Here is a 56,902-nt window from a genome sequence, read left to right as displayed (position 1 = left end):
AGGGAGCGGGCGGCGCGCGAGCGCGGCGAGCGGCTCAGAGCAGCCCAGGTCGCTCTTGACGAGATCGAGCGCCATCGCCAGGCGCGCGAAGAAAAGCGCGGCAATCGCAAAAAGCCGAAGGAGCCGCGCGCCTCCAGCACGGATGCACAGGCGCGGGTGATGAAGATGGCCGACGGCGGCTTCCGCCCGGGTTATAATGTGCAGGTTGCGAGCACGGCCGGTGAGCAGTTCGTGGTCGGGCTCGAGGTGACCAATGCCGGCTCCGATCACGGCCTCATGCGGCCGATGCTGGAGCGGTTGCGCGCGCTAAGCGGCCATCTGCCGCGGCGCTATCTCGCCGATGGCGGCTTTGGCAGCGCTGAAGATATCGAGTGGGCGCACGGCGAAGGGGTTGAGGTCTTTTGTCCGCCCACTCAGTCCAAGCACGGAACCGATCCCTTCTTGCCGCGGCGCGGCGACGGTCCGGGTGTGTCGGCCTGGCGAGCCCGCATGGCAAGCGAGACCGGCAAGGCTCAGTACAAACCCCGCTCGATCTGCGAATGCATCCATGCCCGCTGGCGCAACTGGAATCTGCGACAATTGACGGTGCGCGGCATCGAAAAGGTCCAGGCCGTCGTGCTCTGCTACGCACTCACCAACAATATCTTGCAAGGCCATCGGCTCGCCAACGGCTAAGCCAAGGCCATCACCCAGCGCCCATACGCGACCATCCGAACGCAGCGCGCAATCGTCTGACGCTCGACTGCATCGGCCAGCCAAGACCGGCCAAAACCGCACCATCTCAAAAGCTTCACAAGCTCTGAGTTGATACGCCCTTGTATTACGGGAGGACGCAGGCGAAGATTAGAGACTGCAATAATTGCTGCGACTCTCTGCGACGGCCCGCCTCATGCTGCACTCCGATCCTGCCGCGATGCAGATTGGCGGGGCTGGCTTCTGGGTGGTCCGCAACGATATCGCCGTTTGGGGTATCTTCTGATAATGGCCGTCGGGTTCGAAAACCTTCTGGTTGAGCCCGTAAAAGATCACCCAGGTACTCCCCAGGCGCCTCATGAATAACGACACCGAAGCGCTTGAACTCGAATCGCTCGTATCCGGACCCGTCGCCAAGCCCAAGGCGACCGTCCGACACGATGTCGATGAATGATCAACGTGCGAGCTGACCGGAAACCGCACGGTCCGGTCGACATCATCGGGACGCGCCCATGGGCCCCATCGGCACGCGTCGGCGAATAGCGGCGAGATCCGTCTCGTCGGCGCGTTCCAGTTCTCGACCATCGGCGTGCGCACATAGCCGAGCTCTTATGGCCGTCAGGCCCACTCGACGCGACGCCAACTCGCATGCCAAACTTTTCGTGATCAAGATCAGGCCCCTTCCAGGCAGCGTAGCCGTTGCGTCTGGGATCGCCCAGCAACCCGCCCAGCGAGGCCACATTGAAGATCACAGGGCCGCGCGGCAACGCCGCACCGCACCGTTCCGCTTCCAGGAAGATCCACGGCAACGACAATGTCGCCGTTTGTCGCAAAGGCATCGACCAGAGCGCGGCCAATCCCGCCTGCAGCGCGTGTAATGACGGCGGGTGTCTGCTTGCTTCATGGATTAGCTTCTCCTGCTCCGGCGTATGCGATCTAACGCTAAAGGAGCCAGATGACAGCAAGTTAGCACCACGTCCCGGAAAAGAAGAGTTCGGCACCAGCTGAACGCGCCGCTATTCCGCCTCGGCTTTCATGCTCTTTGCCGCTTCCGAGCGTATAGACCGGGTCGTTAGAATGCGATGTTCCGATCGGCTGCCTGAAACCGAACCGCTCAATCTCTGGCGACGCCGCCTGCTGTGTCTGCTCCTCGAGCCAATCATAGACCACTGTGCGGTCGGCAATTCTCCACTCCCCTTCCCTTTTCTGAAAATGGTCGCAATATCGACCACATAGGAGAAACCTGGCAAGTATGATCCGGCCGCAGTCCGGCCCTCGTTGGAGCGCAGTGAAGTAGCTCTCGACAGCTGCTTCAGTCGGGCTGATAAACTCAATCAGAACGTTGGTGATCTGGTGGATGTTACGCGGTTCGGTCTTGAAGACACCAAGCGTGAACTCAATGAATCCCTCGGCGGAGCCCGGATACGCTCCGTGAACGTCCTGCGCATCAGGCCAGAAGGAGCTGCGCAGCCCCGCCTCGTCCGCCCGTCTATCCCGCGGCAATACCGATAGGACAGTCGCGGATCGTTCGCGATCATGCAATTCGACCCATTTTCGTGGTCCATGGCCCGTCGCAAGTCTGGTCTTGAGTTGAAAATGGCGTTCTATGCATCTGCGAACGGACATTCGCGCCGTCGGCGCTTGACTTGGTCTCGCAATGCCACTTCCCAGGGAACGTCTGTGAACTCAAACAGCGTGCGTAGGACAGCAACTCCCGCGCAATCAAGGACCATTGGTGCGTTGGATTTTGTCTGCAAGAACAGCCAGGGCCTCTCTGCGCTTGTGTGGAAGGTAGGTAACGGTCCATTCGGCGACAATGCGATCGACGAGTTCGCCAGAAAGAGACCAATGTCGACTGGATCCCCGTTTGCGGCCGCCGGGGCTGCCGGTGCCTGTCTCGGCGAAGTCTCCTCCAAAGCCTGTGATCCGAACGATCCTGCCTGGCTCCCAATCGGGCTCGTCTGACCGAGCGGGAGCGGCTGATCGACGCGAGGGAGAAATCTGGGGCCAGGCGGCTCGCCTCTCGGCGTCACCCCACGTTCGGCTGGTTATGCCATCCGCGGGCATCAAATCGGGGTGAAAGAAAGTTCTAAGCCTGGTGTGGTCGAGCGGCCCGACCTGCCTCCTCAACTCAAGCACTCGAGGCGAGCCACCATTTTACCGGTGTAGGTCTATTGTCGAATGCCTGACAGCCCTATGTCGGGTCGCAAATGGAGGAACCGGACAAAAAACGCTAACCAATTGAAAACCTAAGCAATTTTCATTGGCATGGCCCTTGCTTCTTGAACCGCCAAGTTAAGCAGCAACGGAGCCTTTAATGCCCCCACCAATGATTTCGCTCAAGAACCTGACCAGCACGACAACTATGAACCAACTGCTGGCCACAGCGAAGTCCACTGCTTGCGCCGCGTCATTGTGCGGTTCGTCCGCAAAGCCGCACCACGTCGAGCCGGCTGTCTGGGAGAAAATCACGGACCTTTCCTGCTATTTAGAACAAGCGCACTACTATTTCGCGCGCATGCACGTCGTAGCCGCACCAGCTTGCAATATCCAGTGCAACTACTGCAATCGTAAATACTGCGCCAACGAAAGCCGGCCGACGCCTGACCAGGCGCTGCGAAAGGTCGTTGCGGTCGCCAATGAAGTCCCTCAGCTTTCCGTGCTCTTTATCGCCGGACCAAGCGATGCCTGTTATGACCGGAAGAAGACAAAGGCGACATTTGCACGCGGAGCCACAGAGGTCCCCGATATCAAGCTGTGTCTTTCAACCAACGGTCCGGCAGTGCCAGACCGTGTCGGCGAGCCTGCTGACATAAATGTTGATCACTTGACGATCACCATCAAAATGGTCGATCCGAGAGCCGGCGCGAAGATATCCGCGCCACTGCAGGGCCGAGCCGCAGCTCAGCAGAAGCCCGGATACAAGCAGACCCCGCGAGCACATAGGCATCCAAGTCTCGATATTCGTCCAACATGCCTGGCACTCTCGGGCGCAGCAGCGCTGAGCCCTTGGTCATCTCCCCGCGCAAAATCCCCGTTTGCTCTCTTTGATGCTTCGGGAGCATCCCGATCACCGCTTCTTGTGTCAGTCTGCTCCCGTCTCCAACGCTGCGGCGACCTCCTTGCGCAGCCATTTATGCTGCGGGTCGTGATGGCACCGCTCGTGCCAGATGAGCATGACCTTGTACGGTGCCGGCTCGAGGGGTGGATCAACAACCCTAAGCGGCAGCATCGCGGAAACTTGGGTCGCAACGCGGCGCGGGACGAGCAATACCAAATCCGTCCCCGAAGCCACCACCGCTGCCGTGAGAACGCTGGAAAAAAGTATGGGACTACGATCCTCTCGCAAGTTGGGCAAGTGGTCGTAGATCGGGCCGAAATGGTCGGGGGAGTCCGTACTGATGGCAGCGTGACGCAAGGTCGCGAAGTTGTCGATCGTCCATTCCTGCGCCAGCGCGGGATGGTCGTGGCGCAACAAACACGCGAAGCGGTCTGTATAGAGACTGCGCCGAAAATAGCCAGGCAGTTGCACGTCAATATGCCCAACGGCCAAATCAATATCACCTTGCTCAAGCCCCCGCACGGCACGATCAAACGGCAAACAGGCGAGTGTGTCGAGATGAGGGGCACGCTCGCGTAACCACGGCAGGAGGCGCGGTAGTACAGCCAAAGCTTGATGATCGGGGATCGCCAGCGTTGCCCCCCTCCCCCATTCTTTTGAGATTACGCTGCGGCTTGTCACCATCTCTCGGATCGTACGCAGTGCCGACGGCAGCCTTTGAGCCAAATGTTCGCCTTGCGGCGTTGGGATCAAACCCGTTGAAGACCGCACCAGGAGATCATCATTGAACAAGCCGCGCAGCCTTCCCAGTGCCCGGCTCATCGCCGGTTGACTCCGCCCGATGTGCTGGCCCGCGTGCGTCACGTTCCGGTATTCGAGCAGAGCCTCGAGCGCCACCAGGAGGTTGAGGTCTATTGATGCTAGGTTTATCTGGTGTCCAGTGAGGCGCTCTCCTCTCCAATCTTGCAACATCTTTCGCCTATAAGCGAGTTGATCCGTCACCTCTTTTTCTACATTGCGTTTCATGAAGTTCATTCCTCAACAATCAATTCCGGGTCCAACGTTTTTCGAGTTCATCTCGGCGGTGGAGCGCGGGTGACAACCTCCATGGCATTGTGCCATCACGCGTCCAATGGGCGGCCAGATCTGTGTGACGATGGCGATCACATGGAACATCGGGGTGTCCCACAGGAATATAGAGCCCGTGTCGACCTCCCCGAGCCCGTTGCAACAGCCTCGCATCCGATACTGGGGTGCTTGGGTGAGAGAGGCGCACGCGCTCGAGCACAGCGTTGCAATAGGCCTCGGTTGCATAATACGCGATGCGGTCGATGTCGCTGAGCTGAACACCTGCAGATGCGAGGCAATATTGAATCGAACGAATTGGTAGCGTGTTGGAGTGCTTGATCCGGTTAAGGCGCTCCTCCTCGACTGCCGCTATCATTCGGCCGTCGCGAACGCGAACCGCAGCCCCATTGTGCATAAAGCTGTTCGGTAGATCGAACGAATTTTCGTAGACTCTGCTTAGACGCCCACTCAGCCCTAGACACAGCATGTTGCTCTCCAGTCCGTTTCGAAAGGTAGGTCGCTCTGGCCCGACCGCCGGCTTTCGTAAGTTCAAAGCTTGTGTTTGACGTGTCAGATAGAGCTCACAGGCGAAGCCGATACTAATAGCGACCGGCTCGGCGACATTGCCGACAATCGATGCTGCGCAACCTTCTTGATGCTATAGTTGCGACGCCGCACGGAAACCCTGACCGAAGCATTTGCAGCAGAACTGCACGTAACCTATCCACATTACTCAGTCCTTCATATTTCGGCCCGACAGCCGCAAGAAAATCACGAGGTTTGGTGTTCCTGCAAAAGACGCAGATCATGTCCTTGCGGCTGCGAGCGCGCCTGCTCTGGCTTCTAGTCATTGTGAGGGATGCACTCACAGATTTAGTCGACCAGGCAACAGTGCTTCTTGTGAGAGCCCATTAGCACTGAAACGGCAGAAGCAACGGCCAAGATTTGGCCGATCACGTCCAACGTGATAACAATCGAGGCCAGGCAACTGACAGAGTGCTCCAACTCGTTTTCCAGCACAGTCTCTACCGAACCTGAGGACCCATTTTTAGAACTCCACACAATCGTTCTGCACAGCGCTCTTCAGCGTTTTTTCTAAGGGCAATTGTTTTGACCAGTAAAATTGTTTGTTTGGATGGAATGCGTGCAAAAAAGGGATGGGTGGATTCATAGCAAGGCGAGCGGCACTTTCAAACAGCGGCCGTGATGATCAACGTTTACGGCAAATCCGCCTCCGACGTCGGTGCCGACGACCGACCTCCGAAATCCTCGTGTATCGTCGTACCCGCAACACTCCTTCTCTACTCTGGTTTTCAGCCGATAAGCCTAGCCGCAGCTTCGCCAGTCGGCACGTCGATAAGCGTGATCGGGCTTGCTGCAAGGAAACGGCGTTGGTTGTTGGTCGGCGCTGCCGCATCCAGCACCGCAAAACGTGGTGCGTTGGATCGCGTCATGATCTGTCGGGCGTAGGCGCGCAGCATCTGGTCGTTGAAGCGGCAGCCGATGAAGAAGAGCCGAAGAGCCTCTGTTGGTGCGCCGCTCCTTCACCGCTTCGCTGACCCACCTGAGCGGCGGAACTCCTTCCGTCGCTGATGAGGCCGTTGATGGCCTGCTCGCCCGGCCTTCCGGTGGGTCGGCCGGCATCGAGAACAGGCGATTATTACGCGGCGGGCGCGGCGCGCGAGGTTTCGATGCGCTTCAGTCCATCGGTGATGGCCGCGAGCCCTTCCCGCAGCGTCTGCCCTATAGTGCCCGGACCGATGTCGATTGGAGGATTGTCAAGCATGGCTACAATGTCGCTGCCGTTGAGATAATCGAGCTTCTTCTGGACTGTGGTTCGGACACGCTCGGTCGCGCTCGACAGTGCCTCACCGTTGCGTTCGGTGATGGCGGAGAGCTGATCTGAAAGCTCTCCTCCGAACTGCAGGAAGATGTCGTCGACATACCTCCACGTTCCGCCGCGGGCTTCCACATCGACCATCTGGTTGATCTTGCTCTTTACCTCATCCCGCAGCGTCAAGGCAGTGTCGAGATGAGCCTGCCATATAGCTATGATACTTTCGACCGAGTTCTCGATGGATTTGGTCCGTTCGGGCTGGTCTGCGATGCCAAGAAGGACCAGAAGTTGATCATCGTTACCGGGCCGCGGGACCACCGCTGCGATCAGACGCTCCACAACCGCGCGCCTACGGGCTGCATCGCCTAGTTCCTTCGGCCATTGCGACGACACTATCTTCGCAATCCTCTCAGAATTCGCGTTCTCTAGCGGATAAGAAAGTTGTCGCTCCTGAGCCTTTGCCTTGATCAGACGGAACAAGGACTCTACTACCTCGTCTTGATCGAGAGCGCCCGTTGGAACTCTGTTCAGATCGATCCCATTCACCACGACCTCTTCGCGGCGGTCGCCGTTTGTCTCGCCCTGCCCCGCCCCATCGGGCATGTCATCCACATATTGAAGATTTCGCAGATTCTCAGGATAGGCCAGCATCAACAGAAGTCGGCCGGCGAAGTTGTGCAGCGTTGCCTCCTGCTCTTCCGGAGGCGTCGCAGCCAGCACACGTTGCAGCCAATCCGCGATCTTCGTGGTCAGATGGGACAACTCTGCGGTCTGTCCCGCGCCAATTTGCGCGCTGAGACTTACTGCGTGATTGGAAATGGTCGCGGCCGCGGCGGCAATGCCCTCCTTCACTTCCGGGAGAAGCTGCTCCAGGAGCTCAGCCCCGCCTTCACGCTTGCTTCTCTCTTCAGTTTCTTCAACACTCCCTGCAGAGTTCCCTTCCGCGCTATCGAGCGCCGTCATCGGCCGATTGAATTCTTCAGAGTCGTCGGGCGGAAGAAATTGGGAGTTCTCCTCGGCGTTCATCTCAAACTGCTGAATGTCTTCTTCAGTTAAGATTCCTGCTTCCTGCATGTCAGGCAACCTCATGCGGAAGTTCACGAAATACTTCTTCATCACCTTTTGGACCTGCGGGAACCCGGCCTTTCCACCATCAGCCAACTTGACGAGGATAACGCCGTTTTCGTTCATCCTGCCCGTGCCTCTCCGCAGAAGCGAAAAGTTCTCCTTACTACTATCCTCATCATCTTCAAAAGGCATGTTTTTCAAAGTTTGTGCCAATCCATTGAGCTTTTTCTTACTCACCAGGACAGCAGGCTTCCGCAGATCGCCAACCGTGCCAACCGCAAAGCAGAACTCCAAATCCGCTCTGTTCTTCGTCTGGTCGATCAACTGCAGAAATTTCTTCGCTCTTGTCCTATTGTGCTTCATTCCGGCCATTATATCTCTCCAGTTTCCTGTTCTAGATCAGTGTACGTCGGTTGATAGGGTGGGACAGGATCTGATCACCCAACTTCCCGAAGATCTGCCTGATGGAGGTGACCGCGCTCTCCAGCGGTCGAGTCGAGCGGGAAAGCGGCGCGCCGAGATCAAGCGACGATCGCCGCCAGTCGCAGCCGTGACCGCCTCCGATCCGGCCGGCAACCGACATGCCGACCTCTCCCGCCGCAGACCTGCGTGGGCGTCTCGTGACCCCATAGGGCTTTCCCAGCGCCAGTCGGATGCTATCCCGGCGTTCATAAGAAATCTGGACATCGGAATTCTGACAGCAGATTGCGTGACAACGGGCTCATCACGCTGTCAGGCTGGAGGTTAAAAACCGCCCAATGGCGACCGGACACCAGTCGTACCTGAATAAGGTCCCCTCCTCCCAATGGCTGCTTATCCGCCTCATTTAAGAGGCGAAACAGCGCCCAATGGCCGCTCTTGGAGAGGGTGGCGCCTTGAAAACCGATGAAAGCGACGGAAGCGCCGCCGACGCCGCCGGCCGTAGGCCAATGGAAATGCATGGCCGCGGCGGCCGTTCCTCGTCGATGTTCGAGGCGCTGGCCGTCGATGTCTACCACCACCTGGTCTGTCAACGGATCGGTCTCGGCGACGGTGAGCAGGAATCCAACTGACACCTGGCCGGCATCATCGAACATGGTGTCGCGGATCGTGGCTGCCCGTTGGAACTGGGCCAAGGTATTGCGGCCGATAGGGAAATCGACACCGCTCGTTGGCCGAAACTGCCACGAACCTTTGGATTTGTCGACGAATGGGGAAAGGTTCTCGGCGAAGAAAGTGTCGATCTCCGCCTTGCGGCCGAACAGTCGGGCGAAATCGCTCAAAGGGATATCCCGGCGGGATCCGCTCGCGAAGGGATACCGTCCTTCGGTAGCCCGTCGGCACAAATCGCCGGGGCCGCCCGCCCAACCGCTCGCCAACCCGCGCCTCATGCCGCTGACGGTTAGGTCCGAGCTGTGGCGGCTGAGGCCGAGGATCCATTGCCGGATGGGTTCGGGCAGATCGGCCGCCCCCGCCTCGATCTGTTGGATGGCGACGCCCGCCTGCCCGTTGTGTTCCAAGATGTTCGAACCCGCCAGCCCCTGCGCCTGGCTGAGGGAGCGATACAGTTCGCCGAGATCCCGGAGAGCACTGTCGATCGGCGCCTGCGCGCCCGCTTGGCTGTTCGACGGCACTTCGACCAGCTGGTGCAGCCACCGGAAATGATCGCCCATATAGAGCTGGACGTGAGCTTCAGGCGTGTCCGCGGCCGGTTGAGACCGGAAGAGTGCCTCGAGCTCGCTTGGCAACACCTCGCCCTGGGGGACACTGTCACCTTTAGTCAAGCCGTCCTCGGGAGCCGGTGGTTGCTTGAGCTTTAGCTCCTGCGCCGCCGCGAAAAGGAACAGGCGCATTGGTGACGTCGGCGCGGACAGCGTGTTCAAGGTGCGCAGCGCGTCATCGATACCCCCAGACGGGCGGATGGACATATCGCCAATGAGCTGGTCCCAGTGCAACGCGAACTCCTGAGCGTAGAGATCCGCCGCCGAACGCCGCAGCTTCTGGCTCACATCACCGGCTGCAATCGGCGCGACTACCTGTGAGTCGAGAACCCAGCCTTCTGCAGCGACAGCGTCAGCCACTTGCGGCAGCAATCGCAGGAAGGTTCCGTAAAACCCCGCCCTCGTGTAGATGCCAGGAACCCCCTCGCTGAGCGGCTGTCCCGATTTGCGAGCCAAGACGCCCTGCGCCAGCGGCCCGGCATGGTCGGCCAGACGCCAGGTTGGCGCCCGCGAGGCTTCGGGACTGGTCGCGATGATGTCGAGGACGCGGCGCGCCATCGAGACGGTCTGGAGCTTCGCGCGGCTCCTCTCGATCAGTTCGCCATTAAGCTCACTATGGGGCAGCGGCCCTTCCATGAGTGCATCCAGGTGATCAGCGAGCGCGCTGCGCAGGCCGGCATCGGCTTCGGCCGGAAACATCACTCGCCAGTCGGCAGCCATCCAGTTTTTGACGACCGCGCGCTGGAGCGGACCCTGCTGACCCAGCATCAGGTAAACCTTTAACGCCTGGTAGACGAACTGATCATCGTCGTGCCGCTCGACCAATAAGGTTTCCAACCGGAACATCAGCCGCGGCAGCAGGATGGTGTTCACGGCGCGGCGGTACGCCGCGAGCGTCTGAACCTTGATTTTCTTACTCTGGTCGAGACCCGAACTTGATAGGCGGCCGCCCGCGCTGTCGCCGTTGGCATCACGCAGCCGCTGAAGCAGTGGCAGGATGGGTCGAAGATCGCCACTCTCAACCCGGTCGAGCTTCAGCTTTTCGGCCCCTCTAGCATAGCTGCCAGCCATTAGGCGAACGCTCTCGATCAGCTGAACATTCCGAATATAGCTGAACGTCCATAAGACGCTGGCGGTAACAATGACCGCCGCTATCATCGTGTAGGCGCCATACCGGATCCGCCGCTGGCGCCGATCGAAGCGGTGATTGGCATCGACGAGCCCAGCTTCGGCGAAAACGACTTCGCGCAGCAGCCGGCTGATGAAATAATTACGGCCCGGGCCACGAAGCGCTGTACAGGGCGGCTGAGCGATCTCGAAGGTCTGAGATCTGGCGTTCGCAACTCGATCGAAGGGCATGCCAATTTGCGTGCCGCTTAAGAAGTAGACGCCGCGGAGCATAAGCGGTTCCTGGAACGAATTCCCGCCAAAGGCTTCCTTCAAGAACTGTTGCGTCAGGTGCTTGAGGCTAGCGACCTGCTGTGGGAAGCCGAACATGAGCGCGCGACGCTGGAGGTTGCTTTCGTGCTGCATTCGTTCAAGCAGCCTTTCGTTTAGGCGGCCAACAAGCGCATCGTATGCTGCGGCAAACGCCATCGGATCGCCTTCGTCCTCCGACGCCTCTTGCGCATAGGTGAACCCCCACACCGCCTCCCGCCCCTCGCGACCCAGATCGTCGAAGAATTCAACAAATCCCGCCAGCAGATCGCTCTTAGTGAAAAGCACATAAATCGGCAGTTGCAGGCGAAGCTCCCTGTACACTTCGAGGAGCCGCTCACGGATACAGCGCGCGCGATCGGCGAGCACTTCCTCGGATGTAGAATTCAGCTCGCTGATTGCGATCGTGACTAAGACACCGTTCAGCGGCTGCCGTGGCCGGGAGCGTCTGAGCATATGAAGCAAGCCACGCCAAACCGCTTTGTCCCGGTCTGCATCACCCTCCTGTATCGTGTAGCGCCCAGCAGTGTCGACGAACACCGCGTCATCGGTGATCCACCAGTCGCAGTTTTCCGTACCCGCTAACCCACCGGCGGCTCTCAGACCGGACCTCGCCGCCATCGGAAAGCTGAGCCCGGAATTGACTATTGCTGTGGTCTTCCCCGAGTTGGGCGGACCGATCATCACATACCAGGGCCGCTGATAGAGCCACCGCCTGCTGATACCTCCTGCGTAGCGGCGCCCCTTGAGTGTGGTAAGGGTCTCGCGAAAACGATGACGAATCGCCTCCAGCTCTCTTTCAGCAAGCGTGCTGGCTTGCCCCACACTTCGGTCGGAAGGCCTTGGGTCTCCCTTCTTCTGCTCGGCCCCACCCGCGTCCAGCGCTCCCGACACTCGTGATTGGACGAGGTCTTCAAAATAGGCCTGAACCTTGTAAAGCTGGGACTGGATCAAGTAGATCACGGTGTATCCGACCGGAATCAGCATCGATGCCGCGATCTGGCTGCGAAGGCTGTCAAGCGGCGCAAATCCTCCGACCGAGATATGCGGTCCGAGCGTGAAGATTAAGGCACATACGATCGCCGCCCCGCCGACACGGAGCCATTGCCACCTAAGCGCTTTCTTGATTGACTGCATGGCTTGTCTTCATTGTGTCTTTGTGATGATGATTTGAATCCGACGGTTCCGCGCGCGGCCCTCGGGCGTGTGGTTCGAAGCGACCGGTTCTCCGCTCCCTCTGCCCTCTTCTCGCACGCGGCCTGGGTCATCCATCATGGATTTGATAATCTCGGCAGCTGCGCTCGCACGCGCGAGCGAAAGGGAATCGTTTGAAGGGAAGGCGAGTGATTGCACCGGAATGGCGTCGGTGTGCCCGGTCAGGAGGACCGATCCCGACTCACCGTTCAGAGAACGACCAATTCGTAAAAGAAGCGGCAGGAACATTTTCTTCACTTCCGGACTAGCAGAATCGAACATCCCGGAGGCGCGAATGATAACGACGATCTGCTGTGGGTCCTCGGACACAGTGACAAGCCCTTCGCGGATTTCGGGCTCGAGGAAGTTACGCAGTCGGTCGCTGCTCATAACAACCTTTGGTGGCAATGCGATTCTCGCCGATCTGACAACGCCGTTCGGCGGCAATGTCGCGATATCGTTGAAGACAGCGTCGGCGCGGGCATTTAATGCATGCAGGAGTCCGGTATAGATCGAGAGGAGTAATCCTGCCCCAAACGCTACGACGGCCCAGATTGGAACGATTGTGCGGCGTGGCTTCGGATTATTTGAGTTCCTCCGCCAGTGCGGGGATAGTTCGCGCTCGAAGTCACCACGGGCTGCTCGGATCAGGCGGTAGACGTCTTCGCACAGCACACTGAGCTCTGCGGCTCCTCCCGCAGTGACGCGGTAGCGGCCTTCGAAGCCCAACCTCATGCAGTAGTAGAGCAGCTCCAGCAGTTCTATATTGATGGCCGGTTCATTTTTCAATTGCGTCAGCAGATCGAAGAAGCGCTCGCCGCCCCAGGTATCGCTGAACAGCGATCCCACCAAGCTGCGCGTCGTCCAGACGCTGTTGCTGCCCCAGGCTGTGTTCAGAACGATGTCATCGATGGTCGCGCAGAGGGCGTATTTGCAGACCTTGATCGCTCGCGAGGGCAATCCGAGCGGCGTGATCCGACGCTCAAAAGCATCGATCTCCCGCAGCACCCTAAGGCGCAGTGCTTCAACGTCGATATGGCTAGCACTGCTCTTGAGCTGAGCGCTGAGACCCAGCAGCGCCGCCGCGGCCGCGACCAGTGGATTAAGTCGGTCGAGCGCAAGCATCTCCCAGGTAAGTTCGTCCGCCACTGGCGATGACGGCGAAGGGACAGCCAACTGCTCCTCGGCGTGAAGGAGGACGAGTGGCTGGGATTTTGGCATCGTTTCCTCAATCACCATCATCAACCCGCCCACTTCCCTTCGGAGCGGACGCTCTCATCGTGGGATCGGCGGGCGGGTCGACTACGCTCTCGCACTGGGCGCGCGAAGTCGGCGCCGAAGCTCCGGAGCAAATCGGTTTCGATGCTCGATACGACGTCATTGAAGACGCGCACGTACGCGCTCCGGTTTCGCGCCTTATGGTTGCGGTGCAAAAGGGAACGGGGCCGCCCCATCGCCTTCTCGATCCCTGCTAGGGACAAGCGTGCACGAACGCTGGACAGAGCCTTCTGCACAGCCGCGAATGACACGTCATGCGTCCCACGGTCGGTGAAGGCTTGCTCAACGGCCAGGTCTCCGCGGAGGAACCCGCTGGAGTCATTGCACAGAACTGCGAGCAACGCCTCACCGACATCGGGAACGAGACTCAGGGTTTTTTCGTCGGAACTCTTATTTCTGAATAATTGTTCGCCAGCTCTCGCTCGGAGAGTATGCTGTGCAGCGCGGCGGAATACAGAAGCATTTTCCCTGCACGATCCAGCACGCTTACGATGCCGGCATTCCGGACATCTGCCAATGATAAGCCGCAGGCGGCAAGGAAAGCCGTGACCGCCGCTCGATGATTCTTGGCGAGATGATTGCTCCACCTTGGGTTGCGTCAAGATGGGGGCCCGATCTGGCACACTGTCTGCGTAGATATCCCACGGACTTCTCATCATGCCCGCCAGCGCGTCTAAACGAGTGCCTAAGAACGGCAATGGTAGGAACTCGCCGTCCCTCAGGTCCAGCAGCGCTTCTTCACCCCGGGTGCAATTGCCCGCCAGGAGCGACGAGGCCGTTTCGAGGGGGCCAAGAAGACTCAACTCCTCACTTGTCGCTGCAAGTTGTCCCTCCGGTTCGGCGGCACTCTCCGCAATGGATATCGAAGGCGACACCGCGACGACATCGGTCCTATAGGCGCCGATCTGAATAAAATCGCTGGTTTTCCGGGCGACCGGCGCCTCTGACGGAAGCGGCACCGCCTCGTCATTTTGACATGTGTCGTCGCGGCCTCGGTCGATCAGTACGTATCGCCGTGCCATGCACTCGATTGAGCAGTGGGATTTCGAGACCATCTGTTGATCATCCGGCAGAACCAGGCTGTTGCCTGCTCGGCTGGTAGTCAGTCCACCAGCCGCGTCGCCCGGCACGAGATATTCCGGAAAACTACATCTTTTGCTGTGTACACGTAGCGTGAGGGGCATTGGTGGGCTAACTCAAATGTGGGTTCTGTCCGGCTCGGATGGCCCAGAGAGCCATTTCGAGATTTGGGAAGTCGCCAGCAACGTGCAGCGCCAAGCCGGCGGATTGGGGCATCTCCTTCCAGAAGCGGCTATTTTGATCGATCTCGAAATAGCTGAATCCAACATGGAACGGGATCTGACGCGGCGCGACCGGTAGGGGATTGATGATAATGCCGGGCAGTGCGACATTGACGAGTTCCGTGATTTTCTCCGCCGGGCCGATCTTAATCTGAGACGGGAACTCGCGCCGGAGGCGCTCGACCTCAATATCAGCCCGAGCAGCCAGCACGAAGCTCGAGGTCGTAAAGAGAGAGCGGTCGGCCACCTCAGCCACATGGACACCGTATTTTTGCCGCTGCAGCGGTACGGGGACCGCAGTCTGCTCAATCACTGCACCCAGCGAAGCCCGGATCGACTGCATCACTGGCAAAAACGCCTCCGCGAGAGAGTCGTGCTTGTAAACACCAAGGGTCGGGGCACGTTTATCGACGCGGGCGAACGTGGCTAGTTCACCCGCCAACTGGAGCATGACAACATACAGCGATTCCGGATTTACAACGGCGGCCTTGGACAGGTGGCAGAAGTACGGCTCGTACCGATTGATCGCCTGCAGCAGAAGGAAGTCCGCGAGCTCTGCAACCCGGTTCGTTCCCGACTGAGAGACCCGAGTGGCCAGAGCTTCACCACGATGGTGAAGCAGGCCGGTGATCTCAGTGATGTAGTTCGAGAGGACCCGGGAGCTGGCGCAGTCGGGGGTTGGCGGCACGTGCGTTTCGTCCAGAATGATCTGTCGGTCGGCCCGGACCTCTATGATACGGGCGATTGGGATGCAAGTGTAGCCAGACCGGTCTGCCGCGTCCGGCAGCAATCGAAAATCCAGCCTCGCTACGTCGATGGAGGCGCTGCCTCGCTCGCCAGCGTTGGTGTCGACAACATCCTCAGTGGAGACTGCGAAGCGGATAGGTACGTCAATTCCCGCTTGCGCGTCGGTTTCAAGAGCGCCGGGTTGATAAAACGGTACCGCCAAGTGAATAAGCGAATCTCGAAAATCCGGCGGAACGTCGTAGGGAGTTGGCTGGTTGGCTTCGTCAGGAATACTGAAGGGCATCCCGTCCTCCAAGACGCCGCGAGCCGCTTCGATGGCGATCTTTCCGAGACCAAGCAGCTCTCGATTGAGCCGCAGCTCGCTGATACCCCACCCGTACCCATGCAAAACCGCCGTCCTGCTGCGCACCAGCTGTTCGACGTGACGATCGGCCTGCTGAAAATGCTGCGGGCGGAGGAACAAGCCCTCCGACCAGACGACCCTATTATTCCACGACATTCAAGACTCGCCTCGCGTCCACCTGACAGAACGGCTTTCTCCGTAAAAGTAGCAGAGCTTCACTGCCCCCTTGCATGCACATCTGATATCCAACAATGCGCTGGTAGAAGGGCATCGCGTGTCGGGACAGCTCAGATATGCAAGCGCCGAAGCTCATCAGGATTGGTCATGAGCCCCCTTGCAGCGCGACAAGCAAGGGGTCTCATCTAGACTGTCGCTCAGTAGCCCGTTGCCCTCAGAGCCTTATTGGTCGTTCATGTTCACACTGACCTACAACGCGCCAATTCGCCTGTCCTGTCACTCGTACGGGATGAATCTCGCAAATGACCGCCCGGAAGCCTTGAGAGCCGGCGCCGCAAGTACGGGGCCAAAAGAGCAGCGCAACAGGCAAGGTGACACGTGATGCGCATTGCCTCGTCGAAAATGTTCCTGAATACGCTGAGGCAGTGCCGCCGCCAACATCGTCTTCACGCGCCGCCGCCCCTAGGTGTTTAGTCCCGGCATTTGATGGATGGGGTCGATGATGAATCGATCCGGCTCCAAAGTCCATTGTCTGCAGATGAACTCGTAAGGCGTAAGGCCCTTTAGCGTCTTGAGCCGGCGCCCGAAATTGTAGGCGTCGATAAAGTCAGCCAGATGTTTTTTCAACTGCGCATGATCGTCGTAGTGGAAGCGCTTGACGGTCGCCTCCTTGATCGTTCGGTTCATCCGTTCGACCTGTCCGTTGGTCCAGGGATGCTTCACCTTGGTCAGGCGATGCTCGATGCTGTGATCGTCGCAGACCCAATCGAAGATGTGCTGGAAGGCATTTCGATCACAAGCTCGGTTGGTGAACTGAATGACATTGTCGGTCAAAACGGTGTGAATGGTGTAGGGCACTGCCGTGATCAGATTGCGCAAGAACTGAGCGGCATTCATCTTGCCGGCTTTGGTGTAGAGTTCCGCGAACGCGAACTTGGATGTTCGGTCAATTGCGACAAAGAGATAGAGCTTGCCCTCGGCCGTCTGCACCTCGTCAATATCGATGTGGAAGTAAGCGACCGGATAGCTTTTGAACTTCTTCTTCGGCTCCTTGTCGCCTCTGACCTCCGGCAGACGTGAAATGCCGTGGCGCTGCAAACACCTGTGCAACGACGAACGCGTCAGATATGAAATGGTCGGCTGAAGAGCGTAGAGGCAATCATCGAGCGGCAGCAACGTGTGCCGGCGGAAGGCGACGATAACGGCTCTTCTTCGAGGGAAAGGGTCGTCGAGTGCGGGTCCTTTGGGCCTGTAGGAAGGTCGACCAACGATGTCCGCTTCTTCCATTTCGCCACGGTTTTCTGGTTGATCCCGTATCGCTTCGAAAGCGTTCTCAGGCTCTCTTCACTATTTTGTATTGCTCGACGGATTGCCTCTGTCGTCGTGGCGCTCCCGTGTAGAACCTGGCCCATAGTGCTTCCCTCCATGCCAAGGAAAATATTGCACCATCAAATGCCGGGACCAAACACCTAAAGCGCCTTGACGACCAGCTTAGCGATTAGACAACCACCTCCTGGACACGATCCACGAACCGGTTGCAGTCCCGGTTCGCGCCAGGTGCGGGATAGCAGCCCTGGCGGCATGGATCATTCATGCGGCGAAGATAGGCATTTCCACATTTGGTGATGCCCAATAGCTAGCGAATGGGATATGCGCTGCGCCTCATGTTGGCGCGCGAGCACATGCTAGATGGCACGGTGGAGATCGACCGTTTTCATCTCGGTGAGCGACCGAGAATGGATCCGGACGGTCTACCGCCTGGACGGGGCCGAAAAGGCCTTTCGATACATGCAGGGCGCGCGACGGCGAAAGGGATCGAACCGCAACCTGCCTGATGGGCGGTGAGGCGTTCATGGCGATTGGCAAGAGCTTTGCTACGCATGAGAACGTAAAGCATTCGAGCCGCGAATTCGTCCAAGTCGCCGTCCACTCGGTGGGAGGTTTCAAGGCCCGGGTCCGCCGCACCATTGCCGGCGTCTTTCATCATATCAGCCCGCAGCATGCCTTGTCTTTCCACGAGATCGGCTTCCGCTGGTCACAGCGCATTGTTACGGGCCAGGCAGTGCGGATACTAGTCACGGCTGCCGCCGGCGCTGCGATTGCTGCAAGTCTTTCGCGCTATTACCGGCCGGCAATGCGCAGAAGTCCGGATGCCGGGATCATCGTTAAATCTCCCAGCCTTTTGTGATAAGGCCGCGTTGTTTAGCGGAAGCCAGCAAGGAGTTCGAAGACGAAGGCCGACCTCACTGGCGCCGCAATTGGCGACAGTTGCCACTACCCAGGTATCGGTGGGCCAATCCCACCATAGAAGAGATCATGTCGATGTTTCGTCGTAACCGGCTTGCGCGGCACCGGCGGCCGTCAGCGTTGATAGCAATCCGTGCCGATCGCCACATCAAGCGCGGACCTCCGGTCTGGAGAACGGGTCGTCGCTGCATCTCTCGAAGGATCGCCGCTGTTGTTATGGGTTCACGCAGGAGCTGCGCCATAGCCGTTCACTAACCGGATGCGAGCATATCACCTGTGCATGCAACCCAATACCGGGACTGCGCTAGTTTGAATCGCGGGCTCTTCTCCGTGGTTTTCGAGGTTCTGCTGCAATGATGCGTTTACGCTACCAGTTATCAACGGCCTGGCCATGTCTTCGGGATCTGCCGGCCTCCCGTCACCTGAGCTCGATTCCGCAGAGCCGCCCCATGCCACAACAGCAAAAAACGGGACCCACGGTGATTAAGCGGCGTCTGAACGAGGCTCGGCAAGCTGGAGCGGTCGATGGTCGCAGTCGCGCCCCTTGCACTCTGGTTAAGTCGCTTGAGCCCCTGATAAATTCTGACCTTCCGTCAGCAGTCGGTGCTCGACAGCTGACCCCTTGTTTCCTGAAGGCCATATCCCAGGGGGGTGAGCATGGTTGACAGGGACCCTCGGACTAAGGGGCAGTGCTCTTCGCGGCCGGATGAGGGCCGGCACCCAGCGGATCAAAAAGCGCAGTCTTCAGTGGCGCGTGTCGATCAAGTGGCCGACAACTTCAATTCGGACGACATCTGGCAAGAGAATTCTGTATTGCGTTACGTGGAAAGGCTAAGCGTCCACCAGCCAAGCCCGCCGACCGAGCTTCAAAGCCCTGAAGAACAAACCCCGCAAATGATGGCTGACATGACGGAACTGACGAGAGTTCCGGTCGTCCCGGCAGAGACCGCGTTCAACCTCACGAGGACAACAGATGAATACAATAATGCCGATCGCACTATTCACCTCGTCGAGGGCCAGCCGCTGGAGACTGGCCCTCAGCGCGGGGGGCTGCATGGCCTTGGGAATTTAGAAGCCTCAGCGGTTGCCGGGCCCACCGAGGTGCCGGGTGGAAGAGAGGAGCATTCGGCCATGTCCGAGGTGCCCGCGGAGCCCAGCGATCCGACCGGTGGCGGGCGCAAGAGGCGGACTACTGAGAAGGACGCAGATCCCAGGCCCAGCCGCAGGCAGACGTTATATGCTCAAAGGCCGCAGGCGTTGGCGCCTGATCTCAGCGCCGCGAATGCCGGCATAATCGTGGGGGCCTCAACGGGCGATCTCGTCAATCGAGCGGCGTTCCGGACGGTGTCGGCCCAGGACCAGGCGAGGCTGGACGAAATCGCCAGGCAGACACCGCGGCAGTCGAGGCAGAGCAAGGGGGCGTGGGCGGACGCGCTGAAGGCGGCCCATCCCGATCTCAGCGCCGCCGATGCCGCCGTAATCGTGGGCGTCGTAAAGCGGGTTATCGCCAGGAGGGCGGCGTATCGAACGGTGTCGGCCCAGGACCGGGCGAGGCTTGACGAGATCAAGGCGGCGACACCGCAGCTGCCGGGGCAGAGCAAGGGGGCGTGGGCGGACGCGCTGAAGGCGGCCCATCCCGATCTCAGCGCCGCCGATGCCGCCATAGTCGTGGGTGCCGTAAGGCGCGATATCGCCGTGAGGACGGCGTTCCAGACGGTGTCGGCCCAGGACCAGGCGAGGCTGGACGAAATCGCTAGGCAGACACCGCAGCTGCCGGGGCAGAGCAAGGGGGCGTGGGCAGACGCACTGAAGGCGGCCCATCCCGATCTCAGCGCCGCCGATGCCGCCATAATCGTGGGTGCCTCGAAGAAACGGATAGCCAGGAGGGCAGCGTTCAAGGTGATATAGGACGGCTCACGACTCATCACCACATTCCCTAGGAACTGCACCATCATGTGCGTTGGTTGTCCACCACGGGATTGCATGAGCATGTGAGAGCGCCGAATTTTTCTTCAGTCTGGAGGCCAATACCTGGCTCGAGATCGATATTTAGGGGCACGACGGCGGGCGCATTCCGGCTGACTAACACGCCGAGAGCGACCTCGTCTTCGACGGTCGGGATCGCAGAATGTCGGCTCGCATGCCGCTGCGACCATCAGCCCGCTCCTCGCAAGATTGGCGCCAAGGCCGCCGTCGAACGATGGCGAGGAGGCAAGTTTTTCCAAAACTTTCTTTAGCATAGAGGTAGAAGGATCGCTACAGCGGGGTTGCAGTGCGCGGGCGGCTAGGGTGACTAAGTGCGTGCACTCCACGACCGTCAAACGGGGTCGGTGTCCGTCAATTCGAAATCGCAGGGATCTGCACGAGAGACCGCGTGGTTGCCCTGCACGACTAATGGAAGCAGGGTCGACAGTCACGTTGGGATGCGATAGGTGCGCGATAGAACGGGAGATTGGCGGCGGGACTCGATTCTTTTTAGAAGATCACGCAAAGCCGCATCACACCCATTGTCAAAAGTAAATACCGCGACGATGGTTATTAAACTTCAGACTTCCGTCGAAAACGGCAATGGCGCTCACGAAGGAGGCCGGCCGCTGCGAAACCCCGCCATCTCCGCACCCCACTCCTTCGCTCCAACTGGGAGCAAAATGAATGAGGCAACGTGCGAATCTCGGGGAGCATCGTTACATGCGGTCAATACGGATCTCATCCAGATTGTCGCCCTATATGCCTCGTGCGGCGGTCCGGCGGAGCGCAGGAGATATATGCCGTTGAAGTGCTCGAGCCGTTCTACCACTGACGCCGGGGTCGCTGCACGCGCGATGGACCCGCCGGCTGGCCGCTCGTTCGATGAGGGTCCGCGCGCCGACACCCCCAAGAGCGATCGCCGAGGACGCCATCCACCTTATGCAGCAACTGGCGCGGAGGCGGCCGCGCGAAGACTTTGTAGTTGGAGGCCTTCAGGCTCACGTTTCCAACGGTACTCCGCAGGTTGCCCTTTGCAACGACTGCCCGACGATGTCAATTCAATCTGGCTGAGCTTGTACCGTCAAGTTTATCCAGTTTGGGGTTCGCTCCAGCGGTGGGTTGCGCATCTGCGGCGGCATCGGCGGGTTTAGGTGCGGAGACCATTCCGGCTGCGCAGCACTGCATCACGTCGCGGGTTGACGATCTGGGCGAACTCTGCAGGGTTAGTCAGCCGAGGCCAGAGTGCTTGGCTTGCCACGCTCCTCGATAACCCGATCCAGTCCACAGGCGACCGCAGGCCGGAGAGCGAAGTATCGGCGACGAGAGTCCGGCTTTCCTCACGACCATCAGAAGCCTGAACCCGCGCTATAGGTGAGTTGATCCGACACGAAGTCCAGCGACCAACGATCATTGGCAGCCAGCTGGATCAACACCAACGCTTGCCTTTCGCTTGTTTCCGGCCACGGCGCTTGCGCATCGTGAGCTTCTCCTCCCGATGGACCCGGAAGAGCTTCTTGTTGTTCACAAGGTGTCCCTCGCGCCTGAGCAGCACATAGCTGCGTCAAGATCCGAAGCGGCGGCATTCACGCCCCAAGCATTCACGACATATACGAATGTCGATTGTGCATGAGCAATCGCGTCTGCTCATTGCTAAACATTGAGAAACAGAGGCGCGACGATCTTTTATGTCGGGAAAACTGGGATTTGGGTCATGCTCGATGCGGATCATCTATTAAAACCGATCAGCGACGGCAACGCATGCGGGGATGCTCTCGATTACGATTTGAGCTTCCTGGAGCTGGAGATAGCGTCGCATGGCAAGCCGCACCAGCAGATAGGCGACTCCATCGCCACCGGGGAGGCTCCCGATTGGACAGAGGTGTGGCGGCTTGGCCTCGACCTTTCTGCCCGCACTAAGGATCTAAGAGTCGGCATCTTGCTCACACGATCCGCCCTCAGTCAGTTCGGCTTCTCTGGTCTAAGTCGGGGGCTTGAGCTGCTCGCGGCCTATGTCGAGCTCTACTGGTCAGAGCTACATCCGCGACCGGATCCAGAAGATGACGAAGATCAGACCGTTCGCCTCAACGCTCTAGCGAGCCTCTGCGATCTCTCCGGGCTCTTGGCAGAAATACGCCAAGTTCCACTCACCTCCTCCAGGCAATTCGGGACTTTTACGCTCCGCGATTGGGCTGGTGCGCTACGGTCCCAATCTACGGAAATTGATCGTTCGACCATCGAGCACGCCTTCATCGACACCGATCCACTGCAGCTCGAGCAGATCAGCACTGGTCTCCACGCCAGCCTGGCAGCCGCCACCCATCTAGACGCGAGTGTTCGGCAGCACGTCGCGAGTGACGAGGCCGTTCGATTCGACCCTCTGATAGTGCTACTCACCCAGGCCAAGGATCTGGTCGACGCCCATCGGAAAAGGGCCCAGCCTGCAGCCCCGGCATCTCCATTGCCAGACTCTAGCGAGGCCTCTTACCCCGAAGTGATCCGCAACCGCGATGACGTTGTCGAAATTCTTGGCCGCATTTGCCACTGGTACCAGGTGAATGAGCCCGCGAGCCCGCTGCCAGCCCTCCTGGAGCGCGCGCAGCGACTTGTCTCGAAGGACTTCATGGCTCTTATCAAAGAGTTGGCGCCAGAAGGGGTTGCCCAATACCGTTCGATTGCCGGTCTGGCGGTCGGCGAGGGCACGTGACGTGCGCAATCTTCCCTATCAGGAGAGTGGAACACATGACAAAGGCGAGTAGTCAAAAGTTCATCGCGCGGGTTCGTCCGCCTCGTGTACAGATCGAATACGACGTCGAGACCTATGGCTCTCAGAAGAAGGTTCAGCTTCCCTTCGTGGTCGGCGTGATGTCCGACCTCGCCGGCAATGCTGCCGAGCCGCTTGCCCCTGTCGCGGAGCGCAAGATGATGGAGATCGATATCGACAATTTCGATGATCGGCTCAGATCGCTGAGGCCCAGGGTGGTGATGCGGGTGCCGAACCTATTGACTGGAGAAGGCCAACTCGCTGTCGACTTGACGTTCGAGCGGCTCGAAGATTTCTCGCCGGCGGCCGTGGCGCGCAAGGTCGACAGCCTTAGCAGGCTGCTCGAGGCGCGAACGGAGCTCTCCAATCTGCTGGCCTATATGGACGGGAAGAACGGTGCCGAAGAGTTGCTCACCCACTTCCTCGCGGATTCGGCACTGCTAAGCGCCCTCGGCAATGGCATGGAGACTGAGAAGCCTGATGCAGTGGTTGCCGCTCCGCCATTGGCATCCCCAGACACAGAGGAGAACTGATCATGATGCCTGCAGATGCCACAGATGTACAGGTCGCCACCGTTGATCTCGGCGATTTCACCCGCATGCTTCGATTCGAGTTCAAGATCCGCTCGGACCACTCCCGTGACTTGGTGGAGAGTGCCGTCCGAACACTGGCCGAGCAGGCACTTCAAAACACGTCGCTGATCAGCGACGATGTCGTCACGACTATCCAAGCAATGATTGCTTCGATCGACCAGAAGCTTTCTGCACAACTCAACGAGATCCTCCATCACGAAAATTTCCAGCGCGTGGAATCAGCTTGGCGGGGCTTGCATCACCTTGCCAGCAACACCGAAACCGATGAAACGTTGAAGATTCGCGTTCTCCCAGTTTCAAAGGTGGAGATGTCCCGAACTCTGCGGAAATATAAGGGTATCACCTGGGATCAGAGTCCGCTATTCAAAAAAATTTACGAAGACGAATACGGCCAAATCGGCGGTGAACCCTATGGCTGCCTGATTGCCGACTACTATTTCGACCATACCCCACCGGACGTTGAGTTGCTTTCGGGACTGGCGCAGATCGCGGCGGCGAGCCACTCACCGCTTATATCTGCCGTCTCACCACATCTGCTGCAGATGGATTCTTGGCGTGAGCTTGCGAACCCGCGTGACATCACAAAAATCTTCCTCACGCCCGAACATGCCCCTTGGCGAGCGTTCCGCGAGAGCGAGAACTCTCGATACGTGGCCCTGACCTTACCACGCACCCTTGGCCGGCTGCCCTACGGGGCCAAAACCAACCCGGTCGATGAATTCGCCTTCGAGGAGGACACAGACGGCGGCGACAGCGAGAAATACCTTTGGACGAACGCAGCCTACGCCATGGGCGTAAATATCACGCGCTCGTTCAAGCTCTATGGCTGGCTCTCCAGAATTCGTGGCGTCGAATCCGGCGGCCTGGTCGAGGGTCTGCCGGTACATACCTTCCGCAGCGACGACGGTGGCGTCGACCTAAAATGCCCCACTGAGATCGCGATCAGCGACCGCCGTGAGGCCGAACTGTCCAAAAACGGTCTTCTACCGCTGTTGCACCGCAAAAACACGGACCTCGGCGTATTTATTGGCGCTCAAACTATTAACAAGCCGGTCAAATACGAAGACCCCGACGCGTCAGCGAACGCCGAACTCAGTGCCCGGCTACCCTACATCTTCGCAACCTGCCGCTTCGCACATTATTTGAAGTGTATGGTCCGGGACAAGATTGGCACGTTCAAGGAGCGCCACGAGGTCGAGGAGTGGCTCAACCAATGGATTCAGGGCTATGTCCACCCCTCGCCCGAGCTTGGGAGCGAAGAGAGTAAGGCACAGCAGCCGCTCTCCTCAGCCGAGGTCAAGGTGGAAGAGGTCGAAGATAATCCCGGATATTACGTTGCGAGATTTTACATGCGGCCACACTACCAGCTCGAAGGCCTAACCATCTCTTTGAGACTGGTCTCGCGCCTGCCATCCGCCCGCAAGGACTGAGAAAACCCGCAGATGATTGTGCTCCGTTCTCGGCGCCAAAACTCCGGAATAGCTGCCCTGGGCTGGCCGATGCAATCCAGGCCCAATCAGATCAACGAGAAAAGGAAAGTCCATCATGGCGTTCGACGCGGTTATAAAATTCACGCAAGCGTCCAAGGACGGCATTTTGCCCAAGGGCGAATCTATCATTCTAAAGGACGGCATCACCCTAGCGGACGAATGGAGCTTTTCACTCGAAAACAAGCTGAACATTGGGCCTCATACCGCCGGGGCGGGCGCGGGCAAGGCCGAATTCGAGGTCTTCACTATCAAGAAGCAGGTGGATACGTCATCGCCCTCTCTGTACGTTGCCTGTGGTCGCGGCGCCCACTTCAATAGCGTCGAACTGAAACTTTTCAAAGCGACGGGGAGCGGACAAGCTACATCAGAATCGAACCTGTTCTTGCACTGGAGTTTCAACATGCTGGTAGTCGAGAAGGTCGAGTGGTCCTATGCGGAAGACGCCCCCGAGGAGACGATCACATTCCGGTTCGGCGCCTGCAAGGTCATTTATTACAGGCAGGATGAAAAAGGCGCTCTTACCAAAGCTGGCGAGGGCATCTGGAACCAAATCGCGAACAGCACCGACTTCAATAGGCTCGTCGGCTGATGGGGCCATCGGCAACCCGGGAATATTCGGGGCTGCGCGCGAAAACGACGGATCGACTCGTCGCTATTGCACCTGGAGATTGTAACATGGGCAGAGATGTTAAGCGGGATCTCGTGCAACCATCCCTCCTGGACCGGCTTACGGACGATGAGCCGCGCAGCTCGTGTGAAGCGCAGGACAAGCGCAGCTTCTCTGTTCGCCAACTGGAAGAGGTGATTCTACGCGATGTTTCCTGGTTGTTGAACACCAATCAACTGGGTGCAACCGTAGATCTACAAGCGTACCCTCACGTAGCGGCCAGTGCACTTAATTATGGTGCCTGGCCTCTCAGCGGACAAATTCGCGAAGGCATGGATAAGAGCGCATTGCGCGAAGCGATAATCGAGAGCCTTCAGCGCTTTGAGCCGCGTCTCTTACCGGACACCCTGAAGGTCACGGTCCTGGACGATGGTCAGGGTTGCGGCACTTTTCGCTTTAGGATCGAAGCCGATCTGTGGGCGCAGCCATTGCCGGTGCGAATGGTGATGCGTACGGAGGTAGATTCCGAGCTCGAATCCGCCCGCGTTCATCTCGGTACAGAGATAAGCTGATGGATCCCCGGCTCCTGCGACTGTACAACGACGAACTTGCTTATATGCGCGAGATGGGGGCCGAGTTCGCCCGCGCATTCCCGAAGGTCGCCGCCCGGCTCGGGATGGAATCAGCGGAGGTCGCCGACCCCTACGTCGAGCGGCTTCTGGAAGGCTTCGCTTTCATGGCGGCGCGGGTGCAATTGAAGCTTCAGTCTCGCTTTCCGGAATTCACCCAGCACCTCCTGGAGATGGTCTATCCGCATTTTCTACCGCCGCTCCCCTCGATGACGATCGTCCGTTTCGAGCCCGACCAGGATGCCGGACCACTTGAAAATGGATACCTCGTGCCGCGGGAAACCAAGCTTTTGGGCCGTCTTGCTCCGGGCGCCGTCACACATTGCGAGTTCCGCACGGCCCATGATGTGCATCTCTGGCCAATTGTGGTGAGCGCTGCCGATTATTTTTCGACGCCGGGGCAGATCGCCGCACTGGATCTTCCGGCCCGGCAAGATGCGAAGGCTGCTTTGCGACTACGCCTTCGCACCACCAATGGCATGCCGTTCAATAAACTCGGACTAGAGGCTCTCACACTGCACCTAACAGGCCCCGGTGGCATCGGCGCCGCACTCGCCGAACAGCTTCTCGGTGACGCATGCAATATCATAGCCCGTCCGGTCGGCCGGCCTATCCCTTGGCAGGAAAAGATTCCGGTTCATGCGCTGCAGCAACGCGGTTTGGAGCCGAGCTGTGCTCTCCTGCCCGAGGTGCCACGCTCTTTCGACGGGTACCGTCTCCTACAGGAGTATTTCGCCCTCGCGGAGCGGACGTTGTTCGTCGAGGTTAGCGGGCTGGCAGACGCAGTAGCCCTGTCAACTGCCGAGACCCTTGAGATCGTCTTCGCACTCAGACGAGTCGAGCCACGGCTGGAACGACAGCTCGGACCCCAAAATATCGTTCTCTTCGCAACGCCCGCGATTAATCTCTTCGAACGCCAGGCAGATCTCGTCCACGTGAGCGACAAGAACACCGAGCATCATGTGATTGTTGACAGGATGAGGCCGCTCGACTTTGAGGTCCACTCGATCCTCGAAATGAGCGGAGACGGGGCGAAAAACGAAGCGGCTCCCGTGAGGTTCTACCCGTTCTATAGCATCAGCGCGCACGGTCAGGAGGAGCAGCATTCCAGATACTACGCGATCCGCCGGGAGCAGCGCCTCATGTCGGAGCACCAGCGTCTAAATGGCGCGCGGACTGGCTACATCGGCAGCGAAACGTTCGTTTCTCTAGTTGATCGCCAGGCGGCTCCTTATTCGGCGGAACTCCGGCATTTGTCTGTAAACTGCCTGTGCTCGAACCGGGATCTGGCGCTGCTGCTGCCGATCGGCCGGGACAAGACAGACTTCACCCTGGAAATCGGCGCTCCAGTTACCGCCACCCGGTGCGTATCGCCCCCGAGCCGACCGCGCCACTCCTTCGCCAATGGCGATATCACCTGGCGATTAATTAGCCATCTTTCACTGAACTACCTCTCGATCAGCAATTCCGATAGGAACGACCACCGGGGCGCAGAAGCGCTGCGTGAACTCCTCCGCCTCTACGTCGATCCAGTCAATGCCTTCGCCTCACGGCAGATCGACGGGATCCGGGAGATTCGGTCCAGGCCTGCGGTCAGGCGATTGTCCAGCGGTGGACAAGCCGCCGTAGCACGTGGGATTGAGGTTGGTATCATCCTGGACGAAGCGGCCTTCGAAGGCGTTGGCATCTTTCCGCTCGCCTCCGTGCTCAACCAGTTCTTCGCGAAATACGTATCCATCAACAGCTTCACCGAGATGGTCGTCTCGACGCTACAGCGCGGGGAGGTAATGCGATGGCCGACGATGGCCGGCCGCCGGGCGATCCTTTGATTTCGGGGGCACTCGGCGACTTCCTAAGCTCGCTCAGGGCCGAACCGCATGCCTGCGACTTCTTCCAGGCTCTGCGGCGGATCGATGCAATCTGCTCAGATCGGCCTCGGCTGGGAGAATCGAGCGGTCCCAGCCTGGATCGCGTGCGGATCGCCCAGCAGCCCTCCCTTGCATTTCCGCCTCGATCGATCGCGGGCGTGACTGCGCACGAGCAGAACGACCCCGTAATCTCCACCTACGCCTTCGGCTTGTTTGGACCCCACGGTCCCCTCCCATTGCATCTGACGGAGTACGCCCTTCTCCGGCAGCACAACGCCGCGGATGAGACGCTGATCCGATTTGCTGATACCTTTCATCATCGAATGGCCTCGTTCTTCTTCCGTGCATGGGCGGAGGGCGAACCGACCGTGAGCTATGACAGGCCACAAGAAGATCGATTTGCCCTTCAGCTCGGCGCGCTAGCCGGCTTCGGGATGACCTCCCTGCGCGCGCGGGATGCTATGCCTGATCTGGCCAAACTCCACTTCACCGGCCGTCTCGCCTCACACACCCGCAACGCCGAGGGGCTCGCTGCCATCCTCGCCAGCTTCGTCGAGGCGCCGGTTGATATCCGTGAATTTGTCCCAAAATGGGTGGATCTGCCCCGCATATCGCTCTGCCTCCTGGGCCGCGACCCGGCCACGGGCACGCTGAACGGCAACGCTATTGCAGGTGCGAGGGTCAGAGTGTGGCACCATCGGTTCCGACTCATTGTGGGTCCCCTCAGCCTGGCTCATTACGAATCGCTTCTGCCCGCAGCTCCCGGCCTTAAGTCGATAGCGGAGATCATCTGCAACTACCTTGGAGATGAACTTGACTGGGAGATTAACCTCGTTCTCCGTCAGGAGCAGGTCCCGGAAGTGCAGTTGGGTCGCTGCGGCAGACTCGGATGGTCCAGTTGGATGGGCAAGCGGAAAACGCGCCAGCACGCCGATGACTTGACGACTACCCCGACTGACCGGGGCCCACCGGCTCCCGCATGGCACTCTCCTGAAACGGACATCCATGATGCGGCGGGCCCGCTCGACCTTCTTTTCGGGCGGGGAGAAGATCTCCTTGGCGAGATCGATCTGGAACGGATGAATGGCCCACGTAACCTCGATACCAAGTGCGGCGGCACGGCGGGCGGCGGCTTGGAAGGCCCGTTATGACAAGCATCGGAAGCTCGACTCTCTTCAGTAAGCTCAACGCAAACTGCAATGGGACCGCCAAGGCCCTTTGCAAAATTCGCCGTGACGCCTCTTTGGAACGTTCTCGCCATTTTGACGCCCTTGAGGCTTCAGCAGCGGAGAGGCCGATCGAGCCGACGATCGCGGCGAAACTCGACCACCGTGGTTGTCCGCTCGGGCGCTGCGCCCTGGGCCTGGTTGAATCTTCCAGGAGACACGTCGTCGCTAGCACCGCCGGAATCCGCCGACTCATCGATGTTACAAGGCCGCATGGCGAGATTTGGGTGGGACTTAGCGTGGGTGAGTTCCAAGAGACCCACACGCTTTCTTCGCCCCGCCCTCCCCCGCTTGGCTCTGACGATGCGGGCCAGCAAGACATCTTGGCTGAGCAACGGTCGGCGATTTCGATGCACGAAATAAACGCTTTTCTGCATCTTCGCCGATGGCTTCGGCAGCATCCTACTCACGCCATCGGGCGCAACCGCGCCTTCTCATCAAATCTGCGGAACACACACCACCATGGTCGAGTCAAGAATCGAGAGTCTCTTAAGGCACAATCGTTTTGTTGCGGTCACTTCGGCCGCGTCCGAGTTGAATGAAATCTCTCTCCGACGGCTCAGTGGCACCGAGCGACTGGGGGAACCTTTCCTCTACGAGGTGAAGCTCGCCAGCCGCGATCCAGTTCAGAACTTTGCTACGATCCCCGGTCAAAGCCTGACAATCGGCCTTAAGCTCAAGGACTCGCAAACGCGCTTCTTCAACGGTGTTGTTACGCGCTTCCAATATCTCGGCCTCGACGATACCGAGCACCTCAACTACGTGGCGCAGGTGCGGCCGTGGATTTCATTGCTCGAGCATCGCTCTAACAGTCGGGTCTTTCAGAACAAGACGAGCATCGAGATCATCACCACGATTTTTCGAGAACATAGAGGCAATTTCAAGAATCAGACCGCCCGACGGTTCCCACAGCGCCCATATTGCGTCCAGTACGATGAAACGGATCTGGCCTTCGTCAGCCGCCTCATGGAGCAGGACGGCATCTACTACTATTTTGAACATGCTGAGGACCAACATGACCTGGTGCTGGTCGACAACGCCGCGAGTCACATGGCCTGCACGCCTGAGATCGTAGAGACCCACCACAATCTCAGGCCTGCCCGAAGTCTTTACCAAGAAGATGTCATCCTGCATTGGGACGAGGTCGTATCGCTACAGCCGAACAAGGTCGTTCTCAGGGACTATGACCATGAGAAGCCGATGGCAGAACTGACGTCTGTCGCGCGTGTTCCTCCCGTGAGGACAGGCGGCATTCCGCCATGCAAGCTCACGGGAAGCGCCATCACCCGACCGCGGGAGAGCGTGGCGGTCAGAACGGGCGAGACCTCGTCGGCAAGCAGCGGCTGCACGGCAATGCGGGAGGTCTTCGAGTATCCAGGCCAGTATACAAAAAAAAGCGATGGCGATTTCTACGCCACCATCCGTGCCGAGGAACTCGCCTGCAACGCTTATCGCGCGCGGATCGAAAGCACTGCGCGCCAGATAACGACCGGGTCATTATTCAAGGCCGCAAATCCCTTCTACTACGGCCAGATCGGTTCCCGGCCGAAACCCACCGATCGCTTTCTGGCAATCGGACAGGACTTCACTGTCATCGGTGAGGTGGGGGACGATCTCACTGCGGACACCGTGGGGGGGAAGGGCGAGCGGTTCCTCTATCACAGCAACGTGGAGATTATCCCCGCGACCACCCAGTACCGCCCGAGGCGCCGCACACCGGCGCGGTTGATTCACGGACCGCAGACGGCCGTCGTCGTGGGCCCCGAGGGCGAGTCGATCGCGACGGATAAGTACGGCCGTGTGAAGGTTCAGTTCTTCTGGGACCGAGAAGGCGGAAAGAACGAGAACAGCTCCTGCTGGATTCGGGTGGCCCAGAACTTCGCTGGTAAGGGTTTTGGCAACCTGGTCGTCCCACGGATCGGCCATGAGGTCGTGGTTGATTTCATCCACGGCAATCCCGACACGCCCCTGGTGACCGGCGTCGTATACAATGGCTCAAATCTGCCGCCTGAAACCCTGCCGACTGACAAAACGCGGTCGACCTTCCGGACGCATACCGATGGCGGCGCCGCTAATGCCTACAATGAACTGCGCTTTGAGGACAAGCAGGGCCGTGAGGAGGTCTATTTGAAGGCCCAGAAGAATCATACCGTCGAGGTCGGGAACATCTACAGCATCGACGTCAAGAGACACTTCCTCCTGACCTCGGGCGGCGCCGCGCCCGACTCCCCTGCCGCAGCGGCCTTAGGTAGCCGCGTCGAGGTAACACCCGACAAGATCCGCCTTGTAGTATCGGGCAGAACCGGCCCGCAGGCCATCGAAATCAGCGGCGATGGGATCGCCATTATCGGCACGATGATTGGCGTTATGGCAACGCCTCCGCGGCTCGGGTCTATCGTCTCCATGCCGCCGCCGACACCGGGTCCACCCACGCCGTCGATAATGAAGCTTATTGCGACACTCGGGCTGCCGCCTGTTACGCCAGAGTGACACGATGTCAAGGTGAACTGGTTCTCGGCCTCGGCTGTCCGGAAGTCGTTGCCTTTAAGTCGGCAGGGCCCTGCAGGCGTAGAGAAAAAGCGTAACGGCGTCGGCGTCGTAAGCTGACCTACCAAATCAACGTGACACTGCGAGATTGCCCGAAAATGAGGAAAGGTTATCGCGCGTGAGCGTTTGTTCCGGGAACTTGCGCCTCAGTTAGATGGAGTTGCCACGCGAAATCGGCCGAAAGCATGCGTCTGGTTTAGGTCTCCACCAAGCGGGAACTAGTGTATAGCCCATCGATGGGGATGAAATACCTTTATCACTCGGCGTCACGAAATTGCGATCAGGGCGCGGGCGGCGCAAAAATCAGCGTTCTCGATCTTGGCGTTACAGCGCTGCTTTGCAGGGCGGGCTCTCGCCTCGAAGCGCTTCTGGCGGAGCGTGGCCGCCTCGAGCAGCAGTCGAAGCCTTTCACCATGCTCGAAGGTGTCTCGCTTCTATTTGCGTTTCGAGTTCCTGATAGGCGCTGGCCATGCCTGTCAGGCCGAGTTTGCGCAGCATGTCAATGGTGGGATTGTTCAACGTCGCGATAAAAATCATGCGCTGTCCAGCTCGAGGAAGGACGCTGGCCATGCCCCCGAAGCATAACGGGATACGAATTTGGTATTGGAAGGAAAGGTCGCGACGGAAGTAACATCAGCAGTGACGCAATGACCTAAGGAACGACGCAATGTACGGCAGAAGGCAGGGGCGTGTTGGCAATAGTTCCGAACAAGGCGGTGAAGACACCTTTAACTGGGTTGAAGGCTTGACTGGCTCCTCGTCCAGCGAAGCGGCACTGAAAGAAATTTTACTGGCCTGGGCGGAAGACGGGCAGCAGGAGCAGGACGAGGACCGGCACGAGGCAATGGCACGGATCGAGGCCTGGACGGAAACCCGCAATTTTCGTGCCCCCCTGAACTTAACATCGCTGTCCCTAACGGCACTGCCCCCCACCTTACCGGCCGGCCTCCAGCGGCTCAACGCCAATGACAACCGGTTGGGCAGGCTGCCCAACAACCTCCCGCCCGGTCTGCGAAAGCTCTCTGCCTGCGACAACCAGCTGACCACGCTGCCTGAGGTTCTTCCGGACATGCTCGAGACGCTCTACGTCGACGGCAACCGGCTGACCAGATTGCCGAACGAGCTTCCTTCCGGACTAAAGTATCTCTACGTCAACCACAACCGGCTGACCAGTTTGCCCGATAACCTGCCGCCTGAGCTCAGGGAGCTTCATGTCACCCGCAACGAAATCGCGCACCTGCCGGAGAATCTCCCCCTCGAATTGACGGATCTCCGCGCCGAACTCAATAATATAATTCGCCTGCCCGAGCGCCTTCCTGCAAAGCTCACGCGGCTCGAAGTCCCTCACAATGAACTGACTAGCCTACCCGAGGACCTCCCGGCCACCCTAAAGTGGCTCAGCACCGACAGTAATGAACTGACCCACCTGCCCCCTAACCTGCCGAGGGGGCTGGAGGAGCTTAGCGTTCGTGGAAACAACCTGAGAGGACTTGGCGACGGGCGAACTGCACTGCCGTACATTCTGTCGCAGCTTCCGCCTCATTGCAAAGTGTACCTGAATAACAATCCGCTGCCAGATCGACTGCGGGCGCACCTGAGCGCGCAAAGCGGGACGAGCCTTCCGCAGATCTTTTTGTGATGCTGCCTGACAAACGGGCCAAACTAGATCCCTGCGTTTTGAGTAAAAGGCCTTTTGCCGAAGCCATGGCGGTGGGGTGCAGGCCAGGTATGACGCGTGCGGATCAAAAACAATGAGTTTGCAGGTTTATGCCGCTCGCCGGAATGTGTTGAGTTGTGGAAGCAACAGACGTCTCACTGAAGACTATGGCCGGAAAGCCCAGGCTCGGCACTTGTGTCCTTCGGGCGACCTTGCATGCGAGCCAGTTCGTACAAAGGATTACCCGCTATCGCGTACCAGGAGGTGCGACGCTTACGGCCTAGAGGCATTGCCGCCGGTTGGAACGTTCGGAAGCTGGACCCAGATTTCAACAGGCCTCAAGCGCATCCACCATTTCCACATGGTCCACCCCCAGCATCGCGTATTCGTTGATCTAACTACCCGAGACTCCAGCCTACGGGCCTATTTGCATTCGTCGGCGATCGACGACTCTGTCGCCTATTAGTTGAAATAGGGTTTCGTGGCGAGCCAGCAGAGGAACAGCCCATGGATGAGAAAAACAGCCCCATTGTTTGCATCTCGGGTGTAGACGAACGAAAGCTCGGCGCCGCTCTAATCGCGGTCCAATCGGCATTTAGTGTCGCGATTGCGGAACTATCGAAGCTTCACAAAGGGAACAGTCCTCAGTGGTTCGAAGACCTGGAGGAGGTGGTAATCGCTAACGCAAAAGGCACAGTCACCGAGGGCATCTCGCTGGATGTCGAGGTGGAAAGCCTCAAATTCGGCATCGACGTCCTTCGGGCGATCTTAGATGTCAGCCGCGTTGAGCTAGGCTTTGCAGCAAAGGAATAACCTTTCGCCCAAACGAGGTCTCGATGCTATTTGGCGCCGGAGATGTTCGATGCACACTCGAACCTTCGCATGAGTACCGCGCTCGTCGCCAAAGTCGCCCGCATCGTCACCAAATGGTACGGTCGTTGGACAAACCAGGAGGTCTTGCCGCAGATGATCGACGATACGACCTATGCATGGCGCACCGGCGTTTTTGAGGCAACGCGCGTTTTCCATGCGGAAGACCCGGGCGGACCAACCTTCATCGGGGGCAATTTGCGCAAGCCGGACTCCCATGGAAGACAATAACTTGTCGGACGCTGGGCGCACGAGACTGAGGGACTCAGCGTTGAAGATGCTGCCGACAAGCTCGGCATTAGCGATGCACCCTGTATAGCGGGCAGCGACCGCCTTGCCATGCTTGAAGATGCCCTGAGCCGACACGCCCACAGTTGATAAAGATGTTGACTCAGTACCGCCGGCCGCTCCTCACCTTCTACCTTGCTGAGCCGCCAGCCATTGCGGCTCGTGGCAAGGATTTTTCGGACTCTTCCCGAGAATATGCACAACGCGACGCAGCGCTTGTCGACCCGCTGTTTCGTGAAGTTCGCGCTCGCCAGGAAATGGTGCGTGCTGAGCCCTTTGTAAGAGTCACCCTTGCGCCGGCAGTCCGAGACCTCCCCGTTCATCTGGTTCGTCGTTTGGAATCGCAATCGATCGATGATCGACCTCCGCCCCCTCGTCGCAGGGATACACATCAAGTGGATTTGACCTGGACAGCGACCGCTCGCGCTGGAGCGCCGAATACCGGCGGCGCATTTCACCGGACGCAATCGACCCTGCCGTCCAAAGAGCGACCGGTTCCATGAAACCCGGGTCTTCATCGATCCGGATTCTTCGCGCCTTCCAACGCGCGATGACCCGCTCGGCTATGTCCCTGTGTGAATCCATTACCACTTCCCTGCCGCCTGCCGCCTACGTGGTTAGATACCAAGCTGGTGGGTTCTTCGCCAGTTCAAACCGTCCAATATGTCACGCCGGCCGCCCGCGATCCGTTTTCAGGAGCTTGTTAGCTGGAGCTACCGAGATCGCAGGACACACTTTCCAGCTCTCTCCCGACCTGATGGTCCCCGTCACCATCTTTTCCGTCCATGAATAAGGTAGGCCGCCCCCGATCAGTCCAGGCGATTTAAGTGCGAGTCCGCTTTTACGTCGCCTTGAGGTCCGTCAGCACCTTGTCAAAAGCATCCTTGACCGGCTTTGAGATTTCCTCCACCGCCCTGCTTGAGAGCACCCGGACTTCCTTGGCGTGCTGCAAACTTGTCTCAACCCGCTTGCGAAAAAAGGTCGACTGCTGTTCGAGGATCTGCGACGGCGAATTCGCGCCCAGCAAAGCTTGCAAATGTGAGAAGCCGGCCTCGGCGTCGGCTTGCAGTGCAGCGATCGTCTTCCACCACAATTCGTTGCCGAATAGACTTGTCGTTTCGAGGATCGGAGGCAGCATTTTCTGTGTCGCTTCAGCGCCGGACGCAAATTTCAAAAAAGCCTCTGTCACCTTCTTGTTCCCCTTTTCAACAGATGCGCCGAACTGATCTGGCACCTTGAGCGGCGATGACCCCGGGCTTTCGATCGTTTCAAAGGATCTTTCGGAAATCTTGGTCATTGCATTTTCCTTCTCTTTGAGTTGGTTGCAAGCTGTGACATCGGGATTGACCCTTCCGCCGGCGGACTATGCATGGCCGCTTGGTAGAACGCGGATCCGATGACGAACGGTCAGGTGGCCTCCGTTCCGTTCGTTTCATGAACCGGCATAATGCAGACTGCTTTCTGCCGCTTGTAACCAGGGATCAGCAAACACCATGCCAACTGCTCCGACGCGCCAAGAAGATGATTTTCTTTTATCAATGGGCGGGTTGAGGGCAGGTTGATGTGTATTTGACGGAGAGACCGGCGAACAAAACGTTCCAATCACGACAAACCTGACAAAAGTGGCGGATGCCCGACATTTGCGAGAAATGTAAAGCTGGATGATCCACGGCGCTCCGGTGCATAACTGGCGAGCGGGAAGGACACCGCTGCTGACCATCCGGTAGGCGGTAGCTCGACTCACCTTTAGAATGTCGGCGGCCTCGTCGAGGGTTCTCTCACCGCGTTCGGCCCGTTCACCTTCTCGATAGACGGAGATGCCGTGGATGTTGCGAAGACTGCAGACGTGGCTTCGCGTCCAGCTGGCGCCATGCCCTGTCCGCTTGCCGGATCGATTCAAGATCGCTGCGATCGACAAATCGGGCAACTGCCTCGCCAAGTTGCGAACGAGATCGACAACATCAGCCTTAACTGCCCAGCGGGTCTGGCCGATCTTGTTTTTCTTCACCGTCATCCGGGTGTGATCGCCACCCTGCCAATGAATGACGAGCGCCAATGTGTCGTCAACGGTATCGACAATGATTTCTTTGATCAGCAGCCGAATGATCTTTTCGCGTTAGACGCGTCGGGACCTGTCCCATGCCTTACTATAGATCGCTACCGAGCATCATCAATCTTGTACGGTCGTCGGCCGATAAAGCAGGCGTGTTACGGTCGGTCGAGAGCATCTCGAACTGGACCTCGAGATCACGCAATAGGATCAGCTTCTCATTCCAGCGCCGCTCCAGTTCGCCGGCGACCAACCGATTGCCCGGATCGACAGCATCATACTGGCGGCGCGCCCTGGCAGCCTCGTATTGTGCTTGCTTGATTAAGTTCTCGAGTTGCTGTTGATTGTCGCTATGACGCTGCGTGTGCGCCTCCATTGCCCGCAAGGCCGCCTCGATTCCCAGAGGTTGCAATCGCTCGAGCACCTCCTGCGCCACGGCCCGATCGACCCGCATGCCGCCGAACCCGATACAGTTGCCGACCGCCGTGGCGCCGAACGTGCCGCGACAAACATATCGCTGCGTATTGCCGCCTTTCCCGGAGTATTGAATGTGCAATCGGCGACCGCAGCGACCGCAACGGAATAGTCAGGCAACAAAGCTTGGCGCGCAGTTCAACGAGTTTGGTTGCCGAAAGGCGCGGCGCAGCTACGATCTCGATCGAACTTGCCGCAGGATCAAACATCCATGCCGGAATTTGAAATGAACCACCGTGTGCCAGAATGAGCAGATAGTGAACGCCTTCGTGCTCATGGCTGCCGGTTACCAAGACGGTTTGGTCAACCAGTGGATGGAAGGGATAGGTGACCCTTGCTTCAAACGTCGGAAATCCGGCATTATGAACCCGGCTCGGAAGGCGGCGGCAGGACTTGGGCGACGATCGCGACGCTGCTTCAAACTGCATTTTGCCGCGCGCGGCAAAAGCACGTTTATGCTGACCAGCAAACTATGCCGATTAACCGACTTTGCCAACGTTTCCGGCACCATAGCGGCCGCCTAGTCGGCATAGCTTAGGGTCTCTCCGTCGCGAAGGAGAGGACACATGAACGCAACTCAGGATCGCATCGCCCTATGCAGGAAGCTAGTCTACAGTCCACATCGGGACGACGATGCACGTGGCACTCGCTAAGCCTGTTTCGGGATCTGATCGACTGGCATGTCGGCAATGGAATACTCCGCAGGATTTAAGCGAGGTTCACGTCGACCGCTTCCCTGAGCATCGTTTCAAACACTGGAGACCCGACTCGGGCGATTGATCGGCGCTCCGCCGCTCGCCTTTGGCGTTACGGGAGAATGGCTTAATACCGACCGCGCTTCCTATTCAGCGCAGTGAGCACGAGAAGATCGACGATGCTGGCCGGTCCCAAAAACGGGATGGCAGCTTCTAGAAGTCGATTGAACGAACCGGTCGGGACCGGCGTCCGCACGCGGTGCCCCACGGTCTGTCGGCCTCTGAATTCTGTTCTGCAGGTAAAGTCAGCCGACGCCGTCGCGTATCGCGACTTTGGAGCTCGTTGGGTTCGCTCGCCAGCCCCTTCCTCATGCGATGCGGCTCCGCCCCTTTGCAAGAAACGCTCCGGCGTCCCAATACTTTTGGCTTTGCTCGACGGCGCTGTATCCCGCAGCTTCGATAGCCTTGCTCCGAAACGCTTCCTGCGGGGTCGTCAACTCCTGCAGTCAGGCGCCTTCCGCCGCAGCGTTATGATCCGTCGGAGCCAGACTTTCAGCGGCTGTTTCCGCCGCTGACTTTATGGCTGCGGACCCTCACGGTTGAACTCTCCAACCCGGATTAGTGCCGGTCGAGTTCGGCTTCGACCTTCTTGCGACTGTTGCCTACGTTCTTCACGGTCTTCTTCACCGCTTCCTTGGAAATGCCTTCCTTCCGGGCTTCGTACTTCACCTCGTGATCCTGACCACCTGCGACGCGAGCACGATCCTGGCTGCGGGCTTTGGATGTCGTTGCCATGGTGAGATCCTCCTAATGTCGGTCCTTACGAACGGGCGCCGATTCAATAAGTTCCGGCCTCCGTTATGGTGAGGCGCGCTTCGGCGATGTCGCGGACGCGCTGCACATGGCCTCGGGCGAGATGGTTCACTTCGACGATGAGATCGCGCAAGGCATATCTGCGACCGCAGTTAATCAGTAGCGGACAATTCTTCCCAGGCAGTTGGTACGGCTCGTCGTGTGCCTATGAGCAAACCCATGGATTGATTGTCATAGAAAGCAGGACTAGAACAACAGCGCTAATGCAGGAGCGCTCGGCATCCGAACGCAGAACAAGATCGCGGCGGAAGCCACGCAAGAGCGTCTGCGAAGAGAAACCAAGCGGCTCGGCAGGTTGCGGCTAACCTCTGACCGAGTCGGCACCACGAAGGAGCCAACCCATCGGGGACAGATCCCCCTCAGCCGCTACATCAACGTGATTTGGAGTTTGGAATGGATCAATTTGCTACCGCCGACAACACCTCCGCAGCCGCTCGTCGCCGCGAAGCCAGGATTGCGAAGGGCTACAGCCTTGAGGACCTGGCCATCGCCACCGGACTTACGGTCGAGGAAATCGCAGCGGCCGAGGAACCCCTTCAGATCGTGCCTCAGCACCACCTCGAGCGCATTGAGCATGTGATCTCATAGCTTCCGTCACCACCGGCACGCGGTCCCGGTTTAGGGGCCGCAGTCAACCACGGAGGGCGCGGAACGAAAGATCGATGCTCTATGGGACGTCCTAGGCGCATTGATGCTCCGCTTCACGCCGACAGAATGCGCAAACTACTTCAGGGCTGCTGGATATGACCCGGATTGAACAGGATTTGCTCTAGTCGATATTGCGTCCAATTGAAGTGTCATCCGCCATTTTAAGATAACTGCAGAATCACTTAAAGAGAACATGGCACCAATGATCGCACAAACAACCGGTCCGCTTCTGCCAACCGACGCAGTTCCGATTGTCGCGATGTTCTTCTACGATATGGCGCAACTATCTGCTCGGTGGCTTAGGTAAGCCACCGCCGTTCGCGGCTTGTGGCTACTCATCCTGCCGGGCTGCGCTGTCCGTCGCGTCACGCGCCGCACCCAATCGATCGCGATGCTGATGCCAATGCGGAAGCGCTTGGACGCCGCCCGGCACCACACCCCTCCTGTATCACCGCTTCTACAACTTCTCGCGGTTATTCGAAACAGGTCTCGCCATCCAGCTCAGCCTCCTGACCGGCCAGAAGGATGAATCTGATTTGCGTCATAGGGAATCCTTCTCACGGGTCTACCTAAAATCATCCCGCTCTAAGCTTACGCGCACAACTCGCGGTTCAGCATGAACTCGCAACATCTGTTTTCCGGTACGAGGGTCATACCTCGATGCGATCGTCAAGCAGCCCGATCTGTCAAAGCCGCGACTATCTCTTCCAATGCAAATCTTAGGCTATCACTCAGCTTTCGATCTTTTTGCCAAACGACGACGTAGTGATATATTGCCCCTGGATGAAATCGGCGGAACGCGACGCCGAAGTCAGCATATTCTCTCGCGATGATCTCGTTCGTAATCGAAACGCCGATCCCTGCCATGACATAGCCGATGTCGTGGCCATTGGCGTCATATTCCACGGCGATGTCAGGAGCGGTTCCCATATACCGAAGGGCATTGACGCTCATTTGGTGAGAGGCAAATTGCGGGTCGATATCAATGATCGCCTCACCGGCAAGATCTTCGGCAGTGACAAGCTGCTGTGCCGCAAATCGATGGTTGACCGGAAAAAGACATACGTTGGTGGCCGAGCCGACCGGCACCCAATCAAGAATGCGCTCATCAATAGGCAATCGGGAGATGCCAAGATCCGAGCGGCCGTTTAACACATGATCTGCAATCTGCTCATACGTGCCTGTTTTCACCTGAACGGCGTAAGAGCGGCTTCTCTCCCGAATCCTTTTGACCACTTTCGGCAAGGTCGCGAAGGAAAAAGTGCTTGGCGCCGCGATGCCGATCATTCGCGTATCGTTGTTCCGCAGGAAGTCGATTGACGGTCCGATCCGATCAAGTCCGGCAAACGCCGCGTCGATTGTGCGCAGAAATTCCCATGCCTTGACGGTGGGGATCAACCTGTTGTTTTCCCGGCGGAAGAGCGCGAAGCCGACAGTCTCCTCTAGCTGCTTGATGTTTTGGCTGACCGCCGGCTGGGTTATTCGCAACATCTGCGCTGCGAGCCTTTCCGAGCCGGCGCGCATAACCTCCCGCAATATTTGAAGGTGGCGGATCTTCACTCCGGAGTCGGTGATTTCCATGGCCGGGAATCTCAATCGTGGTCGAGCGACGCGCCTCATAAGTTGCGCTTATCAAAACTTCCTGAATCTTATAAATTGACGGCGGCAAGTCAAAGTATATTTTTGACATACGCCAAACTTAGAGCGCTGGTTAAGCTAATAAATCCAATCTACCCTCGGTTAAATCTCGGCAAGCTCTTAGTATATGTCGGGAGAATACCTTTCCGATTTCGGTGCGCTCGCTAGAATATTGGAGACTTTCATTGTACGCATTTGTAGATCAATTTTTATCTGGATTGAAAAACACACTTTTAGTGTTTGCCTTGAGCTGCGCTTTCGGGACCCTATTAGGTTTGCTTATTGCCGTTCTCCGCAACTCGACCCGCAAGTCGGTTTCATCGTGCATGCGGGGCTACACGGGCATCATCCGGGGTGTTCCGGAACTTCTGATCATCCTCCTAACGTATTTCGGCGGAACCGCCCTTTTGAGCGCGATTGCCGGTGGCTACATCGAGATTAATGCATTTGCGGCCGGTGTCGCGGCACTGACCGTCGTGTTCAGTGGGTACGCCGCGGAAATATTCCGTGGTGCGATCAACGCGGTTGCACCAGGCCAACGAGAGGCTGCAGCGGCGCTCGGGCTTTCGAACGCGCAGATTTGGTTTCTGATCATCATTCCCCAGATGATCCCGATTGCTCTGCCGGCATTCTGTAACCTTTGCATCTCCTTGATAAAGGATACATCGCTGATTTCTGTCGTCGGGCTGACGGACGTCATGCGCGTCGCCTATATTGGCGCGGGCTCACTGCGCGCTCCGCTCCCCTTCTATCTCGCAGCGTCTGCAATCTACCTCGCCCTCACAAGCCTGTCGCTTCTTTCGTTCCGGTTATTGGAGCGCCGCTATTCGCTCCCGGCGATGAAAGGTTGAGGCAATGAGCATGACCATCGCGCTTGAAGCGTTTCTCACCCTTCCCCGCGGCCTTCTTCTCACTCTGGTTCTGACATTCGCATCGCTTGCCGCAGGCTTCGCCGTCTCGGTCCCGCTCGCCTTCCTACGGGCATCATCAAATCCGTGGGCTTCCGCGCCCGTGCTGGCATATACCTATGCGTTCCGCGGCACGCCACTTCTGGTTCAGCTTTTCCTGATTTACTACGGGATTGGCCAGCTTCCCCTCGTCCGCCAAAGCTTTCTATGGGCCGTGATGCGAGAGCCATTCTGGTGCGCCTTCATTGCTTTCACCCTGAACAGCGCCGCCCATACGACAGAAGTTCTGCGCGGCGGGATCCAGGCGGTCCCGCGTGGGCAGATTGAAGCGGCCAAAGCCTTGGGCCTTTCCCGTTTCCACACTGCCCGTCTTATCGTGTTCCCTTTGACCCTCAGGATCGCTCTTCCCGCCTATGCAAATGAGGTGGTTGGAATGCTGAAGGCAAGCTCCCTCGCAAGCACCATCACGCTGCTTGAGGTGACCGGGCTCGCCCGACAGCTGGTGTCGGAGACATTCGCCCCATACGAGGTCTTCATTGCCGCGGGGGCTTTCTATCTGCTGCTTACCCTCTTGATCACGCAAGGTTTCCAGATGCTGGAGACGCGTTGGACGCCGACGGCAAACCGTCCACCGCCGGCGCAACCTGTACCTCGAAGAGCGAACGGAAAGCCGCCTCTCGCCTCGGCTGAAACTTGACGCCAGCCCACATCCCGGACGCCAACAATCAAACTCAGCAATGAAAGGAACATCGTCGTGAAACGAACACTTCTGCTTGCCCTGTCTCTTGTCGTCTGCGCCAACAACGCGGGAGCAATGGACAGGAAGACACTGACAATCGCCTCTGAAGGTGCTTCGCCGCCCTGGAATGCCATCACCCCCCAAGGGGAGCTCGCCGGCTTTGACATCGACGTCGGCCGCGATCTTTGCCGGAGGATGAAGTTCGAGTGCACTTTCGTGCCTCAGGACTGGGACGGAATCATACCGGCGCTCACCGTTGGAAAGTTCGATGCCATCATGTCGGGGATGGCGATAACTGAGAAGCGGAAGAAATCTATCGCTTTTTCCAAGCCCTACGCCGGAGGTTTCAACCAAGTTGTCATACGCAAAGATCTCAATCTTCCGCCCACGGATACGTTGGCCGAGCTCGACCTCACAACTATCGACCCTGAAAAGCAGGCAAAGATCGAGGAGCTTCGAGCCGCTCTCAACGGCAGAACTTTGGGCGTATTGCGATCATCGAATTCGGAAGCAGTGCTCAATGAACTGTTCGGAAAGGTCGCGACGATCAGGAGCTACGATTCCCAGGACAACATGCATCTCGATCTCGTGGCTGAGCGCATCGATGGCGGCCTTGCCGACTATTTCACCTGGAAAGCCTTCCTCGACAGCACGGATGGCGGGATTGCAACGCTCTACGGCCCGCGGCTCTCCGGTGGCCTGTGGGGCCCGGGTGTCGGCGTCGGGCTTCGGCAAGACGACGGCGAACTGGTTGCGGCATTCGATAGCGCCATCGAGGCCGCCACGAGCGACGGAACCCTGAAGCGGCTGAGCGAGCAATGGTTCAAGATCGATGTTTCGCCGCAGACATCGAACTAGACACTGGCTCTACGACACGCATTTCCCCCGAAGCCATAGCGCGTGAGCAGTCGGCAGTCCCAAAGATCGAAGGTAGACCATATGTCCGCACCCTTTTCCATTGCTGTCACCGGCCAGTCGCTCATCCGTCATGATCTTCGAGCGATCGGCGATCCACGGCTCGCTGAGATCGCCGAGATCCTCAAAGCAAGCGATGTTGCCTTCACCAATCTCGAGACGACTATCTATGGTCGTCATGGTGGATGGCCGCTCAAAGGCAGCTATTTCGGCGCTGCAGCGCCGGATGTCTTGGCGGCGTTGAAGGAGCTCGGTTTCAATAGCCTGGCTCTGGCAAACAACCATGCTTTCGATCTTGGACCGCCGGGGATCCTCTCGACGCTGGAGGAGGTTGCGGCACACAATTTCCTGCATGCCGGCATCGGCCACAACAAGCATCACGCTTCCACGGCACAGAAAATGACGTTCGGATCCCGAAATGTTGCGCTGATTGCCATGGACGCTGGGCCAGGCCCGTCTTTCATGTACGCTGAGGACGCAACTGAGGGCAGGATAGCAAGGCCCGGCATCAATAGTCTGAAAGTCTCCAGGGTATTTGACTTGGAAGCGGGAACATTCGACTTGCTTCGCTCCATCCAGGAGCGTCTTCTAAGTTCGCCCTTGGAGCGCGCGAATTATGCCCAGCCGGAGGATCCGCCTGATCTTCATGGCCAAGACGAAATTGATTTCTATGGAACCGTGTTTTGCAGATCAGATGAGACGGCTCGCCGCATCGTGGTGGACCGGCACAGCGCCTCGGCTCACCTTTCGGCGATTGCGGAAGAAGCGGGCCGCGATACATTCGTCATCGTGTATTTGCATCATCACCATTGGGAGCCGAACTGGCAGCAAGTCCCCGCCTGGGTCCGGGAATTTGCGCACGATTGCGTGAACGCGGGCGCAGGCCTCTTTGTCAGCCATGGCGCTCCGGTCCTTCAAGCGGTCGAGATATATCGGAATACGCCAATTTTCTACGGCCTTGGCAACTTCCTCTTCCATACGGAAAAGGACGAACAGGAATGGAGCCCGCCGGAGGTGTGGAGAAGCGTCATCGCGACCTGCAATTTTGAATCTAGCGGACGGCTGGAGAATATCCGCTTGCGCCCGATTGTGATCGGGGGAACCGAGGCTTTATCCAATCCTGCACACGATCGCCTCCCCTTCCCTGTGCTTGCCGGTGGCAGAATGGCGGCAGATATCCTTGACGATCTTGCCGACCGCAGTGCCGGTTTTGGCACAGTGCTATCTCGGGAGAATGACATCGGGCGGATCGCCTTGTAGATGCGAAAGCAGAACGCGCGGCAGACGGTTACCCAAAGTCAACGACTGGCTGGCTCTCCTGCCGCCTTTTCCTGTTGTTCTCCTAGCGATCAAAATCAGTCTTTTCAGGCGTCTCTTCGTCGACAATCGAGCTGACGAGGGCGACGACGCGACTGCGCACACGTGGGGAAAGGAGCAAAACGTCTTCTACCAGCCGTCGTCCTTCCGCGGTGGAAATGTAAGCAATCCTCTCATCAATCTCCGTCGTGAGTTGTTGGTCCTGAAAGCTTTCGGGATCTGGGAGGCCTTCGAAAAACATCGAAACAGAAATTTTGAGGCAATTGGCAAGCTCATAGAGCATGGAAGCGCTAACGCGGTTCTTGCCGCTTTCATATTTCTGAACCTGCTGCAAGCTGACGCCGATGCCGGCGCCAAGATCGCCCAGCGATACATTCGATTGCAACCGGCGAATACGGATCTGCTGCCCGACATGCAGGTCTACCGGATGCACCGACGCACGCGCAATATTCTGCGCGGCCCGCGCTCGCCTCGACGATCGGACTTGAAGGGCTGCTGTAAAATGATTCATGGACTACACCCCGTGTGGAGAGTTTCACGCGGTACGCCCCCGCGGAATAACTCGCTCAACCCACTGATCGGGGAGTTAGAACACCGTACGAGACGGCCCTATGGCCTTTAGTTCCGAGGAACCTGGACATACGCCACAGGCTCCTCGACCGAAGGTCAAGGAGTTTGGTGCCGTATCGGCCGGCACCAACCGCTCGTAGGGGGTTCTAATCCCCAAGGCAGCGCGTACTGCCTCATCAAAAAGAATAGTTGAAATCCGCGCGGCGTTCAACCGAATTCTTCACAAGATTCAATAGCTTCGCCCTACACGTAGGCGTACGTCCCGAGACCCCGTTAGTTGTCCTTCGGCAGCGAATGATCGAAAGGGCTATCGCAATGCGATCAGCAAAATACCCATTGCGGGCAATTCCTGCCTATCCTCCCAAAGGAGTAGGCCGCCGTTAGCTCTGCCCACAAGGGATCCTGCGTGAAACTCGAAAAGGGTCCGCAGGCTTCGACAATGCTTTTCTCGCCAAAGCGATCGAGAAGCGTCGAGATGCCGCCCTGGCCGAGCTGATTCAGCATCGAAAACGGCTCGCATGGCGAGGAGATGACCCGATGGCCCCAAACCCCTGGGCGTTCGTCTTTTGACAGTGTGTTGAGAAGCTGCGGGTCGCGATTGTTGTTCTTCAAAGCCTCGCAGAGCGCCCAGCGCATCAAAGGATAATAGACTGCATGTCGACTTCCCCCCAAGACGCGCACACCAGGCAGGAGCGATGTCACGATGAACATCAGCAGAAGGTTCGGCACGATCCGGCCCGCCTTCAGGGCTTCAACAAGACTTGCCGGCGAAAATTTGACGCGGATATCTTCCGCCCCTTTAGATCGGAGAACGGCGCCATCCAGCCAAAGTGGAAAGAGCCGCCCTTCTATGCAGCCCCAAAAGAAGTGGGTCGAATTTTTCAGCCAGCCTCGCCAAGCCGTATCCGCGAGTTGATCGATGCAGACGAGGAGCCGCATGGCGAATGCTGTGTCCTCGACCAGTGAAGTTCGCAGCCAGGATCTGTCGTCGGAAAGATGATCCGCGACCAGATCGGCAACGTCGCTATCGTCAAGCTGAAGAAAGTCGACTTGGCTGTCAAAATACCGCTTCCAGAGGCAAAGATTTGCTGCCTTGATTGCTTCTGCCGCGGACTGGAATTCGTCGGCAGGCAAAAGTTCTCGCAAGCACGAAACTGCTTCCAAGTCAGGACCGGGCCTATCGACATTCTGGAGGTGGAAGCGATAGCTGCTATTTCTACCGAGTATACTGTAGGGGATCATCTTGCTGCGCGACAAGCCGAAGACATTGACCGCATCGCCATTGATCTGCAGCCAGGCTGGACCCTTGCGGCCCCGCTCTACGAACTTCACCGTCGAACAGGCATAGGAGATATAACATTTCCTGCCACGGGCGCGGAGCCCCATCAGGGAGAACAAATGGGTGTAGAATGCGTCTGGCTCGATCAACAGGTGGAGGTGGGGACCGCTCTGAAGCACCGGAGCGGCTTCGATTTCCCTTTGAAATCTCGATACCGCGCCTGCCGAAAAACCTCGACATTGCGCGACGGTTCCGACCCACGACCGCAACAGCGACATGGCGTGCCTTCTCGCGGCGCATTCTGATTGATTGGACTCAACGGAAAATACCGCCTTTGCGTAGTCGTTCAACGATCCCACGCCAAACTGACGCATCCACGGAAATAGTTCAAAAATGAGGGCCAAAACCTCTTCTTTTGAGACCAGCTCCTTGTCGATCAATGTCTCCATCCTCAGACGAGCCGGCGTTCAAGCGGCTCTCCTCTATCCATTCTGAAACGAAAGAAGAGCGCGACGGCAACCATCAACGACCCGAAGAGTCCGAAAATCTCCGAAGGTAGAATTGCATCCCCGATGGCGCTGATGATGCCATACGCGAAAAGCCCGATCGCAACACAGATCGTGTGGACTTGGCTTCGCACCCGCCCCAGCATGCCGGCCGGAACAGTCGATTGAATCCGTACATCGATCAGAACCCGCGCGATATTGTAGCTCAAGCCCAGAACCATCATTTGGACAAGTGCGGATGGAAGGCTTTGGAAAGCAAAAAAACCGGAAAGAACAACGCCCTCGAGCGCCGAATGGAAAAGGACTCTCTGCCGTCGCGAAACTACGCTTCCAAAAAGCAAGGCCGCACAGCCTGCAATCGAACCTAGAGCCCAGGCCGCCTCGAGATAACCGAACTGCAGCGCTGACCCCTCGAGTTCACGAATGACGTATGCGGAGCCGAGTACGGAAACAAGCATGCCCATGGCATAGATCAGCGCGTACATGACAGCGAGGGTCTTCAGGGGGTGAAAGGAGAAGGTCGTCGGCATGAGATCAAGGCAACGGATGCTTTCGCTCTTCGAGCCGCGTCGAGGGAAGGAGTTCCGCTGTTGGCCCAGCATAGCCAACCACCCCAACAGCGACAGACTGAAAAAAGCGCTCGGCAGGATCGGCGTCAGATCCACCCGGATGGCGGCGAGGGTGAACCCAGTCACGATGGCGGCGATCAAATTACCTGCCTGCATGGCGATATAAGACACCGAGTTGAACGAACCAAGGTTCTCTGGGGGTACGAGAGACGGGATGATGGCTTGCAGCGCGGTTGAACAAGTTCTGTCGATAATCGCGAAGATCGTCCACGATGCGTAAAGAACAATGAGCGGGTCGCAGAACAAGAAAGCAAGTCCGGTCATCACCATTAGCAGCAACCTGGACAAATCGCAGCCGATACAAACGAGACGGCGGTCGAATCGATCAACAAGGGCGCCGCCGACATTGCTTGTCAACAATTCGGCGGCACTGCCGAGCGCCAAAAGGATAGCAAGAGCGCTCGCGCTACCGCTGACATCGACCGCGATCCAAGCCACCATCACGAAATATGCATTGCGCCCAGCTGCGGAAGCCACAACGCCGAAGAGATAGATGTGGCGGGCGGAATACCGCCCAATCAGGCCGCCGACCGATATACCCACTTCATCCACGCTCCCTGCTGGATTGGTTCGTGAGGACATGCTAGTCGTCTCGGCAGCCGAGGGCTTTCATGAATTTGATATTTTCTCTTGGTCAGAACCGGGTTATCCCTTCCAGAGCGCCCGATACTCAGCCGGTGAAAAGCCGGTTTCGCGGCGAAATCTGGTCGAGAGGTGGCTCCCGCTGGAGTAGCCACAGGCGATGGCGATCTCGGTCACGCTGATCGCAGTCGTGCGGAGAAGGTCGGTCACGCGTTCAAGACGGCGTTGGTTATAGAAGCCATAGGGCGTCGAGCCTTGCGACTGCTTGAAAGCGCGGGAAAAATGCTCGTAGGTCAATCCCGCCTCTTCAGCCAGAGCGCGCACGCTTGGAGGTCGATCGATGTGAGCTTCAATCCGCCCTATCACGCGCTTGAGAACGGTAGGCGACAATCCTCCTCGAGACAATCTGCCAGATGTGCCGGAGCGGCGCTGCAGAAGTCCGAAGATAGCCGCGAGATGCCCTTCCACGATCACACTCCCCATGGAATCGTCGTGTGAAAGTTCTCCGGCAATCTGCCGCGCCAAGCATTGGATCGGCAGATCTCTAAATCCAAGCTCCGGACGCAAGGTGCCGACGCGCGGCAGCTTAGTCGTGAGGTTTGAAAAAAAATCCTGCGTCACGGTTATCATAAGATAACAACCCTCAGCATCCCCTTCATCCCAACCGCTCCAATGGCAACCGGGCGGAATGTAAACAAGCGAGCCGTCTGGACGCGGACTGAACTCGACTCTTCGTCCGTCCAGAAAGTTTTCGCCGGATGCCGCCGTACCCCTTATGTTGAGGAAGATCAGGTGGTCATCCGCGACAACGTCGATAACCTGTCGCCCGAGACTGCGCCGGCGAACGACATCTGCGCGGGCATGGCTCCAATGGCCTTGCTGGTGAAGGATGATCTCCCCTTGTGACTTCTTCATCCTCTCGGGGTGAATTGATGGAATGATCCCCACTCGACAGCTGCTCCCTTGAAAAACCGGCGTGGTAGCGACCCTACCTCACCCCAAGTTGTCAACAAGCCAGGCTTTAACCTCAGGTCGAATTTCATGTCAATTTCATGAAAACCAATCAAAATCGTGGATGCGAAAACATGATGTTCGCGATCATCTTCTGCCGACATCATCGCTGACGGCACAATCTTTTCGGGATGCGCGATTTCCTCCTGAATCCCAAAAACGCGATGGTGCGAGAGAAAGGCAGGCTTTCGCATGCGTGAATTTGCCGACTTCATTGAGGAGTGCGACCGCGCCCCTCGTCTTAACGAGCTTACTGAGTTTTTTTCGACGACCGCATCCGGTGAGGCCGGAATGCCTATCCGTCCGCCTGAGCTCGATCGCCGCTTGTTCCCAGTGGACATGACGTTCAGGCGCTTTTCAGCCCTTCATCCGCTGCGCCAAGGTCCGTTTGATAAGCACTACTTGAGCAGCATACCCTACCGGCTCGAAGAAGAGTGCCGTTTAGGCAGCGCGATCCTCAAATACGCGCGGGCCAGAAAGGGTCAACTGCAACTCTACACGCTAGGTACAGCCGAGGGGACGATGGCCCGTGTGATCGGCGAACTTGGCAAGGGCAGGATAGAAACGCTGTCATGCAGTCCCAACGTCGAAAACCTTAGAAGCTTCTATGCCTATGGCGTTCCTCCTCATGCCATGTTTTTTCACGGACCATTTCATCATTTGACATCGCAAAGGGTCCAAGAAGACGTGGAGCTCCGAAAGTTTGGCAGCGGTTTCGATATCATCCTCGAGGACACGACTTTCCAGATGTATTCGCCAAATCGCTTCGATCAGATCCGTTTCGTCTCGCAGCATCTCAAGACCAACGGGCTCTTCATGTTCGTCGAGAAGTTCAGGCATGAAGACGACGAGGAATATCGGCGGCGGGAACGCCAGAAGGACCATAGCTTCAAAGCTCGCTTCTTCAGCGCGTCAGATATTAGCGCGAAGGAAGAGACGGTGCTAACGCGAATGGATCGAAACGAAGTCACCCTTTCGGAGATGAGCGAAACACTACGCCGGTTCTTTGGACACTCATTCGTCACCTGGAACAGCGGCAATTTCTACACGCTTGTCTCCAGCAACAGTCAGCAGAATCTCGACCTGTTCCTATCGAAGCTGTCCCCACCCGCGATTCCGGCAGAATATGTCTATGCGGACCTTCCTTACCGCCTTTACCCGGAATCCGACGCAAGGCGGCTATCGGGGCGATCCTGGACCCTTTAGCGACTCCTCATCGTCACCGTCGCGTGAGTGCAACTGCGTCACGTCTTCACGAGCCTCAACTGGAACAACGTTCGCGTCAGCAGAAAGCGCTCCATCACGTTGAGCAGCCCTCAGCGCTTTGCCATCTCGAAAAGCCTTTTTTCTTCAAACGGGCAGGAACAGCATGAAGAAATCGATTGGCGAAGTCCGTCACTTCGTTAAGCTGAGCCCGCCGGGCAACGCGCATCTGGTCCTGCCACGAGGGCCATCAATCGCGGGTGAGGAAGATGTTCCAACGGGCGTTCATGTCGCCGAAGCGTGTGTCGCTATTCCGCGCACGCAGCACGTTGCCGACAAGATCTGCACGCAAATCGAGGACTTCTACCAATCCCTCGTCGCCGTGGGACCTGACAGGCTTCTAGCTTTCGAAGGTGGAGGCGCGATCATAAGGCCGACCAGTGAAAGCCTGTTCTTCACGGTCTCAGCGCGAGACCTCGTCACATTCTGTGGCATCCGCGCGCTGTTGGAAGCAGGCTTGTTTCTGGCCACGTCCGTGTCCGAGGGGGCTATAGAGTGGCTTCACGCAGACAGCACGCGATCTGGTGAGACCTGCAATCGCCTCCACAACGACCGCTGCGGAAGGGACGAACAGTAGCTTCGACCGCTCCGCCACCCAAAGGAAAATCGATCTCGGGACAATCAGGTCGTAGTGCTTTTCCCATCGACCAACCATTTCGTCACCCCGCTTTTCTTCGAGTCTCAGAGGTTGATGCCGCGAGCGCGGCTAGCAGCCCTTTGGCGCCGCTCCACTATGATCTGCTCGCTGCTCTGCAGGCGGACAGTCTGCTGCAGGACCTTCAGCCGCTCCTGCATCGCCGCGAAAGCTCCGCGCTGCGTCGGTGGCACTACGTTGGCGATAGCCTTATCGCCTCGGACGAGGGCATTGCGACCAAAGCGCTCGTCGAGCGCTCGGCTGACAGCGGCAAACTCCCGGCCAATGCCCGGATCGAGGGAAGCGGCGGAAACACTCAGCTTCCTGCTGTCCTTGCTCACCTCGACCGTCAGGTGCGCCAACGCCTCTTCCGCAGCTTTCGAAAGAGCTGGAATGGCAACCGCCATGCGCCGCCGTTCGTCCGTGATAGCCTGGCGTTCGGCATCGAGGGCATTGAGGTGGGCCGCACCGAGCGCGCGCAGGCGCGCTGCAGCTTCCGGCACGGCCGCCACAGCCTCTTTCCGCTCTCGGCCGGAGGCCAGCATCCGGTCCATCAGGCGATCCGAACCACGCAAGGCGCCATAGGCGGCGGGATTGTTGGTCACCGCGGCTCCAATGCGCTCGGCGGCAAAACCTTTCTGGAGAAGTTCCTCGATCTTGCCGACGACTTCAGCCGGATCGCGCCAGATTGTCGTTGCCGCGTTCGCCAGTGCCGCACGCTGCTGACGGTAGAGAGGCGACGCAAGAGCCCGAGATCGCGCCTCGTCGTCAACGGGGACCTTGAACTCGGTGACGGCGGCGAGCATAGGGGGAATGGGAACGTTCTCCTTCCCCACCCCCTTCTCCGTCTCTGTCCTCAGATCGACACTGGCGCCGGCAACGATCTTTGAGCGATCCCGACGTTCGGCAAGATGCTGCTCGTCGGCAAAGCGTCGCACGGCTTCGAACAAGCGGGTCAGCTTTCCGCGCCATTCATCCGTGAGGTCCTCCGGCATGCGCTCGACAATATTGCGTTCAGCGATCACATCCGCCTTCGCGCTAAATGCGCTCCAGCCAAAGCGGGCCGTCAAAGCTTCGCTCACCGCCTTGATCTCCTGCACCACCGATCGATCTTTGGCGGCGAGCGCAAAGGCCGTCTTATAAGCATCGTCCCCGCCCTGGCTGCGCACCGCCTCGATCTCGAGAAGACGTGCCATCGCGCGTTCGGAGAGCGCCGGGATCGACAATGACATATGCGCGCGGCGCGTCTGCTCGCGCAGTTCGAACCGTTCGGCGTTCCTGCGGAACTCGGTCGCATGGGCACGGGCCATCGGAAGCAGTTCCTTCACGGCCGCAACAGCGACATTGCGCTCTTCACGCGCCGCGCGTCCGTCGACGATCAGCTCGGAGCCACGCAGCCGGCCAAGCCGACCAGGGGCTGCGGCAAGGTCGTCGGCGAGCCTGCGGGGTGCGACTCCGATATCCGACGCCAGTGCATTCAGGGAGATGAGCGCTGCATCCGGATCCCGGTAGATCTTCTGCAGCAGTGGCCGCAGGATCACCTCCCGCTCTGTCCAGGCCGGCGACGCAAGCTGCGCCAACCGCGCATCCTCCTCGACGCTGCTGACAAAGGACGTGGCCGGCGGGATCAGATAGGGTGTTTCATCAGCGCTCGCGCCCGAGACGTAGTGGGATGCAGTTCGCGCGTCACTGGATGTCGCTTCGACCATCGTCTGGCTCCGCTCTTCATTGTAGGCGACCCGCCGTTCCCGCTCGATGGCAAAGCCGAGCGCCACGCTTGCCCTCTCCCAGAGCTTTTCCACCTGCTCCCTCTTCTCGGCAATCCACGCCCAGCGCCGGGTAAGGCTTTCCTCCATCTCGGCTGCGGCAAGCGAGAGATGATCGAGCCCGCGGCGCCGGGCGAAGTCGTTCGCGTGTGCGCGGTAACTGGCCTCGCTCTCAAAATCGAGCGTCGTCGTCTTGGCACCGGAGCGCGACAAGCGTTCGACGAGCGGATTGAAGAGTTCCGGCCGATGACTTTCCCGCTCGATGCGCTCCTGTCGTGCGCTAGCGGTCTCGACCTGACTGGCCGTCCAGACGTTGCGATCGACCTCCCTCTCCTCGTAACGCTTGTGACCTGTCTCCTCGTCGACAACGGTAATCTGGACCTTGACCCGCTCGACACCATCCTTTCTGAGCGTCACGGTGTCGCCTTCCTGGATGCCGGCCTCCTCGAGTGCCTTCGGCAGGCTCACGCCCCAAAGCCGATAGACGGTTCCGCCGTCGGCCCTGACGTCGGCATAAGGGCTGTCGTCGGCATCCTCGTCATCGGGCCGGAATTTGGCTTCGCCGGTTTCGACAAGCTCGCCGGTCACACCCGCGGCATGATCGACACGCGGCTTGCGTCCCCATTCAGGTTTTGCCGCAAAATCTTCTTTGGCCGCATAAAGATCGACGCGGTCGCGATGCCTCGTCATCGACACATAGGTCAGATGCTGGTCCATCATCCCGGTTGCCAGCACGAAGGTGCGATCGACGGTAGCACCCTGCGATTTGTGGATCGTTGCGGCATAGCCGTGATCGACATGGCGATAGCTGTCTTCGCTGAAGACGAGCTTGCGGCCGTTGTCGAGCAGAACCGAAAGCAGCGGATCTCCACGCTTGTCGCCGGTGGAAACAACGGTGCCGAGCATGCCGTTCTTCACATACTGTGGCCCGGAGTGCTTGGCGCGCGGCTCAAGGAAGCGGGCGTTCTCCAGGAAGATGATCCGATCGCCGGCGGCAAATTCCCGTACGCCCCGCTCGCTCCGGAAGCTGCGGCTTTCACTGAGCGCTCCCTCCTGCGTCATCACCGATCGCAGCGCCTCGTTCAACTTGCGAACATCGTCGTTGGTGTGGGCCAGCACCAGCAGTTCATCACCGCGAAGGCGGCCATCCCCGCCCTCAGACGTTGATCGCTCTATTGCCTCTCTGCGCGCAGCAGCCCAGTCGGAGACGATGCGATCGATCGTTTCCTCGCGTGACCCTGCCTCGACCAGATGGCCATGCCGGGCATAGGCGTCGAGGCCTTTCTCGACCTCGCCGCGGGCAAACAGCCGCGAGGCATTACGTGCCCAGGCCTCACGCTGGCGGCGCACGCCGGCAAGCTCTGCAAAGCCGATGCGTTCGGTAATTGCCCGGAAGGCAGCACCGGCCTGGATCGGCTGCAACTGCATCGCGTCGCCGACCAGCACGACCTTTACCTCAGCCTCCTCGGCAATCTTCAGCACACGGGCCATCTGCTGCGAGGCCACCATGCCGGCCTCGTCGATCACCAGCACATCACCGCGATGGAGCGTGTCGCGCCCATTGGCCCAGGCCAGTTCCCAGGAGGCAAGCGTCCGCGACTTGATGCCGGAACTGTCTTGCAGCCCTTCCGCGGCCTTGCCGGCAAGGGCTGCACCGATCACCCGGTGTCCCTCGCTCTCCCAGGCAAGACGTGCGGCAGCAAGCAGCGTCGATTTGCCGGCGCCGGCAAGGCCTACAATAGCGGCAATGTCACCGTCACCGGTGACATGACGGACAGCATCGACCTGCTCTGCATCGAGCCGAAACGGATTCTTAGGATCGCCGCTCTCGATGCTCTCCACGCGTTCAATCGCCACCGTCACAATCCGCTCGGAAACACCGAAGCCGCGGCGCTCCGACAAAACCCGCGCCGACTGCGCCATGTCGTATTCGATGCGCAGCATCTCCCGCGTCGTAAACATCGCGGGCTCCGACACCTTTCCTGTCTCTGCCTCGATCTCCTGCGGCTTCAGTATGACCAGCTGGTCCGACGCCATCAGCCTGGCGCGGATGTTGGCAAAATCGGTGGGATCGTCGACATAACGATGCAGCGCCCTGGCGATGTCGCGCTCGTCGAAGGTAGAGCGTTCATTGCCGAGCTGCTTCAGCAAAAGCTCCGGCTCTGAAAGCAGCCGATCGGCCATCTCCTGGCGCCGGGCGAGATCAGCCGGCGCGAAGTGGAGCTCCCTGCCCTTCCTCGCCAGCGCCGCCTTCTCCGGCCCGAGATGTTTTTGCGCGATGCCGTCGAGGCCCTGTTCGGCATAGGAGCGACCGTCGAGGCGGATGTCATGCCCAGCAAGGGCCAAGTGCCGGTTGGCCGTTTCCGCCCAGGCGATCTTCCACGCCTTCATCGTTTCCTTGTCGCCCGCCCAGACTTTGTAGACGATCTTGCCGTTCGGGCGGTCCGGCGTGACGACACGCAGCGGCTTGCCGTCCTCACCAAGCACTGGAACCTTCTTTGCCCCGAACCCCTCCTCCGTCAGCGGCCGGAGCGTCGTCATCAGGTGGATGTGCGGGTTGCCCTCCTTGTCGTGATAGACCCAGTCGGCGATCATTCCTTTCGAGATGAGATTGTCGCGGATGAATTCGCGCACCAGCGTGATATTCTCGGCCCGCGTCAGCTCCTCCGGCAGCGCGATGATCAGTTCGCGGGCGAGCTGTGCATCCGCCCGCGTCTCGAAAGCGTCGACCGCATTCCACAGCGCCTCGCTCGCCTTGGCGACGAGTTGCCCGGCAATCGCCTCCCTGAGCCAGGTGGGTATCTGCCCCGGCAGCGCCAGTTCCTCATGCATGAGCTCCGACGCCCCGCCCCTGTAGCTGAACGACGTGCCGGCCTGCTCGTCCATCATCCGGGCGCGATGGCGATAGGCGGCAGCCGAGACGATGCTGCGTCCCGATCCCCTGCTGATCACCTGCGCTCTGACGAACATGATCGCCACCGGTGTCTCCAGACTGGCCCAAGCACGTCGCGACAGCGACGTATATTGCGCCCTCGAACAGATCGGACCGAAGGGCCGATGCCGCTTTTCCGGAACACGGCCATCGGCCGGAATTCCGGCTGCGACGTTTTCGACTTGATGGAAAATAGCCCATTTAACTATTTTATTCTAGTTAGTATAATCTGTCCGCTGAGGTTATTTTCAGGAAGGATGAATCACCGATGGCCACAAAATCATCGATCACCGACATAGACACCCAGATCGAAAAGCTGCGCGAGCGCAGGCGCGCGATGATCGCCAAGTCCGCCGAGCGCTTTGCGCGGGCCGCGACGAAGTCGGGCCTGGCGGAAATGGAGATCACCGACGAGGAGGTCGATCGCCTCGTCGAGGAGATCGCGGCGCGATTTCGCAAAGGAGAGAAGAAGGGGACTGATGGCGCATCTGTTTCGCCGCGTCGACCAGCAGCTGGCGTCGCTGGAACGCCGGCGGAGGTTTCTCATGACGGCTGATCGTAGGCACAAGGCGCGCGAAAAGTTTTTGCTCGGCGGCCTCGTCGTCAAGGCGGGAATTTCAAAGGCCGACCGGGCGTTCCTACTAGGCGGCTTTCTCGAATTGGCAAGGATCGCCCCGGGTTCATCGGAGCATCGGCGCTTGCGCGATATCGGCGAGGAGGCGTTCAAGATCTCCAAGCTCGACGGCGGTTCGCTACGCATCGCGGAGGCGGCCGAATGACCCCGCTAAGGAAACCGCGCCCGAGCCTGTTACTCGTTC

42 protein-coding genes and 12 pseudogenes (1 of these 54 running past the window's edge) are annotated in these 56,902 nt (G+C 58.6%); 27 read left to right on the top strand and 27 right to left on the bottom strand.

The features are described 5' to 3' along the window. A partial coding sequence (locus MOV76_RS05240) for a transposase (protein ID WP_247263949.1) occupies positions 1-675 on the top strand: 675 nt, incomplete at its 5' end. 984 nt (positions 676-1,659) lie between these two features. Here MOV76_RS05240 and MOV76_RS05230 read toward each other — a convergent pair. Next, positions 1,660-2,235: pseudogene (locus tag MOV76_RS05230) on the bottom strand (nuclear transport factor 2 family protein). 775 nt (positions 2,236-3,010) lie between these two features. Between MOV76_RS05230 and MOV76_RS05225 the strand changes: the two are divergent. Next, positions 3,011-3,568 (top strand): annotated as a pseudogene (locus tag MOV76_RS05225) (radical SAM protein); the annotation flags it as partial. Positions 3,569-3,778: 210 nt separating this feature from the next. On the opposite strand, the gene MOV76_RS05220 reads toward MOV76_RS05225, so the two are convergent. From MOV76_RS05220 to MOV76_RS05175, 10 genes and pseudogenes are all read right to left on the bottom strand, one after another. Continuing rightward, positions 3,779-4,789, bottom strand: coding sequence for a LysR substrate-binding domain-containing protein (locus MOV76_RS05220; RefSeq protein WP_040111826.1), 1,011 nt, complete (start codon positions 4,787-4,789; stop codon positions 3,779-3,781). Between the two features lie 193 nt (positions 4,790-4,982). After that, positions 4,983-5,309 (bottom strand): annotated as a pseudogene (locus MOV76_RS05215) (carbamoyltransferase N-terminal domain-containing protein); the annotation flags it as partial. Positions 5,310-6,135: 826 nt separating this feature from the next. After that, positions 6,136-6,370 (bottom strand): annotated as a pseudogene (locus MOV76_RS40025) (SIR2 family protein); the annotation flags it as partial. Positions 6,371-6,482: 112 nt separating this feature from the next. Next, a complete protein-coding gene (locus tag MOV76_RS05205; RefSeq protein WP_064842681.1) occupies positions 6,483-8,099 on the bottom strand; it encodes a hypothetical protein in 1,617 nt (538 codons plus the stop codon). 22 nt (positions 8,100-8,121) lie between these two features. After that, positions 8,122-8,310 carry a hypothetical protein gene (locus tag MOV76_RS05200; RefSeq protein ID WP_004678816.1) on the bottom strand — a complete coding sequence of 63 codons (189 nt, stop codon included), beginning with the start codon at positions 8,308-8,310 and terminating at the stop codon, positions 8,122-8,124. Between the two features lie 85 nt (positions 8,311-8,395). Next, positions 8,396-12,001: a type VI secretion system membrane subunit TssM gene (tssM, locus tag MOV76_RS05195; RefSeq protein WP_077991410.1), complete on the bottom strand. Its 3,606-nt coding sequence runs from the start codon at positions 11,999-12,001 to the stop codon at positions 8,396-8,398. A 9-nt stretch (positions 12,002-12,010) separates the two neighbouring features. Next, positions 12,011-13,300, bottom strand: a complete 1,290-nt coding sequence (gene icmH, locus MOV76_RS05190; RefSeq protein ID WP_012489524.1) for a type IVB secretion system protein IcmH/DotU — start codon at positions 13,298-13,300, stop codon at positions 12,011-12,013. Further along, complete coding sequence (locus MOV76_RS05185) at positions 13,300-14,466, bottom strand: type VI secretion system-associated FHA domain protein (protein WP_077991407.1); 1,167 nt, start codon at positions 14,464-14,466, stop codon at positions 13,300-13,302. The genes icmH and MOV76_RS05185 overlap by 1 nt, the downstream gene beginning before the upstream one ends. A 61-nt stretch (positions 14,467-14,527) precedes the next feature. After that, positions 14,528-15,883 (bottom strand): type VI secretion system baseplate subunit TssK, encoded by a 1,356-nt coding sequence (tssK, locus tag MOV76_RS05180; RefSeq protein ID WP_064842673.1) that lies wholly within the window; start codon positions 15,881-15,883, stop codon positions 14,528-14,530. A 483-nt stretch (positions 15,884-16,366) separates the two neighbouring features. Further along, a pseudogene (locus tag MOV76_RS05175) lies at positions 16,367-17,316 on the bottom strand (IS481 family transposase). A 228-nt stretch (positions 17,317-17,544) separates the two neighbouring features. Between MOV76_RS05175 and MOV76_RS05170 the strand changes: the two are divergent. Together MOV76_RS05170 and MOV76_RS05165 are read left to right on the top strand one after the other, a co-directional pair. Continuing rightward, positions 17,545-18,092: pseudogene (locus tag MOV76_RS05170) on the top strand (transposase); the annotation flags it as partial. A gap of 965 nt (positions 18,093-19,057) precedes the next feature. After that, the gene (locus MOV76_RS05165) at positions 19,058-20,059 is read left to right on the top strand and encodes a hypothetical protein (RefSeq protein WP_247263948.1); all 1,002 of its coding nucleotides are present in this window, start codon (positions 19,058-19,060) and stop codon (positions 20,057-20,059) included. A 1,292-nt stretch (positions 20,060-21,351) separates the two neighbouring features. Here MOV76_RS05165 and MOV76_RS05160 read toward each other — a convergent pair. Further along, positions 21,352-21,737, bottom strand: a pseudogene (locus tag MOV76_RS05160) (IS3 family transposase); the annotation flags it as partial. Positions 21,738-21,830: 93 nt separating this feature from the next. On the opposite strand from MOV76_RS05160, the gene tssA reads away from it, so the two are divergent. The 7 genes and pseudogenes from tssA to tssG all read left to right on the top strand — a co-directional run. Next, complete coding sequence (gene tssA / locus MOV76_RS05155; protein ID WP_064842670.1) at positions 21,831-22,823, top strand: type VI secretion system protein TssA; 993 nt, start codon at positions 21,831-21,833, stop codon at positions 22,821-22,823. Positions 22,824-22,858: 35 nt separating this feature from the next. Next, positions 22,859-23,413 carry a type VI secretion system contractile sheath small subunit gene (tssB, locus tag MOV76_RS05150; protein ID WP_064842668.1) on the top strand — a complete coding sequence of 185 codons (555 nt, stop codon included), beginning with the start codon at positions 22,859-22,861 and terminating at the stop codon, positions 23,411-23,413. A gap of 2 nt (positions 23,414-23,415) precedes the next feature. Next, entirely contained in the window at positions 23,416-24,903 is a 1,488-nt protein-coding gene (tssC, locus tag MOV76_RS05145; protein WP_077991402.1) for a type VI secretion system contractile sheath large subunit, read from the top strand. Positions 24,904-25,018: 115 nt separating this feature from the next. Continuing rightward, a complete protein-coding gene (locus MOV76_RS05140) occupies positions 25,019-25,552 on the top strand; it encodes a type VI secretion system tube protein Hcp (RefSeq protein ID WP_064842664.1) in 534 nt (177 codons plus the stop codon). 86 nt (positions 25,553-25,638) lie between these two features. Further along, positions 25,639-26,142 carry a type VI secretion system baseplate subunit TssE gene (gene tssE / locus MOV76_RS05135; RefSeq protein WP_004680427.1) on the top strand — a complete coding sequence of 168 codons (504 nt, stop codon included), beginning with the start codon at positions 25,639-25,641 and terminating at the stop codon, positions 26,140-26,142. Then, positions 26,142-28,028, top strand: a complete 1,887-nt coding sequence (gene tssF / locus MOV76_RS05130; RefSeq protein WP_077991400.1) for a type VI secretion system baseplate subunit TssF — start codon at positions 26,142-26,144, stop codon at positions 28,026-28,028. Before tssE ends, tssF begins: the two co-directional genes overlap by 1 nt. After that, positions 27,992-28,963 (top strand): annotated as a pseudogene (tssG, locus tag MOV76_RS05125) (type VI secretion system baseplate subunit TssG); the annotation flags it as partial. The gene tssF and the pseudogene tssG, both read left to right, overlap by 37 nt. Positions 28,964-29,068: 105 nt before the next feature. Here the strand turns inward: tssG and MOV76_RS40020 are convergent. Beyond that, positions 29,069-29,206 (bottom strand): annotated as a pseudogene (locus tag MOV76_RS40020) (CoA ester lyase); the annotation flags it as partial. Positions 29,207-29,755: 549 nt separating this feature from the next. Here MOV76_RS40020 and MOV76_RS05120 point away from each other — a divergent pair. Beyond that, positions 29,756-31,783 (top strand): type VI secretion system Vgr family protein, encoded by a 2,028-nt coding sequence (locus tag MOV76_RS05120; protein WP_077991395.1) that lies wholly within the window; start codon positions 29,756-29,758, stop codon positions 31,781-31,783. A 465-nt stretch (positions 31,784-32,248) separates the two neighbouring features. Here the strand turns inward: MOV76_RS05120 and MOV76_RS39815 are convergent, their stop codons facing one another. Then, positions 32,249-32,377, bottom strand: coding sequence for a hypothetical protein (locus MOV76_RS39815; protein ID WP_010068000.1), 129 nt, complete (start codon positions 32,375-32,377; stop codon positions 32,249-32,251). A gap of 130 nt (positions 32,378-32,507) precedes the next feature. Here MOV76_RS39815 and MOV76_RS05115 point away from each other — a divergent pair, with 130 nt between their 5' ends. The 3 genes from MOV76_RS05115 (at position 32,508) to MOV76_RS05105 (ending at position 34,598) form a co-directional block, all read left to right on the top strand. After that, positions 32,508-33,479: a hypothetical protein gene (locus tag MOV76_RS05115; protein ID WP_064842651.1), complete on the top strand. Its 972-nt coding sequence runs from the start codon at positions 32,508-32,510 to the stop codon at positions 33,477-33,479. Between the two features lie 525 nt (positions 33,480-34,004). After that, positions 34,005-34,310, top strand: a complete 306-nt coding sequence (locus MOV76_RS05110) for a hypothetical protein (RefSeq protein WP_004680432.1) — start codon at positions 34,005-34,007, stop codon at positions 34,308-34,310. 42 nt (positions 34,311-34,352) lie between these two features. Then, positions 34,353-34,598 (top strand): hypothetical protein, encoded by a 246-nt coding sequence (locus MOV76_RS05105; RefSeq protein WP_077991422.1) that lies wholly within the window; start codon positions 34,353-34,355, stop codon positions 34,596-34,598. An 898-nt stretch (positions 34,599-35,496) separates the two neighbouring features. On the opposite strand, the gene MOV76_RS05100 is transcribed toward MOV76_RS05105, so the two are convergent. The 4 genes and pseudogenes from MOV76_RS05100 to MOV76_RS40015 all read right to left on the bottom strand — a co-directional run. Then, a complete protein-coding gene (locus MOV76_RS05100) occupies positions 35,497-35,952 on the bottom strand; it encodes a phasin (RefSeq protein WP_077991393.1) in 456 nt (151 codons plus the stop codon). 135 nt (positions 35,953-36,087) lie between these two features. Beyond that, a complete protein-coding gene (locus MOV76_RS05095; RefSeq protein WP_245304434.1) occupies positions 36,088-36,711 on the bottom strand; it encodes a helix-turn-helix domain-containing protein in 624 nt (207 codons plus the stop codon). Positions 36,712-36,802: 91 nt separating this feature from the next. Continuing rightward, on the bottom strand, positions 36,803-37,261 hold the full coding sequence (locus MOV76_RS05090) for an ATP-binding protein (RefSeq protein ID WP_077991390.1): 459 nt from the start codon (positions 37,259-37,261) through the stop codon (positions 36,803-36,805). 136 nt (positions 37,262-37,397) lie between these two features. Next, positions 37,398-37,472, bottom strand: a pseudogene (locus MOV76_RS40015) (hypothetical protein); the annotation flags it as partial. Here MOV76_RS40015 and MOV76_RS05080 point away from each other — a divergent pair. Next, on the top strand, positions 37,437-37,703 hold the full coding sequence (locus MOV76_RS05080; RefSeq protein ID WP_237358605.1) for a hypothetical protein: 267 nt from the start codon (positions 37,437-37,439) through the stop codon (positions 37,701-37,703). The pseudogene MOV76_RS40015 and the gene MOV76_RS05080 sit on opposite strands and share 36 nt — an antisense overlap. 789 nt (positions 37,704-38,492) lie before the next feature. On the opposite strand, the gene MOV76_RS05075 is transcribed toward MOV76_RS05080, so the two are convergent. After that, positions 38,493-38,669 carry a DUF3606 domain-containing protein gene (locus MOV76_RS05075; protein ID WP_004668584.1) on the bottom strand — a complete coding sequence of 59 codons (177 nt, stop codon included), beginning with the start codon at positions 38,667-38,669 and terminating at the stop codon, positions 38,493-38,495. Positions 38,670-39,140: 471 nt separating this feature from the next. Between MOV76_RS05075 and MOV76_RS05070 the strand changes: the two genes are divergently transcribed. Both MOV76_RS05070 and MOV76_RS05065 read left to right on the top strand, forming a co-directional pair. Beyond that, positions 39,141-39,335, top strand: coding sequence for a hypothetical protein (locus MOV76_RS05070; RefSeq protein ID WP_010068053.1), 195 nt, complete (start codon positions 39,141-39,143; stop codon positions 39,333-39,335). 58 nt (positions 39,336-39,393) lie between these two features. Further along, positions 39,394-39,504: pseudogene (locus tag MOV76_RS05065) on the top strand (IS630 family transposase); the annotation flags it as partial. Between the two features lie 209 nt (positions 39,505-39,713). Here the strand turns inward: MOV76_RS05065 and MOV76_RS05060 are convergent. Together MOV76_RS05060 and MOV76_RS05055 are read right to left on the bottom strand one after the other, a co-directional pair. Beyond that, positions 39,714-39,891, bottom strand: a pseudogene (locus tag MOV76_RS05060) (IS630 family transposase); the annotation flags it as partial. Positions 39,892-40,064: 173 nt separating this feature from the next. Next, positions 40,065-40,976 (bottom strand): LysR family transcriptional regulator, encoded by a 912-nt coding sequence (locus tag MOV76_RS05055; protein WP_029875814.1) that lies wholly within the window; start codon positions 40,974-40,976, stop codon positions 40,065-40,067. 242 nt (positions 40,977-41,218) lie between these two features. Between MOV76_RS05055 and MOV76_RS05050 the strand changes: the two genes are divergently transcribed. From MOV76_RS05050 to MOV76_RS05035, 4 genes are all read left to right on the top strand, one after another. Then, on the top strand, positions 41,219-41,884 hold the full coding sequence (locus MOV76_RS05050) for an ABC transporter permease subunit (protein WP_077991388.1): 666 nt from the start codon (positions 41,219-41,221) through the stop codon (positions 41,882-41,884). Positions 41,885-41,888: 4 nt separating this feature from the next. Then, entirely contained in the window at positions 41,889-42,638 is a 750-nt protein-coding gene (locus tag MOV76_RS05045) for an ABC transporter permease (RefSeq protein WP_016737468.1), read from the top strand. Positions 42,639-42,695: 57 nt separating this feature from the next. Further along, positions 42,696-43,538: a transporter substrate-binding domain-containing protein gene (locus MOV76_RS05040; protein WP_011053397.1), complete on the top strand. Its 843-nt coding sequence runs from the start codon at positions 42,696-42,698 to the stop codon at positions 43,536-43,538. A gap of 81 nt (positions 43,539-43,619) precedes the next feature. Then, positions 43,620-44,855, top strand: coding sequence for a CapA family protein (locus MOV76_RS05035; protein WP_077991385.1), 1,236 nt, complete (start codon positions 43,620-43,622; stop codon positions 44,853-44,855). A gap of 82 nt (positions 44,856-44,937) precedes the next feature. On the opposite strand, the gene MOV76_RS05030 is transcribed toward MOV76_RS05035, so the two are convergent. The 5 genes from MOV76_RS05030 to MOV76_RS05010 all read right to left on the bottom strand — a co-directional run bounded on the left by MOV76_RS05030 (position 44,938) and on the right by MOV76_RS05010 (position 49,683). After that, positions 44,938-45,423, bottom strand: coding sequence for a helix-turn-helix domain-containing protein (locus MOV76_RS05030; protein ID WP_077991382.1), 486 nt, complete (start codon positions 45,421-45,423; stop codon positions 44,938-44,940). Between the two features lie 380 nt (positions 45,424-45,803). Then, positions 45,804-47,210, bottom strand: coding sequence for a hypothetical protein (locus tag MOV76_RS05025; protein ID WP_077991379.1), 1,407 nt, complete (start codon positions 47,208-47,210; stop codon positions 45,804-45,806). A 2-nt stretch (positions 47,211-47,212) separates the two neighbouring features. Further along, on the bottom strand, positions 47,213-48,478 hold the full coding sequence (locus tag MOV76_RS05020; protein ID WP_077991377.1) for an MFS transporter: 1,266 nt from the start codon (positions 48,476-48,478) through the stop codon (positions 47,213-47,215). Between the two features lie 63 nt (positions 48,479-48,541). Continuing rightward, the gene (locus MOV76_RS05015; protein WP_245304433.1) at positions 48,542-49,393 is read right to left on the bottom strand and encodes a helix-turn-helix domain-containing protein; all 852 of its coding nucleotides are present in this window, start codon (positions 49,391-49,393) and stop codon (positions 48,542-48,544) included. Then, the gene (locus MOV76_RS05010; RefSeq protein WP_054185335.1) at positions 49,390-49,683 is read right to left on the bottom strand and encodes a hypothetical protein; all 294 of its coding nucleotides are present in this window, start codon (positions 49,681-49,683) and stop codon (positions 49,390-49,392) included. Before MOV76_RS05010 ends, MOV76_RS05015 begins: the two co-directional genes overlap by 4 nt. On the opposite strand from MOV76_RS05010, the gene MOV76_RS05005 reads away from it, so the two are divergent. Continuing rightward, complete coding sequence (locus tag MOV76_RS05005; RefSeq protein WP_077991371.1) at positions 49,682-50,695, top strand: class I SAM-dependent methyltransferase; 1,014 nt, start codon at positions 49,682-49,684, stop codon at positions 50,693-50,695. The two genes, MOV76_RS05010 and MOV76_RS05005, sit on opposite strands and share 2 nt — an antisense overlap. A 163-nt stretch (positions 50,696-50,858) precedes the next feature. Continuing rightward, positions 50,859-51,329, top strand: a complete 471-nt coding sequence (locus MOV76_RS05000) for a hypothetical protein (RefSeq protein ID WP_077991370.1) — start codon at positions 50,859-50,861, stop codon at positions 51,327-51,329. Positions 51,330-51,433: 104 nt separating this feature from the next. On the opposite strand, the gene traA is transcribed toward MOV76_RS05000, so the two are convergent. Next, complete coding sequence (gene traA, locus MOV76_RS04995; RefSeq protein ID WP_077991369.1) at positions 51,434-56,131, bottom strand: Ti-type conjugative transfer relaxase TraA; 4,698 nt, start codon at positions 56,129-56,131, stop codon at positions 51,434-51,436. A 221-nt stretch (positions 56,132-56,352) separates the two neighbouring features. Here traA and MOV76_RS04990 point away from each other — a divergent pair, with 221 nt between their 5' ends. The 3 genes in view from MOV76_RS04990 to traG are tightly spaced (each overlapping or abutting the next) and all read left to right on the top strand, a layout consistent with a single transcriptional unit that may run on beyond the window. Beyond that, positions 56,353-56,640 (top strand): TraC family protein, encoded by a 288-nt coding sequence (locus MOV76_RS04990; protein WP_077991368.1) that lies wholly within the window; start codon positions 56,353-56,355, stop codon positions 56,638-56,640. Then, positions 56,630-56,863 carry a conjugal transfer protein TraD gene (locus MOV76_RS04985; protein WP_077991367.1) on the top strand — a complete coding sequence of 78 codons (234 nt, stop codon included), beginning with the start codon at positions 56,630-56,632 and terminating at the stop codon, positions 56,861-56,863. The genes MOV76_RS04990 and MOV76_RS04985 overlap by 11 nt, the downstream gene beginning before the upstream one ends. Further along, on the top strand, positions 56,860-56,902 hold the start of the coding sequence (traG, locus tag MOV76_RS04980; RefSeq protein WP_077991366.1) for a Ti-type conjugative transfer system protein TraG. Its footprint extends 1,877 nt past the window's final position; 43 of the gene's 1,920 nt are visible here — the first part of the coding sequence; its start codon is at positions 56,860-56,862; the stop codon falls past the right edge of the window. Before MOV76_RS04985 ends, traG begins: the two co-directional genes overlap by 4 nt.

This window comes from Rhizobium sp. PRIMUS64 (assembly GCF_023006465.1).
Taxonomy (GTDB): domain Bacteria; phylum Pseudomonadota; class Alphaproteobacteria; order Rhizobiales; family Rhizobiaceae; genus Rhizobium; species Rhizobium leguminosarum.
This window is presented reverse-complemented; position numbering and strand designations above follow the sequence as displayed.

Bases quoted from the DNA above. Each gene is read 5' to 3' on its own strand.
- MOV76_RS05070 (WP_010068053.1), top strand. From the start codon at position 39,141: ATGGATCAATTTGCTACCGCCGACAACACCTCCGCAGCCGCTCGTCGC.
- MOV76_RS05035 (WP_077991385.1), top strand. From the start codon at position 43,620: ATGTCCGCACCCTTTTCCATTGCTGTCACCGGCCAGTCGCTCATCCGT.
- MOV76_RS05200 (WP_004678816.1), bottom strand. From the start codon at position 8,310: ATGTCGGTTGCCGGCCGGATCGGAGGCGGTCACGGCTGCGACTGGCGG.
- MOV76_RS05115 (WP_064842651.1), top strand. From the start codon at position 32,508: ATGTACGGCAGAAGGCAGGGGCGTGTTGGCAATAGTTCCGAACAAGGC.
- MOV76_RS05100 (WP_077991393.1), bottom strand. From the start codon at position 35,952: ATGACCAAGATTTCCGAAAGATCCTTTGAAACGATCGAAAGCCCGGGG.
- MOV76_RS05025 (WP_077991379.1), bottom strand. From the start codon at position 47,210: ATGGAGACATTGATCGACAAGGAGCTGGTCTCAAAAGAAGAGGTTTTG.
- MOV76_RS05030 (WP_077991382.1), bottom strand. From the start codon at position 45,423: ATGAATCATTTTACAGCAGCCCTTCAAGTCCGATCGTCGAGGCGAGCG.
- MOV76_RS05010 (WP_054185335.1), bottom strand. From the start codon at position 49,683: ATGCGAAAGCCTGCCTTTCTCTCGCACCATCGCGTTTTTGGGATTCAG.
- MOV76_RS05005 (WP_077991371.1), top strand. From the start codon at position 49,682: ATGCGTGAATTTGCCGACTTCATTGAGGAGTGCGACCGCGCCCCTCGT.
- MOV76_RS05165 (WP_247263948.1), top strand. From the start codon at position 19,058: ATGACGGAACTGACGAGAGTTCCGGTCGTCCCGGCAGAGACCGCGTTC.
- MOV76_RS05075 (WP_004668584.1), bottom strand. From the start codon at position 38,669: ATGGCAACGACATCCAAAGCCCGCAGCCAGGATCGTGCTCGCGTCGCA.
- tssE (WP_004680427.1), top strand. From the start codon at position 25,639: ATGGGCAGAGATGTTAAGCGGGATCTCGTGCAACCATCCCTCCTGGAC.
- MOV76_RS05110 (WP_004680432.1), top strand. From the start codon at position 34,005: ATGGATGAGAAAAACAGCCCCATTGTTTGCATCTCGGGTGTAGACGAA.
- MOV76_RS05015 (WP_245304433.1), bottom strand. From the start codon at position 49,393: ATGAAGAAGTCACAAGGGGAGATCATCCTTCACCAGCAAGGCCATTGG.
- tssK (WP_064842673.1), bottom strand. From the start codon at position 15,883: ATGTCGTGGAATAATAGGGTCGTCTGGTCGGAGGGCTTGTTCCTCCGC.
- tssC (WP_077991402.1), top strand. From the start codon at position 23,416: ATGATGCCTGCAGATGCCACAGATGTACAGGTCGCCACCGTTGATCTC.
- tssA (WP_064842670.1), top strand. From the start codon at position 21,831: ATGCTCGATGCGGATCATCTATTAAAACCGATCAGCGACGGCAACGCA.
- MOV76_RS05055 (WP_029875814.1), bottom strand. From the start codon at position 40,976: ATGGAAATCACCGACTCCGGAGTGAAGATCCGCCACCTTCAAATATTG.
- MOV76_RS05045 (WP_016737468.1), top strand. From the start codon at position 41,889: ATGAGCATGACCATCGCGCTTGAAGCGTTTCTCACCCTTCCCCGCGGC.
- icmH (WP_012489524.1), bottom strand. From the start codon at position 13,300: ATGATGGTGATTGAGGAAACGATGCCAAAATCCCAGCCACTCGTCCTC.
- tssF (WP_077991400.1), top strand. From the start codon at position 26,142: ATGGATCCCCGGCTCCTGCGACTGTACAACGACGAACTTGCTTATATG.
- MOV76_RS05000 (WP_077991370.1), top strand. From the start codon at position 50,859: ATGAAGAAATCGATTGGCGAAGTCCGTCACTTCGTTAAGCTGAGCCCG.
- tssB (WP_064842668.1), top strand. From the start codon at position 22,859: ATGACAAAGGCGAGTAGTCAAAAGTTCATCGCGCGGGTTCGTCCGCCT.
- MOV76_RS05020 (WP_077991377.1), bottom strand. From the start codon at position 48,478: ATGTCCTCACGAACCAATCCAGCAGGGAGCGTGGATGAAGTGGGTATA.
- MOV76_RS05120 (WP_077991395.1), top strand. From the start codon at position 29,756: ATGGTCGAGTCAAGAATCGAGAGTCTCTTAAGGCACAATCGTTTTGTT.
- MOV76_RS04990 (WP_077991368.1), top strand. From the start codon at position 56,353: ATGGCCACAAAATCATCGATCACCGACATAGACACCCAGATCGAAAAG.
- MOV76_RS05140 (WP_064842664.1), top strand. From the start codon at position 25,019: ATGGCGTTCGACGCGGTTATAAAATTCACGCAAGCGTCCAAGGACGGC.
- MOV76_RS05220 (WP_040111826.1), bottom strand. From the start codon at position 4,789: ATGAACTTCATGAAACGCAATGTAGAAAAAGAGGTGACGGATCAACTC.
- MOV76_RS05105 (WP_077991422.1), top strand. From the start codon at position 34,353: ATGTTCGATGCACACTCGAACCTTCGCATGAGTACCGCGCTCGTCGCC.
- tssM (WP_077991410.1), bottom strand. From the start codon at position 12,001: ATGCAGTCAATCAAGAAAGCGCTTAGGTGGCAATGGCTCCGTGTCGGC.
- MOV76_RS04985 (WP_077991367.1), top strand. From the start codon at position 56,630: ATGACGGCTGATCGTAGGCACAAGGCGCGCGAAAAGTTTTTGCTCGGC.
- MOV76_RS05205 (WP_064842681.1), bottom strand. From the start codon at position 8,099: ATGGCCGGAATGAAGCACAATAGGACAAGAGCGAAGAAATTTCTGCAG.
- MOV76_RS39815 (WP_010068000.1), bottom strand. From the start codon at position 32,377: ATGATTTTTATCGCGACGTTGAACAATCCCACCATTGACATGCTGCGC.